Below are 54,724 nucleotides of genomic sequence, written 5' to 3'. Positions count from 1 at the left end.
TCGGTGGGGCGGCGCGCATGAGGACGACGGCGGTGCCGAATGGCAGGGTGCGGAGGGCGCTGGGCGGCATGATCGGGACCTGGCGGATGCTCGTGGAGGTGGTGAGGCTGCCGTCGTGGTTGCGGGATCGTGAGGTGGTCTCGTCGTCGCGGAGTCCGATGACGTCGGAGAGGTCGCGGAGGTCGCGGGCGTCGTCGTTGCCGCCGAGGATGACCTTGACGATGGCTGATCCCCAGACGGTTCCCCAGGTGGCTTCGCCCCACTTGTCGCGGCCTTGGGCCAGGGATTGGACGACGGCGATGGTGACCAGGCCGGAGCCTCCGCCTTCGCTCATGAGGGCGGGCAGGGACGGTAGGGGTGCGAGGTTGCCGATCTCGTCCAGGACGAGGGTGACGGGTGGGTCGAGTCGTTGGCCGGGGGCGTCTGCGGCGAGGTGGCGGGCGACTTCGAGGAGGTCTTCGATGAGGGCTGCGATGAGGTTGGCGACGCCGGTGGCGCCGGTGGCGGTGGAGAGTAGGTACAGGGTGCCGTTGGCGTTGAGGAAGGCGGCGGGGTCAAAGGCTTCGCCGGGGTGGGGGCTGACGGCCTCGAGGACGCGGGGGTCGGCCAGTCCGCTGCAGGCTTGGCGGACGCCGTGCCAGACGGAGTCACGGGAGCGGGGGTCGCTGTCGATGATGGCGTTGAGTGCGCTGCCCCAGCCGCGGGCTGAGCTGGGGTTGGCCTCCAGGATGCGGCCGGCTTCGCGGGCTGCTGCGGGGTCGAGGCTCCACCGGTATAGGTCGTCGGCGCCGCGGTTGTCGAGGGCGGCGGCGTGGAGGAGGCCGCGGAGGACGGACTCGGTGAGGCCGAGCCAGAAGGCGCCTTCGGTGACGTTGGAGCCGCCCAGGCCGGAGCCGGCGGCCAGGCCTTTGGCGCGGACCATGGCGACTTGGGGGTCTTGGCAGCCGCGGATGGGTGACCAGCGCAGGCCGCCGGGGGCCCAGGGTGCGAGTTGTTGGGGGTCGAACACGGCGATGGGGCCGTGTTGTTGGCGGGCGGTGAGGGTGATGTCGAGGTTGTCGGGGCGGGTGGAGGTGGTGATGACGGCGCCGGGGGCGTCGAGGATGAGGTTGACCGCGAGGTGGAGGCCCTTGCCGGAGCGGGGTGGGCCGATGATGAGGGCGCAGTCTTCGACGGTCATCCACAGGGGGGTGCGGTCGATGGCGCCCAGGCGGAGCGCGATGTCGTCGAGCTTGGGGCGGGGCAGGCTGGGGCGCAGGTGTTGGGCGCGCCGTTTGACGGCGTGGCTGCCGCCGACGCGGACGGCTTGCTGGCGGGTGGCGGTGCCTTCGGGGCGGATCCGCGCCTGCGTCTTGGCGGGCGTGGGGGTGCTGGTTCTCCAGAGTCGCCACACGACCGTGATGAGCGCGATCTCGGCGATGAGGATGAGTGCGGCGACCAGCCAGTACAGCCAGGCTGGGCCGGTGGTGAAGGCTCGGTCAGGCTGGCCGCGGAGGGTGAGCCACAGCCATTGCTGGCCGGGGGTGCCTGTGCTGCCGTGGAGGCGGTCCAGCAGGAGGCCTGCGCCGTAGAGGGCGAAGGTGAGTGCGCTGAGGGTGCCGATGCCGGCGAACAGGATCTTGTCGGTGTCTCTCATCGGTGTCGTCCGCCCATGCGCTTGTCGGTGCCGAAGCGGCTGAGTTCGTCGGTGGTGACCTTGTGGGCGACGAGGAAGCCGCGTTCCTTGACTTTCCAGAGGGCTTCGCCGATGGCCAGGCCGGGGAGCTGGTCGCGTTCGGCGTCGTTGAGGCCGAGACGGCGGGCGATCTCGCTGGCGCCGTCGCCGGGCTCTTGGGCGTAGAGGACCTTGGTGGAGCAGTCCCCGATTAGGCGCAGGGAGCGTGCGCGGGCGGCGGAGCCGGCGTCGCCGACCATGTCGAGGTCCCCGAGGCCGTGGAAGATGATCATGTTGGCCAGGCCGAGGTGGCGGGCTCGTTTGAACTGGGATGTCATGCGGGCCAGCAGGCTGGCGACCATCATGATGCGCCAGGACTCCTCGTAGATCACCCATCGTTGTCCTGCGGAGGGGTCGTTGAGGGCGGCTTCCATCCAGGTGGAGGCGCACGCGGACACGAGGGCGAGCTTGAGGTCGTCGCCGACGATGCCGGATCCGTCGATGACGACCATTGGGGATTCGGTGTCGAGGCTGACCGTGGAGGGCCCGTCGAACAGGCCGGCGAGGTCGCCGTTGATGAACCGGGCCAGGGCGTGGCCCAGGGATCGGCCGTCGCTGGCGAGTTGGGTGGTGTCGGATCCGTGGGTGGCTTGGCGGGGTTGGAAGATTGCGTCGACGACGTCTCCGAGGGTGGGGGTCGGTGTGTCGGCGACGACGCTGTCGAGGGCTGCTGCCAGGGCGGTGTGTTCCTCCGGGGCCAGGTCACGGGCGGCTGCTGCGGCGGCGAGGGCCTCGAGGAGTTCGATGCGGCGTTCGCGGACTTCGGTCTGGTGCTGTTGGTCGCTGGCTTGGGGCCGGCGAGGTCCTTCGTCGAGGGGGTTGAGGATGTTGCCGTCGCCGAGTCGGATGACGGTGCCGCCGACGGCTTCAGCGACGGCTCGCCATTCCCCGTTGGGGTCGAGGGGGACGTACACCTTGCGACCGAACACGGTGGAGCGGGAGGCGAGGGTCTTGGCCAGCAGGCTCTTGCCGCGGCCGATGATGCCGATGACGGCGACGTTGGGGTTGCTGATGATGCCCTTTTGGTAGAGCACCCAAGGGTCGAACACGAAGGGCGCTTGGGACCAGGTGTCGGTGCCGATGAAGATGCCTTCCGAGCCGAGGCCGGCCTCGGCCAGGAACGGGTAGGCGCCGGCGATGACGTCGGTGGTGGCGTGGTGGGGTTCGACGGTGAAGTCGATGGGGTTGCCCAGGATCTCGGTGCGGGCCTTGTGCTTGCCGGGCAGGCCACCGCGCGGGATGGCGGGGGTGGTGTGCTTGATCTGGATGACCTTCATCGGTGGACCTTCCTTCCGAGGGGGAGCCGGGTGTTGGTGAATGCCTGGAGGTGTTGGCGGGCCATGGGTTCGGTGTGGATGCCCGAGGCGGCTGCGGCGGCTTCGACGGCGTCGACGGCATCAGCAAGCTCGGGTAGGTCGGGTGCGGTGACGACGATGAACCCGGAGAAGCGGGCGTCGGCGAAGCCGTCGGCCAGGGCGGTTTCGCGTTCGGCGAGTTCTTCGACGGCGCGGCGTTCGAACACCGATTGTTGGCGGCCGCGCTTGGCTGCGTTACGGGCTTTGGCTTCGGCGCGTGCGGCTTCCTTGCTCATCCCCTTGAGCGCGTCAGCGGTGGGCACGGGGGTGATGAACAGGCTGAACGTCTTCTGGACGCCGCTGGTGAACATGACGTGGTGGAGGAAGTCGACGGGGACCTCGGTGCGCGGCCAAGCCGCGATCCACAAGACGGCGGCGCATCCGTCGACGAGGTCGATGTGGGTGCGGTGCTCCTCGAGGCTGATCGGGCCGGCCTCCTCCAGGGCGGCGGCGGTGGGCATGGGCGCGTTGGGGCGGTGTGCTTGAACGATGCGGCTGGCGAGTTCGTTGCCGGTGATCGGGGTGACGTGTTGGAGACCGCCGTCGGTGAGGCTGGTGATGAGGACTCCGACGAGGGCGTCGAGGCGTTCCAGCGAGATGGCCAACGCCGATCCGTGGGTGACGCGTTCGATACCGAGGCCGCTGCGCTTGCGAACGTCGATGGTCACGGTGACGGTGGTGTCGTGGCGGACTCCTTGGGTGGCTTGGCTGGCGAGGAGCGTCTGGTACTGGTGAGCGGCCCACCCGTTCGGGTTGGTGGCGTGGGCGTCGAAGAACTCCACGACGTTGAGGCCGGGATCGGGCACGGTCGTCTCGGTGACTTGGATGCGGGCTCCTTGGGCGCGCTGGGACAGGCTGCCCAGGAGGGTGGCCCAGGAGTCGACGCGGCGTTCCTGGTCGCTGCTGGCCAGCAGGCGGAAGGCGGGTTGGCGGCAGCTCACCGAGGCGGCGAGGGTGCCTTGGTTCGGGTCGTACACGGCGACGGTGCCGCTGGGCAGGTTGCGCCACTGCAGGCGTGCGGCGTCACCCGGTAGGTGCAGGCTGCCGGCGCGCGGAGGTTCGGTGACGTCGCGACGCCATTGCCGTTGACCGTTGCGTGACTTGGTCAGCCAGCTGACGATGAGCGGAACCTGGTCGAGGAAGCGGCGTCCTTCCCACCGTGCCGGCACCAGCAGGGCCAGCACGATGGCGACGCCCAACAGCGGCATGCCGCGCCCGTTGGGGATGGCGGTGGCCAGGACCACGAACGTGAGGGCGAGACCGAGGACGGCCAGCTGGGTGTAGGTGAGGTCCCCCCACACGGTTCGGGGGGTGCGGTTGGGGAATCGTGTCGTGATCATGGCGTCACTTCCGGAAGTAGTAGCGGGTGCGCGCGACGGCGGCGATCTTCGAGCTGGGGTTGGCGCCGCGTGCGGTCTGCCCGCCCGCTGCGCCCGCGGCGGCGAGGCCTTCGCCGAGTCCGGCGAGGATCTGCATGAGGGTGAACGGGGCCAGGATCGACAGCGCCATGATGGCGATGCCCATCCCCAGCTGCTGGGGGCTGCCTGAGACGCCGTTCCCGGCGAGCGCGAGCCCGACGGCGACGATGCCGAGCAGGAGGGGTTTGATGAAGATGCAGCCCAGGGTGAAGCCCATCCACTTACCGATCAGGGGACGCAAGGCCGGGTGGGGTGCGCCACCGAAGGCGATCGGGAGGACGAGCACTTCGAGCCAGACCAGCGAGGCCTGCAGGCTGAGCACGACCCACTGGAAGAAGCCCAGCAGGATCATCAGCGCGCCCATGCCCAGAACGCCCAGTGGGTTGACCACGACGGCGACTGAGACGAGGAAACTCACGCGGCCACCCATGTTCCCGCCCATGCCGACGTCGATGATGCCGGCACTGAGCTGGTCCGAGACCGTCAGCAGCAGATTGATCACGTAGAGGGTGATCGCTGGACCGAGAGTGGCCACGAGGATTCCCTTGAGGGCTTCGCCGATGCGTGGCAGGTCCCCGCCGTGGAGGGCCGCTGAGGCGATTTCCCACACGAAGGCACCCAGCGCGATGAGGAGTCCCAAGGCGACGGTGACGCCCATGAGGCGGAGGAACTGTTCTGGGGCCTGGGACAGGTTCACCGCGGTGCCCTGGTTGACGCCGTTCCACAGCCACGACATGAACTTCTCAGCAGCATCACCAACCGAACGGGCCAGCCCGGAAAGGATCTGGTCGACCAGCCAGTTCCCGCTGCCCTCGCTCGCCGGCGGCGCCGGAGCGGGGGTAGGCGTGGGGGTCGGTGGCGCCGGGGTGGGCGTCTGTTCGATGACGGGCACGGCGGGGCAGTAGGTGCCGGTGGGGCAGCTCATGGCATGACTCCGATGGCTTGGACGCCGTACCCGCCGGTCTCATCGGCGGTGGACAGGGCCACCCACAGGTGGAGGTCCTTGGTGGTGGTCTGTCCCCCGACCATGGTGGCGACACTCAGGCGGGCCTCCACGGTGACCGCGTTGGGGTCGGTGTCGTAGTACTTGTCCGGCAGCGGGAAGCTGATGGGACTGGTCTGGAGAACGGTCACCTGGCTGGTGGCACCCAGATCGGCGTACCGATGCCAGGCCTCCTGGGAGGCGGGCGCGAAGATGTCCTCCAACTCGGCGGTGGGTGACATGGCCACCAGCAGGAACCAGGCGCGTTCCCGGTACAGGGTCGAGGGTTGGCCCACCTGAGCGGCGTAGGCCGGGGTGGGAGTGAGCGTGGCCGGTGTCCAGGCGTCCCACACCCAAGACGCCCATGCGGCGCGCGGCCAGGTGTACTGGCGGGTGTAGAAGCCAGTCAGGAAGGTGCGGGTGAGCTCGACGGGATCCTGACGCTGTTCGTCGGTGATCTCGGGCGCCCACCCGGGGGTCGGGATCGTGGGAGGTGCTTGCTGCAGCCAGGACACGAACCGGGGATCATCCATGCGTTCACTGACGCCGGTCGGCCACGCAGGGACGGCGAAGTCACCGATCGTTCCGGTCTGCGTGCTTCCGTACGGGGCCCGAACTGGCTCGGTGGGCAGCGCTGGGGTCGGCGTGACCTCGGTGGTGCGCACGGTTGAGACCTGGGGTGTCGTTGGGGCGGTGTCCCGAGTGAAGATGCCGGTGACCGTCACGACGATGGACAAGCCCACGATCAAGGCAAGGCCCATCAGGGGGATGATCAGCTTCCGGTTCATCAGGATGCCGCCTGTCCGAGCGCGAACAGGAGGGCCCAGATGGCTCCGGCTGCGCCAAGGACGAGGATCGCCAGGGCGGCGTTGCGGACCCAGCCCATGGCGCTGTCGCGGCGCTGGGGGTTGTCGCCGGAGAAGGCGAACACGCCGCCGGCGATGAGGAGTGCCGCGAATGATGCCAGCAGGCACACGGCCCAGATGCCGGAGATGATGCCGGCGAAGGTGCTGACTCCGAAGAATGACCAGTCGGGTCCACGAACAGGCATGAGGGTGCTCCTTGTCAGTGTTGGGGTGTCCGTTTGACGCCCTCACCTCGGAAGTGCGCTGCGGCGACACACGCCGCCGGCGGTGGGTGGGTCAGGTGAGGGGGCGGGTGAGGGGGCTGTTGTCGGAGGCGGCCGCGACGTCGCTCGCGGTGACGGCTCCGGTGCGGATGCCGAGGTCGGGGTTGAACTCCCAGTGCCAGGGTTCGAATCTCTTGCCGGGCTTTTGTGCCCAGCCGGGGTGGACGATGCCGAACCGGCCGGCGTTGGCGACCATCCACTGGTGTTCAGCGGTGTTGACCCGGTTGATGCCGCCGCTGAAGTCGATGGCCAGGGCGAGTCCGTGGACCGATCGTCCAGGGGCTGCGCAGGCGTGGGTGACGCGGGCACACAGGGCGCGTTGGTAGTCCTGGGAGCGGTAGGCGGTGCTCATGTCGATGTTGCGGCCAAAGCGTGCGCGGTATTCGACGTTGAGTGCAGTCAGGGCCTTCACGTAGTCACAGCGCGCGTAGTAGCCGCTGCCATCGGCCATGCGAGTGCCGGCCTTCCAGGGGATGGGGCACAGGACGTCGAAGGGGATGAGCCCGTTGGTGAACCCGCCCCAGGTCTTGACTCCTGAGTTGCCGGTGGAGTCGACCGCGGGTCGCTGGCAGTCGGCGCCGCCGCCGGTCAGCAGGGCATAGAGGCCGCTGGCAGTATCGAGGTAGCGCTGGTAGTGGTTGGGGTCGGCGTTGCGCTGTGCCTTGTGGATGGCCAAGGTTTGCGGGAGGTTCTCCCAGTTGGGGACTGCGGTGAGGCGCTGGAAGAAGTTGCCGGCCGCCCAGGTGGGGTTCATGCGGTCGGCGTAGCTGCCGTGCTCGGGACCGATCTGGAAGACGCCGATGGTGTCGTTGCGGACTGCATCGCCGTGGGGAAGGTTCCGTAGCGTGCTCTCGCCGATGCCGGCCATCAACCCGGCAATGACGCCCCGCTCGGGGAGGCCGCGCTCGACGCCGACCTGGACGATGGTGCGGGCGATCGCGAGCTGGTCGGCGTTGAAGTCCCCGCCGTCAGCCGCCCGACAGGCCGGGGATGAGGGCATCAGGCCGGCCATCATGAAGATCGGCATGCCGATCAGGAACACCACCAGTGCCAGGGCCACCGTGAGGACCAGGCGGATCAGTGCCTTCAGTAGGGAGAGTTTCGCCAGCATGGTCGGCCTCCGTGTCGATGTGTGGGGGTGTCCACTCGATGCCCGGCCACCTCGGGCCGGTGTACTTGGGGTACTTCCTCGGTGAGGGTGGTTCGACTTCTTCCAGCCGGTTGGCCCTGTAGCGGCCGACCTCGTGTGTGACTCGCCACCGGCTCCAGCAGGCGACGAGTTCCAGTTGTCTGTCGGGAGCTTGGGTTCGGTACCACGCGCGGCGTTCTCGGCGTCTGGCAACCGTCATGTGTTCCTCACACCAGTTGTGGTGCGCCTGCCTGACACTGACGCCGGCACGCTGGCGTTGGCGAGCCCACAGCCGTCGGTAGTGGTCCTGGAGGTCACACGGCAGGTTCGCGAACCAGGCTTGGCGCTCGGCACGACGGGCGGCTCGTTCGTCGTCGGGCAGGGAGTGCCACCAGTCACGTTGGCGGTCGAGTTGGTCTCGAGTGCGCTCCTGCCGGTTGAGGTCGAACGCGTGGCAGCGGAACGCCCACCGGCGTCGCTCGCTGGCGATGAGGCGTCGCAAGTCGTCGGGTGGGTCGGGCAGGTAGGCCTCCCCCAGCCGGACGCGCCGGGTCGTCAGCGACACCAAGCCCCGCTCGGCCATGGCGTCCAGGACCTTGTGCACCGTGCGCCGCGTCTGCCGTGATGCGCTCCCTGCCGCAACCAGGTCTGCGAGTTCGGTGCGTTTGGCTTTCCCTCCCAGCGACAGCAGGGCTGCCCAGACGAGTGGCGCGTCGCCGGGGAGGCCGACCCAGTCGGTGATGGCGGCAGCGGTGCTGGTCCACAGCGTTGGGAGGGGGTGGGTGATACCGAGTGGTCCACCTGCAACCCCTTCCCGCTCCACGATCAGCTCCAGCTCGTGGGACGAGTCCAGTGGCATTCGCGGGTCGAAGGAGGCGTGCAAGCAGCCCAACAGCAGGGCGGCTTCCCGCAGGCCCTCGAGGACTGCCCCCCGGGACCGCATGCCGGTGTCGAGCTGCAGTGAACGCAACGGGACTGCCACGCGCAACGACCCTTGGGTGGCACACCGGGCGATGACGGCCAGGGCCACCTGGACCGCCCGGGGGCGAGCGCGCCGCGGAATCTGGTGCAGCCGGCCCCACATCTGCCCGATGGCCGCGCCCAAGAGGACCGTGAGTTCGCTCAGCGGGAGGCGAGGCTCGTCGATAGGGCCCATCTCAGGTGCAGCCGCGGCGCCGGGCAGCGTGCCGCCGGCTCGGGCCCAGTGCTCGTCGAACTCGTCGGGGTGGGTGCGCAGAGTCTGGAAAGCGTTCGGGTGGGAAGCTCTGACGGTTGTCCAGGCGGCATCCCGGGTCCACGCCCAGCGGGCCATGGTTGCCAGGAGTACCCGCTCGACATCGAGCGGCGCCCACCGCCGGTACGGATAGGGAACGGTGCCCGAGTGAACGTAGGCGGCGTCCTCGCGCGACAGGGCGATCGGGCGTTCGGTGCTCACACGACCACCGCCAGTCCGGGCAGCGGCAACTGTTCCTCGACCCCGTTGAGGACCGTCATCTCGGGGGGTGTCAGGTCTGATCGGAACGCGGACGTGACGCGAGCAAGGACCGTTCCCCACTCGGGGGCGATCTCGGTCACCGACCGGCGATCACCGTCGCGGCGTGCCGCGTACAAGCGGGCGAACACGCTGGTCCGCGCGGCGTCCCAGGAGCCCTGACCAGAGGAGCTTCCCGTCACAGCCCAAACCAGTGCGCGAGCTGACCACCACGGCAGCAGCTGCTCCAGCTGCTCATCCTGGGCCAGCCGGCGGTAAGCCGCGGCGATCCCGCACGCAGACACTTCGTCGACCACGTACCGCAGGGCGTCCGCAGCCCGAGCGGCCCGCTGCTCTGCCAGGACGATCCCGCCAGCGCCACGGAGCGAAGCGTTGATAACAGCCCTCCACAACGAGCGGACCAACTCCTCGACGACCGGCGAGACCATGCGCTCGGCTGCCTCGGCTTCGAGGACTTCCTCGCGTTCTCCCAGTCGAGCCGGGACCTCGCCGTGCGGGGTGTTCCGGCTTGTCGCTGAGGGCTCCGCGCCGCACACAGCGCCTGCGCGGGCGACTTGGACCAGCGTGCGAGCAACCATCACCCGCAGGAGGCGATCCGGACGTTCAGCCTGCAGCACGAACCGGGCTTGGCCAGTGTTCAAGCGCTCCCACACGTGGGAAACGGTCGAGCTGACCAAGTGAGGGTCCGATACAACCACCGGGGTGCGGCCCAAAGCCCACCGAGCCATCTGCTCGATGCGCCCCAACACCTCCACACCCGCCGGCGACGACCACTCCAGAACGCCAGCAGACAACTGACCGAGCACGCTCCGCAGGACCTCGGGGTCACGCACATTCGGGCTCATGAGGACTCCTCCTCCACCCCTTCGAGCAGGCGGGACAAGGGAATCCCAAGCCGTACAGAAAGGACGACTAGATCCCTGACCGTGAAGGGCCTCAGGGCCCGCAGCCGGTGGCCCATGGCGCTTTGACTGAGGCCCAGGATCTTCCCGGCTTCCTCTTGGGTAAGCCGGAAGCGGGCAAGTTCACCACGCATGTTCCTCGCGACCACGTCATCGACTGCCATGGCCCCATGGTTGACCACATTGAGCCATAGGGTCAAGCTATGGCGCAAAGGATCGTACTTAAGTGCTACTGCTAGAGCTTCACAGCCGAAGGGCGAGCACCTAAGCTACAGTTCATGACGAATCTCGCTGAGGCCAGTGGACCTGAACCGACGCTGAATGACCTCGTCTCCGCCGAGCTACGTGGGCTGCTGGCCAGGACTGGGCTCGCCCAGTCCGCGCTCGCCGCGCGGCTTCACATCGCGCAGCCTCAAGTGAGCAAGCGCCTTCGTGGGCAGATTGCATGGTCGGTGCCCGAACTGGAGTTGGTCGCACCGCTCTTCGGCATGGACGCCGTGGACCTACTCACCCGGGCTAAGAACAACGATGCCCCGCACCAGTTGTCTGGTGCGGGGCCCTTGCGCGCTTGGAGGGACTCGAACCCCCAACCTTCTGATCCGTAGTCAGATGCTCTATCCATTAAGCTACAAGCGCTTCGGTCGGCGACCGGGTAGTAACTTTACCGCCTCGACGGCGTACCGCCAAACCGAGCGGGAAGCGGTCGGCAACCCACCGTCCTCGACCCTCGGCGCCGCCCCCGCCGCGACCCACCCCCACCAATCCGGCCTTCTAGTCATGCCGACTACTTGACGGAAGCTGCCAGAGGGTGTAGGGGTCCGGACACCTCGTTTGTACGAAAGGCTGGCGGTTGGTGCACGATGGGACCAGAGGAACTTGGTCAATGAAGCCCCCGGAGTCCCTCCGGCGGCCGCAACGCAAAGGAGCACAATGACCGTCGAGACCATCCCGAACAACGCGCCCGCCAGCGCCCCCGTCGACCTGGTCGCGTGGGTGGAAGAGGTCGCCGCCCTCACCAAGCCCGACGCCATCTACTGGGTCGACGGCTCCGAGGCTGAGCGCGACCGCCTGAACCAGCAGCTCGTGGACGCCGGGGTGTTCATCAAGCTCAACGAGGAGAAGCGCCCGAACTCCTACCTCGCCCGTTCGGCCCCCTCCGACGTCGCCCGCGTCGAGTCGCGCACCTACATCTGCTCCGAGAAGGAGGAGGATGCCGGCCCCACGAACAACTGGGCCGAGCCGAGCAAGATGCGCGAGACCCTCAACCAGCGCTTCGACGGCGCCATGCGCGGACGCACCATGTACGTCATCCCGTTCTCGATGGGTCCCCTCGGCGGCGAGATCTCGCAGTGCGGTGTCGAGATCACGGACTCTGAGTACGTCGTCCTGAGCATGCGCATCATGACCCGCATGGGGACCGAGGCCCTCAACCTCATCGCCCAGGGCGCCCCGTGGGTCAAGGCGCTGCACTCAGTCGGCTACCCGCTGGTGGACGCCGAGGGCAACAAGCGCGACGACGTCGCCTGGCCCTGCAACGACGACAAGTACATCACCCACTTCCCCGAGACCAACGAGATCATCTCCTACGGCTCCGGCTACGGCGGCAACGCGCTGCTCGGCAAGAAGTGCTTCGCCCTGCGCATCGCCTCGACGATGGCCCGCCGCGACGGCTGGATGGCCGAGCACATGCTCATCCTGAAGCTCACTCGTGAGGCCGACAACAAGGAGCTCTACCTGACCGCGGCCTTCCCGAGCGCCTGCGGCAAGACCAACCTGGCCATGCTGCAGCCCACGATCCCGGGCCTGAAGGTCGAGACCATCGGCGACGACATCGCCTGGATGCGTCCCGGCAAGGACGGACGCCTCTACGCGATCAACCCCGAGGCCGGCTTCTTCGGTGTCGCCCCCGGCACGTCGATGAAGACCAACCCCATCGCCCTGAAGTCGCTCAACCGCGACGTCATCTTCACCAACGTCGCGCTCACCGACGACGGCGACGTCTGGTGGGAGGGCCTGACCGACGAGAAGCCCGCCCACCTCATCGACTGGAAGGGCAACGACTGGACGCCGGAGTCCACCGAGCCCGCGGCGCACCCGAACAGCCGCTTCACCGTCCGCGCCGACCAGGCCGAGACCATCGCCCCGAACTGGGAGGACCCGGCCGGCGTCCCCGTCGACATCATCCTCTTCGGCGGGCGTCGCGCGACCAACGTGCCGCTGGTCGCCGAGGCCTACAACTGGGAGCACGGCGTCTTCATCGGCGCCACCGTCTCTTCCGAGCAGACCGCCGCCGCCGAGGGTTCGGTCGGCGCGCTGCGCCGCGACCCCTTCGCGATGCTGCCCTTCTGCGGCTACAACATGGCCGACTACTGGCAGCACTGGCTCGACATGGGCAAGACGCTCGGCGACCAGGCCCCGAAGATCTTTCAGGTCAACTGGTTCCGCAAGGACGAGAACGGCAAGTTCCTGTGGCCGGGCTTCGGCGACAACAGCCGTCCGATCGAGTGGGCGGTCAAGCGCGTGCTCGGCGAGGTGGACGCGCGCGACGACGTCTCCGGCCGCCTGCCTAAGAAGGCCGACCTGAACGTCGAGGGGCTCGACATCGACGCGACGACCCTGGACAAGATCTTCGCCATTGACCACGCCGCGTGGGAGAAGGAGGCCGACCTGACCGAGGAGTACTTCAAGCAGTTCGGCAAGAAGCTCCCGCAGGCGATGAAGGACCAGCTCGACCACCTGCGCGACCGCATCGATCCCTCCACGGACGCCGCTCGCTGACCCGCTGATTCCCAGCAGGGAAGGCCCGGTCCCCTCGGGGGCCGGGCCTTCCTCACGCCACCTCTACCCTCGGATCCCGTTCCCTCAGGTCCGGTCTCTCACGTCCGCTTCTTCTTGGCCTTGTTCAACGTACGAGCCAGGGCGCGGGCGTAGACCCCGCTGGTGGTCATGGGCTCTGCTGCGGCGGAACCCATGGCCGAGCGGTCCAGGGGTCTCGGGGAGGGCCCGGGCGAGGGGGAAGGCGCTGGGGCTCGCTTGACCTGGTCGGGGAACAGCGCCGGCGGTTCACCGAAGGCCCGCTGCGCCTGCGCGACCACCGTGCGCGCGTGGATGGACTCCCCGCCTGCGGCGAGGGCGACCGAGAGGCCGGTGTTGAGGGCGGCACCGATCAGCTGCCCCGCGAGGGTGCTCGACCGCGACACCGAGACCAGGCGTCGCGCCCAGCCCACGCCCTGACCGGCCACCGTGCTCGCCAGCCGGGCGCCCTCGTCACCGAGCAGGACCGCCACCAGCAGCGCCTTGCGACGGTCGGCGTCACCGAGGTCGACGCCGTGGATCTCGGCGAGGGCGAGGAGGTAGACCATCGTGCGCTCCAGCGAGGCCATCGGCTCGGGACGCAGCGCGCCCACCACCTCACCCGCTCGCCCGGGAACGGCGCGGACCCCCGCATCGGTCGCCTGCTGGCGCAGGTACCAGCCGTTCAGGACTTGGATCGCCTCCCCGGGGGTGCGGCCCACGGCGGCGGAGCCACCTCGCACCACGCGCACGACGTCGGCGACCGCGTCGGCCTTCTCGTTCGCGACCCGCGTCAGCGTGGCGTCGAGTTCCTCATAGCTCGGCATGGGATCACGGTATCGCTCGAGGGGTGAGGCTCTTCGTCCACTCGGCGGGTCCCCGGCCAGATGCCTTGCCTTGGCCGGGCGCCTCGGCCCCGATCGAGGGGACGAAAACCATCAGGCGCCGGTGGAGACCGGCTCTACCAGGTCGGCCACCGAGAGCCGGTGCTCCATCAGCACGACCTGGTAGGGATTCCACGTGGACAAGGTGTACCGCAGCACGAGGTCTTCTCCGTCCCTCCGGGCGTCGTAGAAGTAGGGCGCGTAGGCGGCACCCGTCACCTCCCGCTGGCCCCGGAAGATCCAGTCCCCGACCGGGTCCGTGCCGTCGCCCAAGGCCTTGATGAACCGCGCGAAGGGGTCGTCGAACGACATGCCGCGGGCCACCCAGTCCAACAGGCGACGCCGCGACGACCACGGACCCCACGGGTTCTCGGCGGTCCGCAGGACGATGGCGAGCCCGATCGGGTCCTCCGGGCCGGACGTTCCGAGGAGCAGGAACCTCCCCACCTCGGGGACCCAGCGCACCGACACCTCGCCGAACGCGCCCGGGTGCAGCAGGGGCCGGGCGTCCGCCTCGCGCTCCGACCACACCGGCTCCCCGTCGACCAGACCGGCGAAGTAGCGGACCCCCTCGGAGATGGTCCGCCGATCGAGGCGCCCGAGCAGGGGGAACACGCGTCCCAGCCACCCCGCGACTCCCCCTCCCCCAGCCAAGGCCGCGCGCACGGCGTCCGACCGTGGATCGAGGACCGCCAGTCGGAGGTCGCCGGCCCGGTACGGCCCGGAGCCGAACAGGAGCAGCACCTCGCCGTCGCCGCCGTAGCCCGGCACGGACCCCGCGGGCACCGGTTGCACGGACACGTTGATGAAGTACCGGGTCGAGAAGGTCCCGAGGTGGTGGAAGGCGACGCCGCGCAGGCGGGCCCGTGGGTCGATCCTGAGTGCGGGATCCGCTGCGCGGGTCAGCACCGAGCGCCCCATCACCTGACCGCGCACGAAGTGGTTCGAGGTGAAGAACGCGAAGAAGTCGCCGCCGAGGGAGAAGCTGTCCAAGGGGACGTCGTACTCCCGCATCGTCACGCCCCCGCCTCGCACCACCAGCGGTGCCCCGTGGAACACCACCCGCGGCAACCCGGGCACGCCCCCTTCCTCGGGAAGGACCTCCGCGATCGAGTCGCGCGTGCCGAGCCTCGATCGGCGGTCCCAGTGGGTGTCGCCGAACAGCAGGAAGTCGCGACCGCGATGGCGCACGTGCACACCAAGGTCGGTGCCGAGCACCCCGGACGTCGATCGCGACCGGCTCAACGTCGCACGTCGTGCGCCCTCGCGGATCGGTTGGCTGTCGACCTCCCCGGAGACCTGGGCGAGCTTGGTCGAGTCGCGCGGGTCGACCACGAACGGATCGGTGTCGCGCAGCCGCAGGCAGTTCACCCGCAACCATGCGGTCGCGGGGGTCCGCCGGTGCTGGAAGACCGACCCCTCCTCGGCCGTGAGCGCGTGCACCTGGCCCCGCGTGCCGGGCAGCAGCGCGACCCCGTCGATGCGCCCGGCTCCCCACGTGAGGGTCGCGTGCGGTTCCACCTCCCGACCCCGGACGCGGTACGTCGCGACCACGTCCTCCCGCGGCACGGCGAGCAGCCAGCCACCGCCGTGCACCAGGGCGGCCGGGGCGGTTCCCGCACGGTCCAGGCGGACGCCGCGGCGCCAGCCCCCGGCGCTCCCGCCGGCTGGAGGGAGCAACGTGTCGGAGCTCCCTCCGAAGGGTTCCCGAACGATGCGCTCCCAGAGGTGGAGTTCGTCGTCCATCGCCACGAGCAGGGCCACGGCGGCTCCGTGGACGGCCAGCGCCGGCGCTGCCGCGTGCTCCCAGGTGTGGTCGACCTCCCAGCGTCCGCGGCGCAAGCGCCACACGGTGACGCCGGCGGCGTCCGCGGTCGCCACCCACACCTCGCCCCGGACCGCGACGGCGCTGACCGCGTGGCCCGGGATCGAGCCTGACCGACGCACCCACGAGTCTGGGCCGGGCGTGTTCCCGTTCGCCGCGCCGGCTCGCGGCCCAGCGCTGCGGACGCGGTGGGCGATGCCGCCCGGCTCCGGGACGAACCCGTGCAGGACGCCCCCGGAGACCACGATCGCGCCCGGACCCGTGGCGTCCGGGCTGAGGAGTTCGCCGCAGACCCATCCCCGGTCGGGCCGGTCCCGCGCGCGTTCGTAGTGACGGACGCCGCCACCCGCGGCGTCCCGGATGAGGGCGTGCTGGAGGCCGGGCACGAGGAGTCCGGCGAGGCCGGGACCTCCGGGACGGGGGGCGGCGGCGAACGAGGTGGGTCCGAGCACGGGGGGCGGGGCATCCTGCGGCACGTGCCGACCGTACGAGGTGCGGACGACGGACGACAAGCGCCCGGCCCCACACAGGGGCCGGGCGCTGTCCGGCGGAGGTGGCGGGATTTGAACCCGCGATGGGGTTAACCCCCAAACCCGCTTAGCAGGCGGGCGCCATAGACCGGACTAGGCGACACCTCCTCAACCAAGGCGCAAGCCTACCGGTCGGTCCATGCCGTGGGCAAAAGGGGACCACGTCTCGCCGAGTATGCTCACCGAGTAACCCCGGATGGAGGAGCGATGGCCGAGCCGGACGACCACCAGCGTCCCTACAGTGCTGCGCACGCCGCGCTGCCGGCGCCGTCGTCCCCGTCGTCCCCGTCGTCGCCGGGCCGTCCCCGGCATCGACCCCAGCGTGCGGCCGCCCACGTCCCGACCTTCGGCGACTCGCTCGGCTGGTCCGCCGCCGGCACCCTCCTCCCCGGTCTGGGGCTGACCCGGACGCGCGCCCGCAAGGTGGGCATCGCGCTGCTCGTGGTGGCCGGGGTGACCATCGCGCTCGTGCTGGCGGGTGTCCTGTTCGCACGCACGCTGGCGTTGTCGCTGCTGGTCCTGCCCGGCGTCCTCACCGTGCTGTGGGTGGGGGTGGCGGTGTTCGGCGTCCTCTGGGTCGGCAGCATCGTCGCCACGCACCTGATGCTGCGCCCGGCCAACACGGGGTGGGGGCAGCGAGTTCTCGGGGCACTGGTCATCGGAGGCCTCTCGTTGGTCGTCGCGGCCCCCTCGGCCGTCGCCGCGCGCTCGATCTACGACACCAGCGTGCTCATGGACAGCGTCTTCGGCCGCGAGGGAGCCCTCCCGACCACGGGTGGCGACTCATCGTTCGGCAACGCGGCCGACCCCTGGGCGAACAAGCCGCGACTCAACGTGCTCATCCTGGGTGGCGATGCCGGAGCCGACCGGGAGGGCACCCGCACCGACACCGTCATCCTCGCCTCGATCGACACCAAGTCGGGCAACACCGTCCTGATCTCGCTGCCCCGCCAGACGGCCCGCATGCCCTTCCCGGCGTCCTCGCCGCTGCACAAGAGGTTCCCGAACGGCTTCACCAACGGCGATCCCCTGGACCAGAACTACGCGCTGAACGCCATCTATGGCGCGGTCCCCGGGATGATGCCCGCAGGCACCTTCGCCGGCGTCGAGGATCCGGGGGCCGAGGCCGTCAAGCTCGCCGTCGGCGAAGCGCTGGGCCTTCCGGTGGACTACTACGCGATGGTGAACCTGGAGGGCTTCGTCGAGTTCATCAACGCGCTCGGGGGCATTACGGTCAACGTCAACGTTCCGGTCCCCGTGGGCGGGAAGAACCCCACCCAGCCCGGCGGCAACGACGGCTTCCCGCCGGACCGGTGGCTCGTCCCCGGGCCGAACCAGCACCTCAACGGCGAGGACGCCCTGTGGTTCGCCCGCGGCCGCTATCGCACCGACGACTACGCGCGCATGTCCCGCCAGCGCTGCGTGATCCAGGCGGTCGTCCAACAGGTCCAGCCGGCCACGGTGCTGGCGAACTACGAGGCGCTCACCAAGGCCGGAAGCAACATCGTCGCCACGGACATGCCCAACCGGCAGCTCCCCGCGATCGTCACGCTGGGGCTCCGGGTCAAGGACGCCGCGATGACGTCGGTCTCGTTCGAGAACGACAAGGACGGCTTCTCGACCACCCACCCCGACTGGTCGATGGTCCGCGCGCGGGTCCAAGCCGCGATCGCTCCCCCACCGGCTCCGACCGCCGCGCCGGCCCCGGAACCCACGGCCGCGGCGTCCGCACCGGCTGCCACGGCCTCGGCGTCCTCGAAGGCGACCCCCACGACGAAGACGGCCAAGCCGCAGGCGTCCGCCGCGCCCACCGCGTCGGCCGCGCCCGCGGCACCGCCGCCGGCGTCCGTCGTGGACGAGTGCGCCTACAATCCCCAGCCGTTCCCGGAGGCGCAGGGCTGAGGCAGCCCTTTCGTCAGCCCTGACCGGCCCCGGATCAGCCCTCCCAGACCCGGTAGCCGCGGTCGTCGTCCAGCCGCTTGCCGATGGCGTGGGCGATGGCGTCGAGTTCGCGGGTCTGGCCCTGCGGCGACACGAGGTGGACGCGCTCGTCATCGCCCTGGTGGAGCGTGATCCGCCCCGGGGACGCCGTCACGCGCGTGACGTCGCCCCACCGGCCGGACCTGGCCCCACCGGGACCCTCCACGCGGTAGCCGGACGCCTCGAGCACGACCACCACGCGCTGCCGCCGGGACGCGGCGAGTGCCGCGACGACGAGGCCGACGGCACCCACGATGAACAACAGGCCCAGGATGATGAGCAGCGTCTGCCACAGACCCGTCACCGGGATCACGGCGATGATCGCCCCGACGATGGCGAGGCCGGCGGCCGCCGCGAAGGCCCGCACAGGAGGGCGGGAGGTGATGACGAACTGGTCCGTTGCCTGGGCTGCCACGCGGCGAGAGTGGGATTCGAACCCACGGAGGGTTGCCCCTCGGCCGCTTTCAAGGCGGCTGCACTAGTCCACTATGCGATCTCGCCAGATCGGGCCCATCCTATCGTCCGGCTCCCCCACCCTCCCGTGCTGCATCTTGTTGAGGCGAAATAGGTCATCATCGGGGTAATCCGTTCACACAAAATGCAGCACACTAGGGTGGGGCCATGCGCGCCGTGACCACCACCCAGGCCGGGGGACCCGAGGTCCTCGTGATCAGCGACGTCGAGGCCCCCGTGGCCGGGCCGGGTGAGGTACTCATCCGCACCGTGGCCGCCGGGGTGAACCGTGCGGACGTCCTGCAGCGGCAGGGCCACTACCCGCCGCCGAAGGGCATCAGCGACATCATCGGCCTGGAGGTCTCCGGGCACATCGAGGCCATCGGGGACGACGTCGAGGGCTGGAGCCCGGGCGACCCGTGCGTCGCCCTGCTCGCCGGCGGCGGCTATGCCGAGCTCGTGGCGGTGCCGGCGGGGCAGGTGATCCCCCCGCCGGACGGCGTCGACCTCGTCACGGCGGCCGGGCTGGTCGAGGTCGCCGCAACCGTGCTGTCGAACGCCACCCACGCGCGCCTGCACCCGGGCGAGACGTTCCTGGTCCACGGGGGTTCCGGCGGCATCGGGTCGTTCGCGATCCAGTACGCGAAGGGCATCGGCTGCCGTGTGGCCGCGACCGCGGGATCCGCCGACAAGCTCCAGATCTGCCGCGACCTGGGCGCCGACATCGCCCTGGACTACCACGACGACTGGGTCGCCCAGCTCAAGGAGGCGACGGAGGGCAGGGGCGTCGACGTCATCCTGGACATCATGGGCGCCAAGTACCTCGAGTCCAACGTCCGCTCACTTGCGCGCGGCGGCCGACTGGTCGTCATCGGCTTGCAGGGGGGCGTCAAGGCGGAGCTGAACCTGAACGCCCTGCTCACCAAGAGCGCGACGGTCACCGCGACCTCGCTCAGGTTCCGCCCCGTGAACGAGAAGTGCGCCATCGTGGCCCGGGTGGCCAGCGAGGTGTGGCCGCTGATCAGCGAGGGCTCGATCCGGCTCGCGCGCGAGACCCGGTTCCCGGTCGAACAGGTCCGCGATGCGCACGAACTGCTGGTTGGCGGCACGAATGTGGGGAAGATCGTCCTGACCTTCTAGGCTTCAGCGGTGAACTTCACCGCGTACGCCGACATCTGGCGCCTGCCCGCCGTCCGGCAGGCCGTCCTGCTCGGCGCGCTGGGCAAGGCACCCTGGTTCGGCGCCGGCGTGGTGCTGACCCTGCACGTCGTCGGCACGCTCGGCCAGTCGTACGCCAGCGCCGGCCTGGTGTCGGCGGTGTTCACCATCGCGATCGCCCTCGCGTCCCCCCTCCGCGGACGGCTGCTCGACACCATCGGCCTCCGCCGCACCCTGCTCCCGAGCCTGGTGCTGCTGCCCGTCGCCTTCCTGGCGGCGCCGTTCCTCTCGTACTGGCCCCTGCTGGTCGCGATGGGTGGGGTTGGCCTCCTGGCCGTCCCGTGGTTCGTCCTCACGCGGCAACTGATGCTCGCGGCCGTGCCACCCCTCCAGCGCCGCGCCGCACTGGCACTGGACGCCGTGGTCACCGAGATGGCGTTCATGGCCGGACCCACGGTCGGAATCCTGCTCGCCACGTCGTGGAGCACCGGGTGGACGCTCACGATCCTCGCCCTCCTGTCGGTGGCCGCGGCCCTGTTCCTCGCGGTGCGCAACCCCGCGCTCGTCTCTGAGAAGCCGGACGCCCACGCCCCGGACTCCCTTGGGGCCGCCACCGCGGCCCCCACGAAAGCACCCGCCGATGCCATCCCGACACGCGGCGGAATCAGGTCGTGGCTGACGGCGCCCGTGGTCGCAACCTTCGTGGCGACGATGGCGGCATCCATGATCCTGGCCGGCACCGACCTCGCGATGGTGGCGGCAGCGCGCTCGCTGGAGGCACCGGCGGCCCTGGCGGTCCTGATCGTGGTCTGGGGCCTCGGGTCTCTCATCGGAGGACTCCTGTTCGGTGGGCTGCCCCACGGTTCGCTGGGCATCACCCACCTCCTCGTCGGGCTGGGCCTCACCACCATGCTGGCCGCGCTCGGCACGAACCTGTGGCTGCTGGCCGGGCTCCTCGGCATCGCCGGGCTCTTCTGCGCCCCCACCCTGGCGGCCCTCAGCGAACGACTCGGTGACCTCGTCCCCGACACGTCGCGCGGCGAGGCGTTCGGCTGGTCGGGAACCATGGCCACCGCCGGCAACGCCATCGCCCCGCCCATCGTCGGCTACGTCCTCGACACGTGGGGCTGGCAGCTCGGCTTCGTCGTCACCGGCCTCTGCGGACTCCTGCTCGCCGTGATCGGTTGGGTCTCCCTCCAGGTCGGACGCCGCGGCGTCCGAACGGTGCGGGCACGGCGCAACCCGGCGGCCACCGCCTGACGGGGACTCCTGGACGACGAGGAGGAGCCACCCGGCCCTCCCCGTCCCTCACGGCGTTCTCTGCGGCGGCGTGTGGGTGCGGCGTGCCGGTGCAGGAGGGGTCAGCGCAGGAACAACTGCCGCAGCCGCACCGAGGCGGCGGTGATGCCGACGACGCTCATCACGATGAAGTACGCCACGTGCACGAGCGTCGCCCCATCCAACCAGCCCACGGACAGGTGGCGCATGAGCTCCACGCCGTGCCACAGCGGCATGGCCATGATCGCCCATTGCAGCGGCTCGGGGTACACCGTGATCGGGAACAGCGTCGCCGACAACAGGAACATCGGCAGCAGCACCAGCGGCACCAGGTCGAGTTGCTGGAAGCTCTTCATGAAGCTCGTCACCGCCATGCCCAGCGACGCGAACCCGAGCGCGATCAGCAGCGCCACCGGGATCATCGCCAGCGCCCACCACGACGTGACCAGCCCCATCGCGGCGATCACGGCCAGGAACCCGATCGCGTAGAGCAGGCCCCGGAACAGCGCGATGAAGATCTCACCGATCGCGACGTCCATCGGGCCCAACGAGGTCTGCAGCATGCCCTCGTACAGCTTGCTGTAGCGCAGCTTGAAGAACACGTTGTTGACCGAGTCGTAGATCGCGCCGTTCATGGCCGACGTGGCCAGCAGCGCCGGAGCGATGTACATCGCGTAGGTGATCGGTTGCCCGTCCGGCCCGGGCACCGTCCCGACGAGCGACCCCATGCCGATTCCCATGGCGAGCAGGTAGAACACGGGCTCGAAGAAGCCCGTCGCGATCACGCCCCAGTTCTGGTTGCGGATCACCCGGAAGCCCCGCTCGATCACCGCCCGGGCGTTGCCCGCGTACAGGCCTCGCGCGAGCCCCGGACGCCGCCGGAGCCGCTCGTGGATCGGAGCCATCACGCTCATCGGACCAACCTCCGCTCGAACGTGCGGGCGGCGACCCGCAGGCCGACCACGGTGCAGCCGATGAGGAACACGACGTGCACCAGCGTCAGCCACTCCGGATTCGGCATGCCGTACGAGACGATGCGCGCCAGTTGGGTGCCGTGCCACATGGGCGAGATCCAGCCGATCCACTGCAGGTACGCCGGCATGTTCGCCAGCGGGAAGAACGTGCCGGCGAACAGGAACATCGGCATCACGATGAGGCGCTGCACGAAGTTGAACTGCAGGCCCTCCTCCTCGAGCGTGGCCGAGTACGCCATCAGCGGCGCGAACATCGCCATCGCCGCGAGCATCGCGATCGGGACGTTGAGCACCGATCCAGCGCCCGGCCATGCCCCGAAGGCCAGCCCGACCAGCCAGAACAGGAACGCCTGGACGAAGAGCCGCACCGAGATCGCGACGCCCTCGCCGACCGCCATCTGCCACGGCGCGATGGGGGTGGCCTGGGCGGCCAGGAAGTTCTTCACCCACTTGAAGCCGCCGAAGATCGGCCAGGTGCCGAACAGGGCGCCGGTCGAGACCACCGTCGCGACCAGCAGGCCGGGCGCGACGAAGTGCAGGTAGCGGACGCCGTCGACCGGGGCGTCCACGATCGAGCCGAGGCCCAGCCCCATCGCGAGGAGGTACAGGATGGGGTTGCCGAGGGCGGTGACGAACGCCGTCCAGAAGAACGGCTTCTCGGCCGCCTGCCGATAGCCCGCGTACTGGAGCCAGCCCCAGCGGCGCGTCCGCCGGGCCAGGGCGGCGTGGTCGAGGCCGTTGAAGGTGACGTCAGTCAATGAGCGACCTTCCCGTGAGGCGGAGGAACACGTCCTCCAGCGAACTGCGGCGCACCAGCGAGGTGAGCGGGTTCGCACCGCGGCGGTGGATCTCGTCGAGGAGTGCCTCGCCGGCGTCGTCGTAGAGCAGGATGCGGTCGGGCAGGACCTCAATGCGGTCGGTGATCTCGCGCAGGATCGGCTCCATCTGCGCGTTGCGTGTGGACCCGAAGCGCACCTCCACGACCTCGCGGGTCGCGTACTGCCGGATCAGCGCCTGCGGGGAACCCTCGGCCACGATCCTGCCCTTGTCGATGACGACGAGGCGGTCGCACAGTTGCTCGGCCTCGTCCATGAAGTGGGTCGTGAGCACCAAGGTCACTCCCTGCTCCTTGAGGCGGAACAGCCGATCCCACAGGATGTGGCGCGCCTGCGGGTCGAGGCCCGTGGTCGGTTCGTCCAGCAGCAGGATGCGCGGCTCGTTGACCAGGCCGCGCGCGATCGTCAGACGGCGCTTCATGCCGCCGGACAAGTCGCTCACCTTGGCGTTCGCCTTGTCGGTCAACTGCGCGAACTCGAGCAACTCGTCGGCCTTGGGCTTGAGGTAGCTCAACGGCAACCCGAAGTAGCGGCCGTAGACGATGAGGTTGTCGCGGGCGCGCAACTCCTCGTCCAGCGAGTCCTGCTGCGGGACGACGCCCAGCGAGGCCCGCACCTCGGGCCCGTGGGTCTCGGGGTCGAGACCCAGCACGTCCAAGGCGCCGGACGTGCGCAGCGACGTGCCGCCGATCATGCGCATCGTGGTCGACTTGCCGGCCCCGTTTGGGCCGAGCAGCCCGAACGACTCGCCGGGCGCGACCTCGAACGAGATCGCGTCGACGGCGGTGAAGTCGCCGTACGTCTTGGTGAGGTCGGTCGCTTGGATCACGGGCACGGCGTGAACCCTACAAGCCCCCTCCGACATCGAAGAAGCCCCTCGTCACAGCGACCGTGGGTCAGCCGTTCCCGCCGTCGTGTCCCCGGCCATCGATCTGGCGCCCCGCGGATCCGGACCTGCCGCCTCCGCCGGCCGCCCCCACCCAGGCGAGCACCACCGGGATCGCCGTGCCGATCATCGGCCAGATCGGCCAGTAGTAGTACGGCCCCCGGCCCGCGAAGAGCCAGGTCGCGATCCAGATCACGTTGAACAGCACGGCCAGGGCGATCCAGGTCCAGACGCTGGCGTCCCGCACCCTGCGCGTCCGAGCGACCGACGTCGAGGGGCGGCGCGACCCGGCGGTGATGTCAGCGAGCAACGGCACCAACTCCCCGAGCTGCTTGCTGCCCAGCGCGGCGGCGAGGCGGTCGGCGTGCTCCTGGGCGTCGAGCCGTCCCTCGCTGAAGGCGGCGTTGATGGCGTCCGCGGCGATGTCCCGGTCGGCGTCGCTGGCGCGCACGGCGGGCATCTGCAGGGGATCCGCGGTGAACCGGTCCCAGACGTTGGCCGGGAGCTCGGGGGGTGGCTGGCTCATGGACGGGGCCTCTCGACGACGTGACCACCCAACCACACCCTGCCCGGGGTCGTCCTGTCCACCTCAGCGGGCAGGACGCCCGTACCGCAAGGCATTGGGACGACAGGGCGCCTCGAACGCGATCTTGAGCGAGTCGGCGATCAGGTGGTCGTTGCGGAGCGCGAACAGCCGGTCCACGACACGGTCGCGCAGCATGGTCGGCTCAATCGTGTTGAGGTAGATCTTGGTCGCCCCCTCGAAGCCGGCCAGCGTCGAGACCCGCCACTTCAGCATCACGCGCCACGGCATCGCCAGGTCGACGTCGATGGGCCGGTAGTGCCACTCCTCGTTGCAAGGCACCTCGGTGCCCGTCGCGGCGTGCATCGCCTGGATCATGTCGCTCATGCCCCGGACCTCCTCGGGCGTCTGCTCCCACGGGTCCGGCTGCTCGGACTTGCTGTAGATCTCGACGGTCGGGAAGCGGTGCCCGAACCCGGCGAACGCCATCGCGTGCTCGTTCTCGGCGATGACGAGGTTCTTGTGGGAGGCGTAGTTCGTGGCGACCTCGTTGAACAGGTTCGCGTTCGAGCGCAGCTTGGCCAGGGTCGCCTCGTGCTGGACGCCGCGCTCGTCGATCGCCACCAGCTGCTTGTGCAGGTGGTCGAAAGACGCCCCCGCCGGTTTCAGCCAGTTCTGGAAGACCGTCACGTAGCGGGCGTAGCGGTTGAGGTCGTAGAGCCCCTTCACCGACTCGACGGTGTAGCTGATGAACTGGGCGTGCTCGTCGGGGGTCAGCGTGCCAGCACCGGCGAGTTGGTTGTCGTGGGTGGCGCCGTCCACGTAGTGCCGGCGGGCGATGATCAGGTCGTGCCCGCCCCCGAAGAAGCCGGACGCCGCGGCGATGCGTTCCTCCTCGGTCATCCTCACGATCTCGGCCGGGGTCCGGCCGGACGCACGCAGCTTCATGTCGATGACGTTGAGCACGTGCTCGCGGCCCGCCTGCGAGGCCAGGTACGCCTCGCGTCGCGTGGCGACGTGGGTGGGCAGGGTATAGCCGTAGTTGAGGTTCCAGTACTCGTAGCTGAGGATCTCGAACAGGTTCGGCACCCGCCGGAAGTCGGCGACGGTGGTGAACATCTCCTCGGCGGGCGTCCGGTAGTGGGTCTCCCAGGTCGTGTTGCCGCGGTGCACCACCCGGGACTTCTCAGGCGGCGTCTCGGTGTAGCGCTTCTCGCAGAACGAGCAGTGGGCGCCGTGGGCGTCCGGGTCGAGGGGGGCCGGGTTGCCGCCACCCACGCCGAGCGGGCGATTGCCGCGTCCTGGGACCGTCCACACCTCCGTCCCGGTGAACGGGTTCAGCTGCTTGACCGTGCCGTCAGCGAGCGTGGTGAGGTACTCCGGTTCGCGGCTGTAGGGCTGCATGCCACCAGCGTGGCACAAGCTTCCGCCGAGGACTCGTGCAACTACCGGCGAGGACTCGTGGTCACCCCGACCATGAGTCCTCGGCGGAACCGAACCAGCGCCCCAGCTCCTCGACCAGGCCGCCTTCGGCGAGCGTGCCCGTCACGGCGTCCGCCACGGCGACGAGCTCGGCGGGAGAGCCGCCCATGGCGACGCCGCGGCCGGCCCAGGTGAGCATCTCGATGTCGTTGCGCCCGTCCCCCAGCGCGAGCACGTCGGCGGGGTCGATGCCCATCCGCCCGCACACGCGTGCCAGCCCGTGAGCCTTGTCGACACCCTCGGGCGCGATGTCGAGCCAGGCGGTGTAGCCGATCGCGTACGAGACGCCCTCCAGGCCGAGCCGGTGGGCGAGCTCGATGAAGTCGTCCTCGGATGCGTTGGGGTCGCGAACGATCACGCGCGTCACCTCCGAGCCGGCGAGTTCGTCGACGCTGACGACCTCGATCTCGCCGTGCAGCTCGCCCGTGGGGAACTCGTCCGACACCCGGTAGCCGCGGCCCACGACCTCGACGGCCAGCAGCGCAGCGGGGTGCTCGGCGAGGATCCGGTCCACCACGGGGCGCGGGTCGAAGGTCAGCACGTCCACGACCTCGAACGGCGGGTAGCGCACGGTGACCGCCCCGTTCGAGCAGACGTGCTCGACGTGCTCCAGCGGCAGCTGCTCGATCACCGTCAGCGCCGACGCCCACGACCGCCCCGTCGACAGGATCACCGGGACGCCGGCGTCCACCACCCGCTGCACGGCGGCACGGACGCCGGGGTCGATCACGTTGGACTCGTCGACGAGCGTGCCGTCGACATCGAGGGCCACGAGGGCGGGCTGCCAGGTCACGTCTGAACCCTAGGGAGATTTCTCCTGAGGAGTCTTCACCGTCCACGCAACCTTTCGGGGGTCCCGTGCGTCTTGGTAGGTAAGGAGGTACGCCCCCATGCTCCGCTACGACCAGTCCACCCCCACCCAGCTCAAGCGACTGCGCGACCGCGCCTACTGCATCGTCCTGCTCGTGGCCGCCCTCTCGATCTCGGCGGTGTTTCTCCTGCCCGCGCTGCTGCCGTAGCCCGGTCACTCGGGCGGGTCGGTAGCGTGGACGCCGTGAGCACCACTCCCCAAGGACCCGGACGCGAGTTGCACCTGCGCGTCGGCACGGCACAGCGCGAGCGCGCCCTGGAGGTCATCCGCAACGCGGCCGCGGACGAGCGCATCACCTTCGACGAGCTCGAGGGCCGCGTGCCACGCGCCCTGGGGGCCGTCACCCGCGCCGACCTCGTCTCCGTGCTGGAGGACCTCGCCCCCGCCGCCGAGGTGGACGCCATCGTCGGCCTGGACGCCCCGATCGGCGAGGGGCCCGGCTTCACCTGGGACGACCCGCTCGTCCTGGAGGGAAAGGGCTGGCGTCAGCTCACCGTCTCCGGCGACTGGGTCACACCGCCGTTCATCGAGGTGCACTCCTCGATCGGCGGCGTCCTGCTGGACTTCACCCTCGCCACTGCCCCCGCCAAGGTGATCGACCTGGTGCTCGTCGTGAACGACTGGGGCACCACCACCATCGTCGTGCCCGAGGGCTGGGGCGTCGACACCCAGGCCACCCAGGCCGAGGCCAGTTACATCGAGACCCGCGGCGTCCGGACGCGGCCGCAGCACGGCAAGCCCGCATCATCGTCCGCGGTCGCACCTCGGGCCAGGTGAAGGTGAAGCTCTCGGACGAAAGGGACGTCCTCAAGGCCCAGCGCTTCATCGCCAAGGGCCGCCCCGGCATGCCCGAACTGCCGAGGGCTTGAGTTTCCCGCGCCCAAGGCTTGAGTTTCGGCCCCCGGCCCGGCGACGACTGGCAGAATCGCGTCATGGAAGAGACCACGTTCACCGTTCCCAGCAACGACGGCATCGACCTCCACGTCTACCGGTGGGCCCCCGAGGGTGAGCCTCGGGCCGTCATCCAGGTGCAGCACGGGCTGGCCGAACACGGCGCCCGCTACCGCCGCTTCGCCGAGGCGCTGACGGCGGCCGGCTACCTCGTCTACGCCCCGGACGCCCGCGGCTCGGGCCTCACCGCCGCCGGCAAGCACGGCGACTGGGGACCCGACGGCTGGCAGGGCTGGGTGGACGACCTCGGCGTCCTCAACAAGCGCATCCGCGAGGACGCCCCCGGCCTGCCGCTGGTCCTGTTCGGCCACTCGATGGGCTCGTTCGCCACCCAGCACTTCCTGCTCGACCACGCATCCGACGTCGACGCCGTCGTCCTGTCGGGAACCGGCGACGCCGCCGTCCTCGCCCCCATGCTCGGCTCGGACGCCCCCACCGACCTCAGCGCCTTCAACGCCCCGTTCGAGCACCGCACCGGGTTCGAGTGGCTCTCCCGCGACGCCGATGAGGTCGACAAGTACGTCGCCGACCCCCTGTGCGGGTGGGCCGCGCCATCGCCCGCGGGCATCGTGTCGCTGGCCCGCGCGGCCGACCCCGAGGCGCTGTCAGCCATCCCGAAGGACCTGCCGATTCTGCTGATCTCGGGCCGCGACGACCCGGTCGGCGGCGCCGGCGGCGAGGGCGTCAAGGCGGTGGCCCAGCGCTACCGGGACGCCGGCCTGACCGACGTCGAGGTGCACCTGTACCCCGAGGCCCGCCACGAGCTGCTCAACGAGACCAACCGCGACGAGGTCACCGCCGACGTCATCGCGTTCCTGCACCGCGCCCTGTCCTGACCGCCCGCACCGCGAACGTGGGCGCCCCCGGGTCGAAGGGGGCGCCCGCGACGTCGCCGGTGACCTCGACCACGTCGAACCCCACCGACTCGACCTCGGCGCGCACCTCGTCGACGGTCAACCGCGCATGGGCCAGCGACCGGGCCGAGGCGTCCACACCCAGAACCCGGACGCCGCGCCGCGCCAGCCGCACGGCGTACAACCCCGGACCGCAGCCCAGGTCGAGCACGCGCGACCCCGGCCCCAACCCCAACACGGAGCGGAGCCAGTCGACCGACGCGTCGATGAACGCGTGCGGCCGCGACGCCGCCGCGGTCGCCGGGTCGAGGTGGTGGGCGAGCATCTGCGCCGAGATGTGCGGGTCGTCCCAGAACTCGGGTGTCGTGTAGGCGCTGAACGGCTCCGGCCTCACGCCCCGCGGAGGCAGGGTCACGGCTCCACCGCCTGCATCGCCTTGAGGATCGTCACCTGCCGCGTGACCGAGCCGTGCCAGTCGTCCTGCCGGCTCTCGGCCGAGCCGTCCTGCACCGCCCAGCCCAGGTTGATCGCGCAGCGCACCACCACCCAGTCGCGGGCAGCACGCTCGTCGAGGCCGGCGGTGTCGACGACCGCGTAGAACCGGTCACGGATCGCCTCCCCGACGTCCCCGGACGCCTCGAGGTCGGCCCAGCGGTTCCACAGCAGCGGCGCCACCTCGTACTCGGGCGCGGCGTTGTAGCCCTTGGGGTCGATCGCGACCCACTCGTCGCCGCGCGCCATGACGTTGAGGTAGTGCAGGTCGCCGTGCACGACGTGGGTGCCGGGCTCGGCGGCCAGCTCGCGGCCGGCGCGCAACGCCCAGTCGACGAACCGCGGCGGCGCGGGCACCGCACGCCCCAGCCCCTCCAGCTCACCCAGCCAGCGGCGCACGAACGCGTGCCCGTCGGGCAGCTGCGGGGCAGCCCGCCGGTGCAGGCGCCCGTACAGCCCGGCCACGACCCGGGAGGCCTCGTCTGCGTCCCAGTGCTCCTGCAGCTGCCCGTCCAGCCACTCCAGCAGCAGGACGCCCCGGCGGGGGTCCGCGCGCAGCAGCTCGACCGCACCGCGTCCGCCCCACAGCGAGAGCGTGGGGATCTCGCCGACGTTGTCGGCCTCGACATGGCTGAACTTGCACGCCCGGCGGACGCCGTCGGCGTCCAGCACCGGGTGGACCCGCGCCGTGACGCCGGACAGCGGCTCACCGTCGGGCGTCAGGTGCCAGCGCCGGAAGGTGTCCTCGACGAGGCGCGGGAGGCTGTCCTCCCACGCCTGCCGGGACACCGGGCCGGAACTCAAGCGGCGGCGACCGGGGTCAGGAACTCGCGCCCGCCGAGGTAGGGCCGGAGTGCCTCGGGGACGCGCACCGACCCGTCGGCCTGCTGGTGGTTCTCCAGAATCATGATGATCGTGCGGGTCATCGCGCACAGCGTGCCGTTGAGCGTGGCCAGCGGGCGGGTGCCGCCGGCGTCCCGCTGCCGGATGTTGAGGCGGCGCGCCTGGAACTCGGTGCAGTTCGAGGTCGAGGTGATCTCGCGGTAGCGCTCCTGGGTGGGCAGCCAGCCGTAGCAGTCGAACTTGCGGGCGGCCGACGACCCGAGGTCGCCCGAGGCGACGTCGAGGACCTGGTACGGGATCTCCAGCGACTCGATGAACGCCTTCTCGTAACCCAGCAGCTTGGCGTGCTCGGCCTCGGCGTCCTCGGGCGAGCAGTAGACGAACAGCTCGGCCTTGTCGAACCAGTGCACGCGAAAGATGCCGCGGGTGTCCTTGCCGTAGGCGCCGGCCTCGCGGCGGAAGCAGCTCGACCACCCCACGTAGTGCTTCGGCAGCGACCCGGCGGGCAGGATCTCGTCGGAGTGGTAGGCCGCCAGCGCGACCTCGGAGGTGCCGACCAGGTACAGGTCGTCGCGCTCGAGGTGGTAGACGTCCTCGGCCGCCTGGCCCAGGAACCCCGTCCCGGCCATCGCCTCCGGCTTCACCAAACTCGGGACGATCATCGGCGTGAACCCCCACGAGGACGCCATCGCCATCGCGTGCTGCAGCAGCGCGAACTCGAGCTGGGCCCCTTGGCCGGTCAGCACGTAGAACCGCGAGCCGGAGATCTTGGCGCCGCGCTCCATGTCGATGGCGCCCAGCATCTCGCCCAGTTCGAGGTGGTCGCGGGGGGCGAAGCCTTCGGCGGCGAAGTCGCGCGGGGTTCCCCACGTCTCGATGATCTCGCCCTCGTCCTCGCCACCCGAGGGAACCCCGTCGATCACGATGTTGCCCAGCTGCATCATCAGCTCGTCGAAGGTGGCGTTGGCGGCCTCGGTCTCGGCCTGAGCCTCCTTGACGGACGCCGCGAGTTCCTTGGTGCGTGCCAGCAGGGCCTGCTTCTCCTCGGGCGAGGCCTTGGGGATCTGCGCCGACAACGCCTTCTGCTCGGCCCGGGCCGACTCGGACGTCGCCATGAGGGACCGGCGACGCTCGTCGGCGGCGACCAGGTGGTCGACGAGCTCGACCGACTCCCCGCGGGCAGCTTGGCTGCGGCGGACGCGGTCGGGGTCGGTGCGCAGAATCTTCGGGTCGATCACGGGCCGATCCTATCGTCCAGCTGAGCTCAAGTTGCCGGGCGAGGCGTCCGGCCCGGGGCCGGGTGGAACACTGGACCCGTGAGGACGCGGTGGGGACTGGCACACGTCGCGGCGGCGGTGCTGGCCGCGGCGTTCGCCCTGTGGACGTGGCTCACGCTGGCCACCCCTGCGTTCCACCGCGCGGACGCCGCCTCCACCATGCCCGGCATCGACTCGGGCTCCCCCCTCGGCCAGGTGCTCGCGACCATCGCGGTCGTCACCATGCCGGTCGTGGCCTACACGGGCCTGGCCGTGCTCACGCTCTGGGCCATGCGCCGACACCTCCACAACCTGGCTTGGGCGATCGGCTTGAGCATCCCGTTGGCCTGGGGCGGCAGCCAACTGGCGAAGGTGCTGGTGCTGCGTCCCGGTCCGGACACGGCCGCACCCCTCATCACGGTCGAGGGGTGGTCCTACCCGAGCGGGCACATGACCGCGTTGACGGTCCTGGCCGTCATGGTCGTCGCCTCGATGGTGGTGACCCGGCGTCGACGCGCCCCGGTGGTCGCCGGGGCGTCGCTGCTGGTCGTGGTGTGGTGGGTCGTGCTCGCGGACCGGTGGTTGTTGCGCGCCCACTGGTTCTCCGACCTCATCGCGGGCGGCTTCTTCGGCGGGTTCGTGGCCGCGCTGGCCCTGGCCCTGGCCGGAGTGAGCGTGGTCCGGTTCGGCGCGGCCCCCCGCGTCCGCGAGGGTTCCCTGCGGGCCGCCATCATCTACAACCCGTCCAAGGTGCCCGACTTCCAGGTCTTCCGCCGGCAGGTCGAGGGCGAGTGCACCGAGCGTGGCTGGGAAGCGCCGCTCTGGCTCGAGACCGACATGGACGACGCCGGCGCGCGCGTCGCCCGCGTGGCCCGCAAGCGCAAGGTCGACCTCGTGCTGGTGGCCGGCGGCGACGGCACGGTTCGCACGGTGAGTGCCGTGTTGGCCGGTACGGGCATCCCGATCGGGATCGTGCCCGTCGGCACCGGCAACCTGCTCGCCCGCAACCTCGGCGTGCCGCTCGACATGGCGGACGCCCTGGAGGTCGCCTTCGAGGGCCGCGCACAGCCAGTCGACCTCGTCCGGCTGCGCGCCGACGACCGGGAGGACGACCACTCGCTCGTCATGGCGGGCATGGGCATCGATGCGCGGATCATGAGCGAGACCAACCCGGACCTGAAGAAGGTCGTCGGGCCGGCCGCCTACGCCGCCGCGGCCCTCGCGAGCCTCAACTCGCCCCCGTTCCGTGCGCTCGTCAGCCTGGACGGCGGCTCCCCCGTCGAGCGGACGCCGGCGCTCGCGCTGGCGGCCAACGTGGGTTTGGTGCAGGGCCAGATCTGGCTCGCCCCGGACGCCGTCCCCGACGACGGGCTGATCGACATCGTGCTCGCCTCACCGGAGCGTCCCGCGGACTGGGGCGCGATCGCCGGACGCGTCCTGACCCGCCTCACGGACCATCCCGGTATTGAGCGCGCCCAGGTGCGCACGATGCTCATCGAGACCGACGAGCCCGTGGCCTACCAGATCGACGGTGACACGATCGGCACGTGCCGACGGCTCGAGTTCACGGTGCTGCCGCGGGCCGTGCAGGTGATGGCCCCCTAGGCCGAGGCCCTGGCCCGAGGCCCTAGGCCGAGGCGTCCCCGGTCGGGCGGGGGTTCCGCTCCCACCACTGGTCGTCGCTGAGCGCGTAGATCAGGTTGTCGTCCCACTGCCCACGCCACCAGTACGAGCGCGGGGCCAAGCACTCGACCGTGAACCCCAGGCGCTCCAGCAGCCGCGCCGACGGCTTGTTCAACGGCGACAACTGGGCCACCACCCGATGGACGCCGAGGCGTCCGACCAGGTCGGCGAGCACCGCGTGGGCCGCCTCGTACGCATAGCCACGACCCTGGTTCTCACGGGCCAGCGTGAAGCCGATCTCGGCCACGCCCCCGTGTTCGTGCAGCGACACGTAGAGGTCGCCGAGGAGCACCCCGTCGCGCATGATCGCGATCTGGTTGCTGCTGCCGGGCTCGATGTCGGTCCGTCCCTCGAGAGACGCCGCCAACGCGACGGCGCGCTCGCGGGGGTAGGGCAGCTCCCAGTCCTGCAGCGCCGAGACCTCGGGGTCGTTGCGGTAGGCCGTGATCGCGTCGACGTCCGTCGCGTCGACGAACCGGAGCAGGAGCCGCACGGTCGTCAGCGACCAGGTCATCGCTTCCGTCCCAGGAGCGCGTCCATCCAGTCCTCGGCGGCCTGGTACTCGGCGTCGGTGAAGCCGCGCGCGATCTTGGGCTGCACCCCGTCTGCGCGCGGGTAGGACCCGAGATAGGTCACATCCCGGCAGATCCGGTGCAGGCCCTTGAGCGTGCCGCGCAGGCGGGGCTCGCCGATGTGGCCCTCCGCGTCGATGGAGAAGCAGTACTCGCCGAACGCCTTCTTCGTGGGGCGACTCTCGATGCGGGTCAGGTTCACCCCGCGCATCGCGAACTGCTGGAGGATCTCCAGGAGCGCGCCGGAGTGGTCGGCGTGCATCCAGGCGACGAGGGTGGTCTTGTCGGCACCGGTCGGCTCGGTGATCGTGCCTCGGCGCCGGACGAGCACGAAGCGGGTCACGGCGTCCGGGTTGTCGGCGATGTCGGTGGCCGCGCAGTCGAGGCCGTACAGGTCGGCGGCCACTCGCGCGCAGATCGCGCCGTCGTACCGCGAGCCCGGGTCGGCGACCTCGGCGGCGGCGGCGGCGGTCGAGCCGCCCTCGGTGACCACAGCTTGAGGCAGCGTCTTGCGCACCCAATCGCGGGTCTGGGCGTGGGCGTGCGGGTGGGTGATGATGCGCGACACGTCCTCCAACCGGTGGCCGGGCCGGACCGCCAGCACGAACGACACCGGCAGCAGGACCTCGCGGACGATCACCAGCGGCACGTGCCCGAGCGCCAAGTTGTCGAGCGTGGCGGTGACGCCGCCCTCCACGGAGTTCTCGATCGGGACGAACGCGGCGTCCACCTCGCCCGCACGCACGGCGTCCAGCACACCCGGGACGGTCGCGTATGGCTGCGCCTCCGCGTCCGAGAAGGTGAGCAACGCCTGGTGGGTGAAGGTTCCGGCTGGTCCGAAGTATCCGATCACCGGTCGAGTCTACGGTCGCGGACCGCTCAAGGGCCGGTCTGCCTGCCTCCCGGACGCCGCCAGCGCCGGACGACGGGCCGCCCGGACACCTCGGCCGCGGCCTTCTCGATGCGCGGCACGCTGAACAACAGGTCGGACGCCCCCCGCTTCACGAACGCCCACGTCGGCCGGGTGCGGTCGGTGGACCACCACCAGTACACGAGCGCGCCGAGGACGAACCACTGCACGGCCGAGCTGACGACGTCCCGGATGCCGTACGAGACCACGTCCACCATGAAGTCCGAGAAGCCGACCGTGCGGCCGGTGACGTACGAAACCGAGAGGGCCGTGCCGCGCAGGGCCATGAGCCAGTCGAGGCGCGTCCGGTGGAGCAGCGCCAACGGCGCCCACACGATGAGGTCGTACCAGGCCAACGTGTAGGGGGACGTCACGAGCCACGCGGTGCACAGCACGACGGCGGTGCGGACGGCGATGGTGAGCGGATCCCGCTCGGCCGGGAGCTTCGTGCCGGGCACGGCCTTCCACGGCAGGACACGCGACAGCATCCAGGCGATGACGACCATGCCGCCCCAGCCGAGGAGGCCGGTGATGGAGCGGGCCACGGGCGCCGGCAGCACCCAGGCCAGGGCCGAGTCGACCCATGGCGCCCAGGACCCACCCGAGACGTACCCGGTGTTCCGCGCGGCGGCGAACAGCGCGCTCGGAGCGAAGACCCCGTAGAGGATGCCGATCGGGATCAGCGCGCCGACGCCCAGCTGCACCACCCTGCGCCAGTCGTGGCGGTAGCCCCACACCATGGCCAGCCCGTAGAACACCAGCGAGACCTTCACCGACCCGGCCAGGCCGATGAAGATGCCCGTCACGAACGGGCTCCGGCGCATGAACCTCAGAGCGACGATGGCGAACACCAGCGTGAGCGCCTCGTTGTGGCCGCCGGCGACGACGGCCCAGATGAGCAACGGGTTGAGGATGGTGAACAACACCGAGCGCGTCTGCAGGGCCGCGTCGCCGTGGGCGAGCTTGATCATGACCGCGCAGACGACGATGAACGCCGTCACGTGGATGAGTTGCAGCCAGAACACGACGTCGTGCATGGAGTCGCCACCCAGCACGTTGGCGAGCCACTGCGTGAAGGACGCGATTGGTCCGTACACGGACGGGGTGTCCTGCCAGGGTCGTTCGGTCCAGACGAGGACGGGGTCGTACGTCTGCCGGAAGATCTCCGCCGGCGTGATGCTGTAGGGGTCGACGCCTTGGCGCTGGAGGCGTCCGTAGGCGGCGTACATGAGGACGTCTGCGCTGGTCAGCGGGGGGACCGCCGCCGTGGCGGCGCTGAGGCCGACGCCGAGGAGGAACAGGCGGTGGATGCCCGGACGCCAGCCCGCCGTCACCGCCCGCCAGGCGATGAGCAGGCCCACGGTGCCGATGGTGATCCCGACCCACAGCACCGGGACGACGACCCACTCCGACAGGGGCAACCCGATCTGCTCGCCCACCTCGACCGGGATGAACCACGGCGGCAGCAGGCTGCCGCCCGCGGGGCCGACGTTGAGCGTGACGCTGGACGGCCCGAGGAACGCGACGACGATGGTGGTGGCGCAGCTCACGACGATGAGCCACAGGCCCAGCGGTCCATTCTTGGTCCACGGACGATCGAGGAAGCGGTTCCACGCTTCGACGATCGCTTTCATCGGGGGCCTCCAGGGGGTTCGAGTTGGCCCAAGGCTACTGTGAAGCACTCCCCCATCCCGAACGGAGTGCCCTGGGTTGCCCGTCGAAACCGCACAGAGGCCCCGCGGGACGGGGTGCCGTGATGCCGCGGGGCAGTTCCTGGGGACGTCCGTGCCTGCCCTCCCGGGCGTCAGCGGTGGGACGCGGTGAGGTGGTCGACCGGGCGGTAGTGCGGGCCGGACGCCGCCTCGGTCGTGAGACCGGCCCGCACCCAGTACTCGAAGCCTCCGATCATCTCGCGCACCTGCAGGCCGCGAGCCGCAAGCGCCAGGGCTCCACGGGTGGCGTCGTTGCAGGAAGGTCCCCAGCAGTACACGACCACGGGCACGCCCGGATCGAGGTTGACGGTTCCGAGCTGGTCGAGAGCGATGTTTTGCGAACCCGGGATGCGCCCGTGCGCAAAGGCCTCCGCGTCGCGCACGTCGATGAGTACGAAGTCAGCGCCGTTGGCCTGCATGGCACTCACATCGCGGGGCGACGTCTCGTGGGCGAGTTTGGTCTGGAAGTAGCGGACGGCGTCATTGTCGATCATGCCCCACAGACTGCCCGGGAATCGCCCGCGATTGAACGGCAAACCCCCGGATCTTCCCGACGAAGACCGTGACTTCATCGGTATATTCGCATTCATGACGTTGTTCCACCGGAACACCACTTTGGACGCGATGGACGACGCGCTCGTCCGGCGACTGCAGGAGGACGCCCGCATCACTCTCGCCGAGCTCGGTCGCGCGATCGGGCTGTCCGCCTCGGCCACGGCTGAACGACTTCGTCGCCTCCAAGACGCCGGGGTCGTGCGCGGGTACCACGCCGAGGTCGACCTGGGCCTGCTGGGCTTCCCGATCGTGGCCTACATTCGGCTGCGGTGCTCCCCGATGCATCACAGGTCACTCCACGACGCGCTGGAGAACACGGCCGAGGTGGTGGAGGCGCACCACCTGACCGGTGACGACTGCATGTTGATCAAGGTGGTCGCTCGCTCCATGCCCGATCTCGAACGCGTCGCCGAGCGGTTCGCCACCATGGGGTCGATCGCCACGAACGTGGTCTATTCGAGCCCGGTGCCGCGCCGCACGGTGGGGATCGCGGCTACTTGAGCAGCTTGGACAGCCGCCGGTCGGCCAGGAGTTTGCCTCCGGTCTGGCAGCCGGGGCAGTAGTTCAGGAACGAGTCGGCGAAGCTCACCTCGGCGACGGTGGTGCCGCAGGTGGGACAGGGCTCGCCCTTCCTGCCGTGGACCCGCATCGTCGTCCGCTTGCCGTCCTTGAGGTTGGCGGGCTTCTCCCCCACGGAGCGCGCGATGGCTGCCCCGAGGTCGCTGCGGACGGCCTCGAACAGCGTGGTCACCTCGTCCTCGGTGAGGCTGCCGGCGAGCTTGAACGGGCTCAGGCGAGCCGCTTGGAGGATCTCGTCGGAGTACGCGTTGCCGATGCCGGCCAGGACCGACTGGTCCTTCAACAAGCCCTTGAGCTGGGTCCGACCGTGCTCGGCGAGGATCGCGGCGAAGTCGTCGCGGGTGAAGTCCTCTGCGAGCGGGTCCGGACCCAGGCGTGCAATGCCGGGCACCTCGGCGGGGTCGGGCACGACGTACACCGCCAGGTGCTTCTGCGTGCCGGCCTCGGTGAGGCTGAAGCCGATGGTGCGGGTTGCGCCGGACTCATCGGGCTCGGACTCGAACGCCACCCGGAGCGCGAGCGGACCCTTGCCGGGACGCACCGTGGTCTCCGGCACCGGGTCGTGCCACGTCAGCCAGCCGGCGCGGGCGAGGTGGAACACGAGCCAGGTGCCGTCCACGTCGATCGCGATGAACTTGCCCCGGCGCTCGACGCCGGCGACCTCCATGCCGTGCAGAGCGCTGAGGGGGATCGCGAAGGTCTTGAGGGCCGAGATCGCCGCCAAGTCGGCGCGGACGACCGTCCGACCCACCAAGTTCTCGGCCAGGAAGACGCGGAGCGCCTCCACCTCGGGCATCTCGGGCATGGAGCCATGCTAGGCCGGACGGGACGAGAACTCCCGGACCTGCAGGTGACCTCCCCGAGGCGGCGACACGTCCTCGTCATAGAATCGGGGCCATGCCCGAGCTCGAGCACCACCGACGACTGCGCGCCAGCGACGCGGATCGCGACGCGGTGCTCGGCGTGCTGCACGAGGCCTACGCTGCCGGGCGCCTCGACCTCGACGACCTGACCCAGCGCCAGGAGTCCGCCCTGTCGGCGCGCTTCATCGACCAACTCCCCGACCTCGTCGCCGACGTGCCCGAGGGTCGCGAGCTGGACTCCCGGTGGAACCCCGGCCGTCGCCGTGGACGCGTCGCCACCGGAGTGCACGCCCCCTGGACGGCGACCATCCTCACCGGACGCCGGATCGACCTCGCGCCGGGCCAGGGTTTCCGGAACTTCGCCCTGCTGGGCGGGGACGACATCTACCTGCGGGACGCCCTGGGCCCCGGGGTTGTCCTCACGCTCGATGTGCCGGCCGTGCTGGGCGGCCACAGCCTGCACGTGCCCCGAGGCGTCCGTGTGATCGAGGAGACCGAGGCGGTCGCGGGGGGCAACAGCATTCGCCGTTCGGCGCAGGGGGACGGCTCCAACGGCACCCTCGTGCTGCGCGGCAAGCTGCTGCTCGGCGGCCACACGGTCAAGCTTGACAAGCGCGACCGCTGAGCCGCGCCCGCAAGCCCCCGCCATTATCCCCGCGAACCAGCGGCGTCCGCTCCGGGTCGAGCCTCCGCGGCGGCAGGAACTCCGGGGACCCGCGCTCGTCGAGCCGCACCTCCCAGCGATCAGGCGGCACGCCCCTCCAGAAGCGCGGTGGTTCGACGGTGCCGTGGTGGTGGGGGCAAAGAAAAGCACGAGGTTCGCCAACGATGTCGAACCGCCCGCCCACCAAGGCACAATGTGGTGCTATCGCGCGACGCTCGTCGTGGCAGATGGAATCCAGCGCGTTTGCGATCGACGCGATCGCGGCCGCCGAGCTGCTGGTCGTCTCCATGCCCTCAAGCTACGACGCCCCACTGACATTATTCGAACACAGAGACCCATTTGTGGAAACCTTCTTCAGTTGTCCCCAGACCAATCCGGCGCCGGCAACTCCAGCGCCTCCTCCAACAGCCGCAGGTAGTCCGGGCGGTCGACCTCAACGGCACCCAGCGTGGCCAAGTGGTCGGTGACCCACTGGACGTCCAGCAAGCGGCCCTCGACTCCGTCGTCGAGCAACTCGACCAGACGCACCAGTGCCACCTTGGACGCATCGCGTCCGATCTCCGGGTCGTGGAACATCGACTCTCCGGCGAACAACCCACCGAGCGACACGCCGTAGAGGCCGCCGGCGAGGTCACCGGCGGGCGTCCATGCCTCGACGGAATGGACGACCCCCTCGCGGTGCAACTCCGTGTACACCTCGGCGATCTGCGCGGAGATCCAGCCCGATTCGCGGCGTGGGTCGGCGCACCGTCGCAGCACCTCCTCGAAGGCCCGGTCGAACGTCACCAGATACTTCTTCGCCGACTTGCGCAAGGACCGGGTGACGCGCAGGTCGTCCAGCGGGAGGATGCCCCGATGGACCGGTGACCACCAGCCCATCGCCTCGGACGGGCCGAAGTCGAGCAGGGGCATCGGGAAGACACCCGCGGCGTACCCCGCCAGCACCAGTTCGGGATCGAACTCCCCCGACAGGGCCACGAGATCCTGCGCGGGCCAGGACGACTCCGGCCCGAACACCCCCGACAGCGCCATGCGTGCAGTCTGGCACGTCCCGCCGACCATTCCCCCGGTGCGCCGCCGTCAGGGGGCGACCGGGGAGGCCCCGCTGCGGCGATGCGGACGCGCGGCCTACCCTTTTCCCATGGCACCCGAGTCGCGCGACGTCAGCAAGAACCCGGTCGCCCGCGCCCCCGAGGTGGGCGGCAACCTGTTGCGCACCTTGCTGGAAGCGGCGATCAACGGCACCTCCACCCTTCCCGGCGCGAAGTCGGCCGCGGCGAAGCACCTCGTCAAGAGCGACTCCGTCGAGGACGCGATCGAATCCCTCGCGCTGACCCACGTCGGCCTGGCCGGCGCCCAGGGCTTCATCACCAGCCTCGGCGGGCTCCCGACCCTCGCGGTGACGCTTCCCGCCAACATCGCCGGCCTCGCGGTGGTCCAGATCCGCCTCATCGCGGCGATCGCCCACCTGAGGGGCTACGACATCGACTCCCGTCAGGTCCGCTCGGCGATGACGCTGTGCCTCCTGGGCCGGGACGGCACCCAGAAGCTCATCGACGAAGGCGTCCTGCCCAGCAACGCGCAGGCCATCGCCACCGCCCCGGTGTTCGACGACTCCATGGACCGCCTGATCAGCGAGAAGGTCCTCGGCGAACTGCTCGCCCGCATCGGTGGACGTCACGCCTCCCTGCTGTTCGCCCGCCGCGTCCCGCTGCTGGGCGGCGGAGTCGGCGCCGCCATGGACGGCCTGTCGACCATGGAGGTCGGCGCCTACGCCCGCGAGGTGTTCGTGAGCCGTCGTCGCCTCACCCGGGGCGAGGGTCCGCACCAGACCTAGTCGACCGGACGCCGCAGGTCGCGACGGGTGCTCGGGTCGACACCGAAGTAGGCCGACGGACCGCCCCCGCGCAGCATCGGCCGGGCCGCGACCGTGTCGAAGACGCCGTCCACCAACAGGCTGTCGTCGATGTGCACCACCACGACCTCCCCGATCGTGAGCACCGCCCCGCTGGGCCGCCCGTCCGCCCCCGTGAGTTCGAGCTGCTGGCTCACCCGGCACTCGAACGTCACCTTGGCGTCCGCGACGCGCGGCGCCGCGATCAGGTCGGACGCCGCGGCCGTCAGCCCGGCGCGCTCGAACTCGTCCACATCGGTGGGGGTGGACGTGGCGTTCATGGCCTCGAGGAGGTCGGCGGAGACCAGGTTCCAGGTGAACTCGCCGGTTTCGGCGCAGTTGCGGGCCGTGTGCTTGGGTTCGGTGCTGGAGAAGCCGACCAGCGGCGGCGTGTAGTTGAACGCGTTGAAGAACGAGTACGGGGCGAGATTGCGGCGTCCGGCGGCCGACAGTGTGCCGATCCAGCCGATGGGACGGGGTGCGACGATGGCGTTGAACGGGTTGTGCGGCAGGCCATGACCCTCGGCCGGACGGTAGGTGTACGTGCCCATCAGGCGTTGCCCACCGCCCCGCGGATCAGCGCACCCAGCCACGCGGCCTCGCCGGCCGGGACCTCCTGAGCCTCGTTGGCGTCGCGCTCGGGCGGCTCGGTGGTGACCCAGTACTCCCCGCCCTCGCGGGAGAGGTAGCGGTAGTCGACAAGTTCGCGGCGCAGGAACGCCACGTCGTCGTGCGCCTCGCGCAGGATGCCGTTCACCTCGACCTCGTCGTAACGACGACCCGGCTCGAACCGGCGCAGCAACTCCAACAGCACGGACGCCCTGGCCTTGCGCTTGGTCGGGATCTGCCGGAGCCGGGGGCCGTCGAAGAAGATGCGCAGCGTGCGCTGGTGCTCGGGGTCGTCGTCGAGCGTCGGGTGCCCCGCGCGGACGCCCTCCCCCGCCACCGCGTCCAGCAACCCCTCGTTGAGCGCATAGATGCGCCGCGTGGCGTCCGGCGTGGCGGTGACGACGCCGACCTCAGTGAGGCGCTGCATGTGGTGGCTCACGGTCGGCGCGCTGAGCCCCAGGGCGTCCGCCAGCTCGCGGCCGGTGTGGGGCCGGTCCGCGAGCAGGCCAAGGATGCGCAGACGCGTCGCGTCCGCGATGGCCTTCAGCAGGTGAACCTGCCGATCAAGGTCGTTCGACACACGTCAACGTTAGACGCGCATCGAACCTCGCGCAAGGTCAATGCGGGAACGTGAACTCACCCACCACGAAGTAGAGCGCGAACAGGGCGGGCAGGACGGTCGCCAGCACGAGCCACGACCGCTCCTTCCTCCTGAACCATGCCACCACCGCCACGACCCCGCCTGCGACCATCGCCAGGAACGCGGGGCCGGTGATCAGGAACAGGGGCACGAAGAGCGCATCCGGTCCGTCGGGGCCGCCGCTCCGCAGCAGGGCCAGCGCGATCGACGCCACCGCGAGCAGCGCGAAGGCCGCGAGGACCAGCCCCACCGACCACCACCCCATCCTCGTGGTGGGCAGGAAGGCGATCCGCTCATGCCGGAAGTGCAGGTTGTCGCCGGCGGCCAGGGCGAGCGCGGCCAGACCGACGGCGAAGGCGGCCGTGAAGACCCAGGCGCGGGTCTCCATCGGCCGAACGAAGTAGGCGCCGATGAGCATCGCCACCGCGAGAACACCGACCGCCAGGGCAGCTGCACTGAGCTTGGACCTCACCATTGTCGACATCGTTCCCACCCCCTCGGGGGACGGCGGTGCCCGGCCCGCCCGGGCATCTGACAGCCATTCTACGCCGTGTAGTAGCGTTCCCGCAGGGAGCACGGGACCTCCCCCGGCTCAGGACTCGGGAACCATCCCGCGGGCGACGCGCCCTGCGATCAGGCACGTCACCTCGTAGGGGATCGTTCCCATGGCGTCGGCCAGTTCCTGCACGGTGATCTCCTCGTCGCCACTGCGTCCGACCAGCACGACCTCCTCGCCGACGGCCTCGTCGGCGTCCGGACCGAGGTCGACCATCGACTGGTCCATGCAGACCCGACCCACCACGGGGTACGGGCGCCCGCCGACGAGCACCCGTCCGCAGTTGGACAGCAACCGCGAGTAACCGTCGCCGTACCCGACCGGGATCGTCGCGATGGTGGTGTCGCGGGGAGCCGTCCACGTCCGTCCGTAGCCGACGGTCTCCCCCGCGGCGACGGTCTTCACGAACGAGACGCGCGTCGTCCACTCCAGACCGGGCTGCAGCGGCACGGTGGGGGCGGTCAGGGGGTCGGGCCTGGAGCCGTAGGCCATGATCCCGGGCCGGACCATGTCGAACCACGCGTCGGGGTGCATCATCACCGCGCCCGAGTTCGCCAGGTGGACGATCTCGATCGGTCCACGCGCCGCGGCCACGGCGTCCGCCACGGCGCGGAAGCGCGCGACCTGCGCCTCGGTGAACTCGCGGCCCGCCTCGGTGTCCGACACGGGCAGGTGGCTGTACAACCCGCGCAGGCGCAGGCCCGCGGCGTCCGCCCGGTGCGCCAGCGCGGGCGCGTCGGCGGGCTCGCAGCCGATGCGGCGCATGCCGGTGTCCACCTTGAGGTGCACGGACGCCGTACGCCCCAACTCGGACGCGATGCGCGCGACCTGGTCGATGGTCGCGGCGGACACCACGGCGAGGTCCACGTGGTGCTCGACGCAGGCCGCGACCTCGGCGTCCGAGAGGGCGTGGCTCAGCTTGAGGATCGGCAGGCGGACGCCGGCGTCCCGGAGGGCGACCGCCTCGTCGGCGGTGGCCACGCCCAACCAGTCGGCGGACCCCGTCCGCTCGACCATGCGGGACACCTCGATCGCCCCGTGCCCGTACGCGTCGGCCTTCACCGCGAGCAGGACGAGCCGCTCCCCCACCCGGGCGCGGATGGCGTCGAGGTTGGCGCGGATGTTGTCCAGCCGGGTGGTGGCGGTGGTGACGGTGAGCGTCGGGGAGAGCATGGTGTCCATTGTCGCGCCGGCCGTCGCCCCCGTCAGAACAGCAGCGACAAGCCGGGATCGGTCAGCATCGACGCCACGTCACCCAGGAACCGCGAGGCCTGCTCGCCGTCCAGCACCCGGTGGTCGATCGTGAGCGTGAGCTTGGCCACGGAGCGGATCTCGAGCCGCTCGTTCGCGCCCTCCCCGACCACCCACGGCTTCCGGTTGAACGTGCCCAGCAGCAGGATCGCCGACTCGTTCGGGTTGAGGATCGGGGTCCCGGCCTCAACGCCGAACACGCCCACGTTGGTGATCGTGAAGGTCCCGTGCGAGGCGTCCGCGGGCGTGATGTGCCCGTCGCGCACCTTGCTGACGAGCTCGTTCAGGGCTTGGGCCAGTTCGAGCAGGTTCATCGCGTTGGCCCGCTTGATGTTCGGCACCACCAGGCCGCGCTGGGTGGCGGCCGCGATGCCGAGGTTCACGTCGGTGTTGACGATGATCTCCTGGCGCTCGAGGTCCAGCGACGAGTTCACCTCGGGGTGGCGCTCCATCGCGAGGCAGACAGCCTTGGCGAGCACCACGATCGGGCTGATCCGCAGCCCCGCGAACTCGCGCCGGCCCTTGAGCTGCTCGATGAGCTCCACGGTCTTGGTGACGTCGACGTCCATCCAGACGGACGACTGGGGCACCTGCAGCGAGGCCTGCATCGCGTGCAGCATCTGCCGGCGGACGCCCCGGATCGGGATCCGCGTCGGCCCGCGGCGTCCGGACGCCTCGCCCGCCGCCGCCTGCGCGACGTCGAGGGGGGTGATCGAGCCGTTCGGCCCGGTGCCGGCCACCGTGGCCAGGTCGAGGCCCAGGTCGCGCGCCAACCGGCGGACGGCCGGCTTGGCGAGCGGACGCCCGGACGGATCGGTGGGCGCGAGGGCGGCCGGACGCTGCACCTTCCCGGCCTCGGGGCGCGGCAACGGCGGCTCGAGGGCCTCGTGCTCGATCACCTCGACCCGCTCGCGGCCCCCCGTGTGGTGGCCGGGGGTCTCCTCCAGCCCGAAGGCCGCGTGCACCTGCTCGGTCTCCGGGCCCGGGGCGGCGACGCCTCCCTTGCGTGCGCGGCGCGACACGGACGAGGAGGTGCCGTACCCGACGAGGACGGAGCCGGAGCCTTCGCCGGCCTGGGCGGGAGCCTTGCCGCCCTCGCCAGGAGCCGCCCCGGCCTCGGCAGGAGCTTGGCCGGTCTGGGCGGGAGCCCCGCCCGCCTCGGCGGGCGCCGGGGTCGCGGACCCGTCGTCGATCCGGGCGATCACGGTCCCGATGGGCACGACGTCGCCCTCGGCGACGAGGAACTCGGCGACGGTGCCGGCCACCGGCGCGGGCAACTCGACGAGCGACTTCGCCGTCTCGATCTCGACCACGACCTGGTTCACGATCACCTCATCACCGGGCTTGACGAGCCAGGTGACGATCTCGGCCTCCTGCAACCCCTCACCGGGGTCGGGCAGCTTCATCTCGAACATGGAACTCCTAGTGTGCGAACGATCGGTCGACGGCGTCGAGGATGCGGTCGAGGTCGGGCAGGAACTTCTTCTCGGCGCGGCTCGGCGGGTAGGGCAGGTCGTAGCCGGTCACGCGCAGGACCGGTGCCTCCAGGGAGTAGAAGCAGGACTCCTGGATCCGGGCGGCGATTTCGGCACCGAACCCGCCCGTGCGCGCGGCCTCGTGCACGACGATCGCCCGTCCGGTCTTCTCCACCGAGGCGCGGATGGTCGCGTCATCCAGCGGGGCCAGCGAGCGCAGGTCGATGACCTCCAGCGAGCGACCCTCGGCGGACGCCGCGACCGCGGCCTCCACGGCCGTCTTCACCAGGGGCCCATAGGTGAGGATGGTGGCGTCCGTCCCCTCGAGGACGACGCGCGCTTGGTCCAACGGGAGTGGCGGCTCGGCCAGGTCGACCTCGCCCTTCTCGTGGTAGCGCCGCTTGGGCTCGAGGAAGATGACGGGATCCTCCATGGCGATGGCCTGCTGGATCATCCAGTAGGCGTCCAACGGCGTGGACGGCGAGACGACGATCAGCCCCGGCGTGTGGATGAAGTAGGCCTCGGGCGACTCGGAGTGGTGCTCGACCGCCCCGATGGCGCCGCCGAACGGGATGCGGATGACCATCGGCACCGACAGCCTCCCCATGGACCGGAACCGCATCCGGGACACCTGCGAGGTGATCTGGTCGAAGGCCGGCCACACGAACCCGTCGAACTGGATCTCGACGACGGGCTTGTAACCCCGCAACGCCAGCCCCAGAGCGGTGCCGACGATGCCGGACTCGGCGAGCGGGGTGTCGACCACGCGGTTCTTGCCGAAGTCACGTTGCAGGTGCTCGGTGATCCGGAACACGCCGCCGAGCTTGCCGACGTCCTCGCCGGCGATGAGCACCTTGGGATCGGCCTCCAGGGCCCGACGCAGTCCCGCGTTCAGGGCCTTGGCCATGGTCATCTCCGCCATCAGGGCTCCTCGAAGCCGGCCTCGTAGGCCAGGTACTCGTCTCGTTGTGCCGCCAGACCCGGCGGGAGGGATGCGTAGATGTTCCCGAAGAGGTCCTCCAGGCGGGGCTCGGGCAGGTCGAGCACCCCCTCACGCACCCGGACGCCGAGCGCCTCGGCCTCGGCGTCCAACTCGTCGAGCCAGGCCTGGTCGATCTCACCGCGCGCGAGCAGGTACTTCTTCACGCGCTCGATCGGGTCCTTGGCGCGCCACTCGGCCTCCTCCTCGCGGCGGCGGTACTTGGTGGGGTCGTCCGAGGTGGTGTGCGCCCCCATGCGGTACGTGAACGCCTCGATGAGGGTCGGCCCCTCGCCACGGCGGGCGCGGTCCAGCGCCCACTCGGTGACCGCCTGGACGGCGAGCACGTCGTTGCCGTCGACCCGGACGCCCGGGATCCCGAAGCCGAACGCACGTTGGTAGAGGGGAATCCTCGACTGCACCTCGATCGGCTCCGAGATCGCCCACTGGTTGTTCTGGACCAGGAAGACGACCGGCGCCTGGTAGCTGGAGGCGAACACGAACGCCTCGTTCACGTCGCCCTGGCTGGTGGCACCGTCGCCGAAGTAGACCAGCACCGCCCCGTTGGCGTCCCCGTCATTGTTGCCCACCAAGCCGTCGTACAGCATGCCCAGGGCGTAGCCCACCGCGTGGAGCGACTGCGTGCCGATGACGAACGAGTAGATGTGGAACCGCGTGGGCACCGGATCCCAGTCGACCATGGCGCTCCCGCGGAAGGTCTTGAGCAGGTCCAGCGGTTCCACGCCGTGCATCAGGGCCACCGAGTGCTCGCGGTAGGAGGGGAAGACGTGGTCCAAGGGCGCGACCGCGGCGCCCGAGCCCACCTGGGCAGCCTCCTGGCCCAGGCTCGGCGGCCAGAGGCCCAACTGGCCCTTGCGCTGGAGCGCGGTCGCTTCGGTGTCGAGGCGACGCCCCAGCACCATGCGCCGCAGGTTGGCGGCGACGACGGCGTCGTCGTGGGTGAAGTGGAAGTTCTCGTCCTCGACGCGCTCACCGGCGGGGGTGAGCAACTGGATGAACTCCTGAGTGCGCTCGATCCGCGTGCCGCCGGGTGTCACCACCGTCTCGGACGCGTTCGGGTTCTGCATGGTCACACCCTCCATAATACAGTTACGTAACCGTAGGTAAAGCTGTGGTCCGATCCCACAGTCTCCACCGTGGGCCCTGCCGTGTCGAGGGTCGAGGCGCACTCCGCCCAACGGAAGCGCGCCGGGCCGTCGATCCTGCAGACTGGTGGCCATGATCCGTGCGGTGGTGTTCGACCTGGGTGGGGTGTTGGCGTCCGGAGAGGGCGTGATCAGCGAGCCGGCCACGCTGCTGGGAGTCGACCCGGAGCGCTTCGAGGAGTTGTACTGGGCCGGGCGCGACGCGTACGACGCGGGGGCGTCCGACTCCGAGTACTGGAAGCCCATCCTCGAGGGCGTCGGCAGGCCGGCAGCCCTGGAGACAGTGCAACAACTGGCGAAGATGGACGCCAGGGGCTGGCTCCGCTTCCGCCCTCAGGCTCGGCGGCTGGTCGCGGACGTGCGTGCCTCCGGCCGGACGACGGCCATCCTCAGCAACGCCCCCTACAACATCGACCACGCGCTGCTGGGCAGCGACGTCGCCGACGATGTGGACTTCTGGTTCATCTCAGCCGCCATGGGCATCCTCAAGCCCGACCTGGGCACCTACCTGCGGGTGGGTGAGGTGCTCGAACTGGAGGCGCACGAGATCGCGTTCATCGACGACAAGGCCGCGAACGTGGCCGGCGCCGAGCGTGCCGGCTGGGTCGCGCACCTGTGGGAGTCGGACGCGGCGTCCCGCCGCTGGTTGCAGCAGATCGGCGCCCTGGAGGAGTGACGCAAGAGCGTCACGGGGGCAGGAGAGGTGGCGTGACGGGAGGTGCGCACGCACCTGCCAAACTCAGGTGAACCCCTGACGCAGCGCCGCACATTTCAGGGAGAGCGCCGGACCCGCCGAGTCGAATCGCGGTGACAAGCTGGATCAACGCCGAACACCCGTCCGGCACCGTCGACAGCAAAGGGGAACACCATGGTCACCCTCGGTCTGATCCTGCTCATCATCGGCCTCCTCGTGAACACGCCGCTGCCGCTCGTCACGATCGGCATCATCCTCATCGTGGTCGGGCTGATCCTCAACCTGGTCCCGATGGGCGGCAGGCGCATTCGCGTCTGGTAACCACCGCAACCCCTGCCGAGCGGGCGGACTCCTCCGGGAGCCGCCCGCTCCTGCGTGCTCCCCCGGGACGCCTCAGCTGCAGGTCGCGACCAGGACCGCCTTGATCGAGTGCAGCCGGTTCTCGGCCTGCTCGAAGACGATGGACGCCTCGGACTCGAACACCTCGTCCGACACCTCGAGCTCCCTCAGGCCCGTGATGTCGTGGACCAGCCGGGCCGTTGAGGTCTCCAGGTCGTGGAACGCCGGCAGGCAGTGCATGAACTTCGCGCCCGGGCCGGCCAGGTCCATCACGTGCCTCGTCACCCGGTACGGAGCCAGAACGCGGCACCGCTCGGCCCACACGCCCTTTGGCTCCCCCATCGACACCCAGACGTCGGTGTGGACGAAATCCACTCCCCGGGCGTCCTCGATGTCGTCGCTGATGGTGATGCGTGCGCCTGTCTCGCGCGCGATGTCCCGGGCGCCCGCGACCAGGTCGGGGTCGGGGGCGAACGCGGCCGGGGAGATCATCCGGACGTCCATGCCCATCATCGCGCCCATCGTCATGAGCGAGTTGCCCATGTTGAAGCGGGCGTCCCCGAAGTAGGCGAACGACAGGTCGGACGCAGCGCGTCCGGACGCCTCGACCATCGTGAACGCGTCGCAGAGCGCCTGGGTCGGGTGCCACTCGTCGGTGAGCCCGTTCCACACCGGAACCGGGGAGTATTCGGCCAACGTCTCGACGGTGTCCTGCTTGGCGCCTCGGAACTCAATGCCGTCGTACAGGCGGGACAGGACGCGGGCGGTGTCGGCGGCCGACTCCTTGGATCCGATGTGGGAACCCGACGGATCGAGGTGGGTCGTGGCGGCGCCCTGGTGCCGGGCGGCGACCTCGAAGGCGGCGCGCGTCCGGGTGGAGCCCTTCTCGAAGATGAGGGCGTAGTTCTGGCCCGTCAGGCGTCGCTCCTCGCGGCCTTCCCTCCGGGCGGCCTTCAGCTCCCCGGTCAGGGACACCAGGTGTGCCCACTCATCCGGGGTGAAGTCCACCTCCTTGAGGAAGTCCCGTCCGGTCAATTCGCCCACGCCACGGTGCCTTTCTGTGACCCGGATCAGGCCCTTGACAGGGATGACCCCGGGGTCGTCATTCTGCCCCACGTGGGAGGATGGGCCCGTGATCATTCGATTCTTGGTCAGCGCCCTGGCTTTGACCTTCGCCACCTGGCTGCTGCCCGGCATCCGACTGGACTACTCGGGCGAGCCCACCGACGCGGCCATCACGATGCTCATCGTCGCGGCGATCTTCGGTCTGGTGAACGCCCTGATCAAGCCCCTGTTCGTATTCTTCACCTCGCCGCTGCTGCTCATCACGCTCGGCCTGTTCCTGCTCATCATCAACGCCGCCCTGCTCATGCTGACGTCTTGGGTGTGCGCCCAGCTCGGCGTCCCGTGGGGCGTCGACGGGTTCTGGAGCGCCGTGCTGGGCGCCCTCATCGTGTCCATCGTCAGCTTCATCCTGAACTCGTTCGTCGGTCGCCGGGACCAGGTCCACACCTGATGAGGGGCGCCGCCCCGGACGACCAGCCCGGGTCCGGCGTGCTCGGACGGGTGAGGATCTTGCCGCGCCGATAGGATGCCCCCATGCACATCCTCGTGGTGGACGACGACCAGGCCGTCCGCGACTCGCTGAAGCGGTCGCTCCAGTACAGCGGGTACGAGGTTGCGTCCGCCAACGACGGCATCGAGGCCCTCGCCCACCTGTCGGCACACAAGGTGGACGCGGTGGTCATGGACGTCATGATGCCCCGGCTCGACGGACTCGAGACCACGCGCATGCTCCGCAGCCAGGGCAATGACGTCCCGATCCTCGTCCTGACCGCGCGCGACGCCGTCGGCGACCGCGTCGACGGGCTGGACGCCGGCGCCGACGACTACATGGCCAAGCCGTTCGCCCTCGACGAGTTGATGGCCCGCCTCCGCGCCCTCACCCGCCGCAGCCGCCCCGAGAACGAGGATCCGGGGGCTCCCTCCGAGGGCCAGGTGCTCACGTTCGCGGACCTGCGCGTCGACCTGAACACCCGCGAGGTCACCCGCGGCGGGCGCCGCATCTCCCTGACCCGCACCGAGTTCGCCCTGCTGCAGACGTTCATGGAGCACCCCCGCAAGGTGCTCGAGCGGTCGTGGCTCCTGAACGAGGTCTGGGGCTTCGAGTTCCCGACGACGGCGAACTCGTTGGAGGTGTACATCGGCTACCTGCGCCGCAAGACCGAGGGTGAGGGCCGCTCCCGCCTGATCCACACCGTCCGCGGCATCGGGTACGTGCTGCGCGAGACGGCCCCGTGAGCGGGCTGCGCAACCTCTTCTCCGCCGCCCACCGGCCCCTGCAGGACCGGCTCGCCCTGCTGATCGCGTCCGCGGTGGCCGCTGCCGTCGCGGCCACCGGCATCGCGGCCTACTCCGTGACCCTGCTGACCGTCTACGACCAGCTCGACAAGGAACTCGTCGAGGTCGCCTCCATCACGTCCGGCACCGTGTCGGAGGACCTGGACAACATGGGCGGCATCGACACCACCACATGGCGTGCCGCGAACGTCGCGATCATGCTGATCCGCGCCGACACCCACCAGATCACCCAACCCGGCCGCCAAACGACCCTCGTGCTCGGCCCCGAGGAGCTGACGATCGCGCGGACCTCGCAGGGATGGTCGTCCCGGACGGGCGTCGACTCGAACGGGGTCCCGACCCGCATCGTGGCGGTCCCGCTGGTGAACCAGGAGGAGCACTGGGCGCTCGTGCTGGGGCGTCCGCTCTCGACGACCAGCGCGATCCTGCAGTCCACCGGCCTGTCGCTGCTGCTGTTCGGCGGCTTGGGTGCTGCGGCGGCCGCCGCGGCCGGGTACGTCATCGCCAAGTCCGGCATGGCCCCCGTCCGCCAACTGTCGGACGCCGTGCTCAACATCACCGCGACCAACAAGCTGACCCCGATCGACGTGGCCGGCGACGACGAGGTCGCCGACCTGGGCCGGTCGTTCAACCGCATGCTGAGCGCCCTGGAGAGCTCACGCGAGCGCCAGAAGCGCCTCATCGCCGACGCCGGCCACGAGCTCCGCACCCCCCTGACGTCGATGCGCACCAACGTGGAACTCCTGGTGGCGGACGAGCGGCAGCACATGCTCCCCGAGGGGGCCCGCGCCGAGATCCTCCGCGACGTGGCCGCCCAGCTCGGAGAGTTCACCCAGCTGGTCGGAGACCTGGTGCAGTTGAGCCGCGAGGACGAGGACCAGCCGGCCCGCGTTCCCGTCGACCTGCGCGAGATCATCGCGAGCGCGCTGACGCGGGTGAAGCGCCGCGGTCCGGGCATCACCTGGGACGTCCACCTCGAGTCGCTGTACCTCGTCGGCGAGCCGGACGCCCTGGAACGCGCCTTCACCAACCTGCTCGACAACGCCGTGAAGTTCTCCCCACCCGACGGCACGGTCACGGTCGAGCTGATCGGCGACCGCTTCCGCGTGGCCGACCAGGGCCAGGGCATCGCCGAGGAGGACCTGCCGCACGTGTTCGAGCGCTTCTACCGTTCCGATCACGCCCGCACGACCCCGGGCTCGGGCCTGGGGCTGTCGATCGTCGCCCAGACGATCCAGGCGCACGGCGGTTGGGTGAAGGCTGGGCGTGCCCCGGAGGGTGGGGCGGAGTTCATCACGCGCCTCCCCGGCTCCCCCGTCCCCCTGGACGAGGATCCGGACGACGAGGAGTTGGGCGACCTCTACATCAACTGAACGCATCCCTGTGGACAACGGGGTGGAAAACCGGTGCGCTCCCTTCACACCTTGCTTTGACAAGGCCTGATGCGGCGCCGCGCCTCCGAGGGAAACCGAGGCCCGGGGACGCCTCCCCGCTTGTTGTGCACAGGTTGTCCCCACACCAAGCGTGGGGGTGGATCAGGCCGTCCAGAGCGGCCACCGGGCCAGGACGCGGCACGCGCCCGCCTCCCACCAGGTCAGGACGAGTTCGGTGACGGACGTCCGCACCGGCAGCAGGCCGGCCACCGCGGACGTCGTGGACGCCACGGAGACCTCGGCGCTCACGCGGTCGAGCGTGAGGTGGGGGACGGGATCGAACCGACCCCAGTAGGGCACGACATCCGGGACGGCTCGGCTCGCCGCCCCCGTGAGGTCCCTCAGTGCGTCGTCCGGCTCGGGGACGAGGTGGATCGTTCCGTCACCGAAGGCGTCGACCCGACGCAGGACGAAGGAGAAGGGGCGCGTCGCGGCCGCGAGGGCCTCGGCCCGGTCGGCGGCGTCGACGGGGAAGGGCGCCAACACGGTCACGTGCGCGTGGGGAAAGGCGGGGTCGTCCGCCACGAAGGACGCGTCGTAGTGGGCCGTCCGCCCGCGCACCCAATCCTCCAGCGCCGGCACCGCGACGAGCAGGACGCCGTGGCCGCACCGGGGCGGATCTGCCCGAAAAAAGCCGGACGCCGCGGCTCGCATGAGCCGCGGCGTCCGGTTGGAGTGGGTGTCAGCCAACCTGGATGTTGGTGGCCTGGAGGCCCTTGGGGCCCTGCTCGGTCTCGAACTGCACCTTGTCGCCCTCGTTGAGCGAGCGGAAGCCGCGCGAGTTGATGGCGGTGTAGTGGGCGAAGACGTCAGCCGAGCCGTCGTCGGGAGAGATGAAGCCGTAGCCCTTGTCAGCGTTGAACCACTTGACGGTTCCGGTGGCCATGTTTCCTGCTTTCGTGATGTGATGCTTGCCCCCGGGTCCGGGAGCCATTGCGGTGACGCTCGAACTTCTGCACAACGGGGACCGTAAGCAAGAACTACCAACCTCAACCGCGACCAACCTTACACGGTGGGACCCCCACGTCGTCCAGAGCGGACATCCCGATGCCGATCCGTGTCGAAGAGTGATGGCGATTCGCGGTCAGATGTTCGCCCGATCTGTGGACCATTCGCGTCGAGGGGCATACAGTCGATCTTGACCACCCGTCCGACCTGATTCACCCGTGAATCCGGCCCACTGTAGGGAATCTTGATGCAGCCCGCGCCCGGCGACTTCCCGCCGTCCACCACCCGGCGCCCCACTCAGCGCCGCCAGCGTCTGCTCGCCGCCCTGACGGCCGCAGCCTGCGTGAGCGTGCCCCTGGCCGGAGTCACCACCCAGAGCCTCGCCGCCGTCCCCCCATCGGCGCCCGCACCCGCCTTGGGTGGCGAGGAGTTGAGCAGCACGGCCGGCCGTTGGTGGTCGACCGAGAGCGCCTCCCGTGCCGACCGCGCTCGACGGGCCGTCGGGGTCACCTTCGGCCCCGCCGCCGACGAGGTCCCGGCACCGGTGCTCCGCCGCAGCGAGGTGCTGGAGGTCCCCCCGACGAATGTGAACCTCCCGTTCGTCGCGGGTGTTCCCATTGGCACCGCATCCTTGCTGGAGTCGCGCTTCGTCTCCCCGGTCCCGGGGCCCATCACCTCGCCCTTCGGCCCCCGGTTCCACCCGATCCTCCACTACGTCCGCAACCACAACGGCGTCGACATGACCGCGGCGTGTGGAACCGCGGTCGTCGCCATGGCGGACGGCGTCGTCACCCGCGCCGCTGCAGCCGGCGGCTACGGCCTGCTCGTGGAGGTGGACCACGGCACGGTGGACGCGAATGCCATGAGCAGCCGGTACGCCCACCTGTCCGTCCTCGGGGTGACCGAAGGCCAGCATGTACGCAAGGGGCAGCAGATCGGCCTGTCCGGCACAACAGGCCTGTCGACCGGCTGCCACCTGCACTTCGAGGTGCTCCTGAACGGCGCGTTCGCCGACCCGATCGGCGTGATGAGCGGGTCGCCCTACGTCCGCCTGGACACCCCCATGGTGCCGTGGACGCCGGGCCGCCGCTTGCCCGCCGTCAGGCCGCCGTCCGAGTCCGGCCCCCTGCCCGAACTGTCCGAGGTCCCTCTGGTGCCGGCCACGCCGGGTCGGGCGTCCACGCCGACGCCGACCCCGTCCTCGACGCCGACGGAGAGCGCCACCCCGACCCCGACCCCCACCGACAGCGCCAGCGCGACGCCCAGGCCGACGGACAGCGCCACCCCAACCCCGACGCCCACGGACAGCGCCACCCCAACCCCCACGCCCACGGACAGCGCCACCCCAACCCCCACGCCCACGGACAGCGCCACCCCAACCCCCACGCCCACGGACAGCGCCACCCCAACCCCCACGCCCACGGACAGCGCCACCCCAACCCCGACCCCCACGGACAGCGCCACCTCGACACCCACTCCCGAGCCGACGCCGAACGCAGCGCCCACGGCCGAGCCGGCTCCGTCGCCGGCGCCGACCCCCACGTCCGAGCCCACTGCCACCGCGGAACCGTCAGCCACGGCCACCCCGTCAGCCACGGCCACCCCGTCAGCCAGCGCCGAGCCGTCAGCCAGCGCCGAGCCGTCAGCCACCGCCGAGCAGGTCTCACCCTCGCCCACCGCGACGGCTTGAGGGATCCCGCGCCACGGGACGCATTAGGCTTCGCTCAGTGTCAGGGTGGTGGTACCGCGGTTGCGGTGGTTGGATCCTGACCATCAGTCGGCTGGTTCTTAGGCTTCGTGCCGGGAGTCCTTTTTGTGGGGATGTGGCGTCCATGCGTTTTGCCGTCGGCT

56 protein-coding genes and 3 tRNA genes (1 of these 59 cut by a window edge) are annotated in these 54,724 nt (G+C 70.2%); 18 read left to right on the top strand and 41 right to left on the bottom strand.

All coding sequences use genetic code 11. From position 1 onward, the window contains the following. The 10 genes from AC5YDV_RS06445 to AC5YDV_RS06400 form a co-directional block, all read right to left on the bottom strand. Positions 1-1,636 carry the 5' portion of a type IV secretory system conjugative DNA transfer family protein gene (locus AC5YDV_RS06445; RefSeq protein WP_496192420.1) on the bottom strand. It extends 149 nt beyond the left edge of the window, so the window shows 1,636 of its 1,785 coding nt (coding positions 1-1,636); it begins with the start codon at positions 1,634-1,636; its stop codon lies off the left edge, out of view. After that, positions 1,633-2,991 (bottom strand): putative type IV secretion/conjugal transfer ATPase, encoded by a 1,359-nt coding sequence (locus AC5YDV_RS06440; protein ID WP_496192419.1) that lies wholly within the window; start codon positions 2,989-2,991, stop codon positions 1,633-1,635. Before AC5YDV_RS06440 ends, AC5YDV_RS06445 begins: the two co-directional genes overlap by 4 nt. Then, complete coding sequence (locus tag AC5YDV_RS06435) at positions 2,988-4,409, bottom strand: SCO6880 family protein (RefSeq protein WP_496192418.1); 1,422 nt, start codon at positions 4,407-4,409, stop codon at positions 2,988-2,990. Before AC5YDV_RS06435 ends, AC5YDV_RS06440 begins: the two co-directional genes overlap by 4 nt. Positions 4,410-4,413: 4 nt before the next feature. Further along, a complete protein-coding gene (locus AC5YDV_RS06430) occupies positions 4,414-5,412 on the bottom strand; it encodes a hypothetical protein (protein ID WP_496192417.1) in 999 nt (332 codons plus the stop codon). Then, positions 5,409-6,257, bottom strand: a complete 849-nt coding sequence (locus AC5YDV_RS06425) for a hypothetical protein (RefSeq protein ID WP_496192416.1) — start codon at positions 6,255-6,257, stop codon at positions 5,409-5,411. The genes AC5YDV_RS06430 and AC5YDV_RS06425 overlap by 4 nt, the downstream gene beginning before the upstream one ends. Then, on the bottom strand, positions 6,257-6,520 hold the full coding sequence (locus tag AC5YDV_RS06420) for a hypothetical protein (protein WP_496192415.1): 264 nt from the start codon (positions 6,518-6,520) through the stop codon (positions 6,257-6,259). Before AC5YDV_RS06420 ends, AC5YDV_RS06425 begins: the two co-directional genes overlap by 1 nt. A gap of 91 nt (positions 6,521-6,611) precedes the next feature. Then, positions 6,612-7,658, bottom strand: a complete 1,047-nt coding sequence (locus AC5YDV_RS06415) for a M15 family metallopeptidase (RefSeq protein ID WP_496192414.1) — start codon at positions 7,656-7,658, stop codon at positions 6,612-6,614. Beyond that, on the bottom strand, positions 7,567-9,162 hold the full coding sequence (locus AC5YDV_RS06410) for a hypothetical protein (RefSeq protein WP_496192413.1): 1,596 nt from the start codon (positions 9,160-9,162) through the stop codon (positions 7,567-7,569). Before AC5YDV_RS06410 ends, AC5YDV_RS06415 begins: the two co-directional genes overlap by 92 nt. Further along, the gene (locus tag AC5YDV_RS06405) at positions 9,159-10,064 is read right to left on the bottom strand and encodes a hypothetical protein (protein WP_496192412.1); all 906 of its coding nucleotides are present in this window, start codon (positions 10,062-10,064) and stop codon (positions 9,159-9,161) included. Before AC5YDV_RS06405 ends, AC5YDV_RS06410 begins: the two co-directional genes overlap by 4 nt. After that, complete coding sequence (locus AC5YDV_RS06400; RefSeq protein WP_496192411.1) at positions 10,061-10,285, bottom strand: hypothetical protein; 225 nt, start codon at positions 10,283-10,285, stop codon at positions 10,061-10,063. Before AC5YDV_RS06400 ends, AC5YDV_RS06405 begins: the two co-directional genes overlap by 4 nt. 114 nt (positions 10,286-10,399) lie before the next feature. Between AC5YDV_RS06400 and AC5YDV_RS06395 the strand changes: the two genes are divergently transcribed. Then, entirely contained in the window at positions 10,400-10,726 is a 327-nt protein-coding gene (locus AC5YDV_RS06395; RefSeq protein ID WP_496192445.1) for a helix-turn-helix domain-containing protein, read from the top strand. Here AC5YDV_RS06395 and AC5YDV_RS06390 read toward each other — a convergent pair. After that, positions 10,685-10,757, bottom strand: a tRNA-Arg gene (locus AC5YDV_RS06390). The two genes, AC5YDV_RS06395 and AC5YDV_RS06390, sit on opposite strands and share 42 nt — an antisense overlap. Positions 10,758-11,051: 294 nt before the next feature. On the opposite strand from AC5YDV_RS06390, the gene AC5YDV_RS06385 reads away from it, so the two are divergent. Next, entirely contained in the window at positions 11,052-12,899 is a 1,848-nt protein-coding gene (locus AC5YDV_RS06385) for a phosphoenolpyruvate carboxykinase (GTP) (RefSeq protein WP_496183742.1), read from the top strand. 98 nt (positions 12,900-12,997) lie between these two features. Here AC5YDV_RS06385 and AC5YDV_RS06380 read toward each other — a convergent pair whose 3' ends face one another. The 3 genes from AC5YDV_RS06380 to AC5YDV_RS06370 all read right to left on the bottom strand — a co-directional run bounded on the left by AC5YDV_RS06380 (position 12,998) and on the right by AC5YDV_RS06370 (position 16,261). Beyond that, on the bottom strand, positions 12,998-13,741 hold the full coding sequence (locus AC5YDV_RS06380) for a hypothetical protein (RefSeq protein WP_496183741.1): 744 nt from the start codon (positions 13,739-13,741) through the stop codon (positions 12,998-13,000). A gap of 111 nt (positions 13,742-13,852) precedes the next feature. Then, positions 13,853-16,099 (bottom strand): DUF4185 domain-containing protein, encoded by a 2,247-nt coding sequence (locus tag AC5YDV_RS06375; protein WP_496183740.1) that lies wholly within the window; start codon positions 16,097-16,099, stop codon positions 13,853-13,855. Positions 16,100-16,171: 72 nt separating this feature from the next. Further along, positions 16,172-16,261, bottom strand: a tRNA-Ser gene (locus AC5YDV_RS06370). Positions 16,262-16,360: 99 nt separating this feature from the next. On the opposite strand from AC5YDV_RS06370, the gene AC5YDV_RS06365 reads away from it, so the two are divergent. Then, positions 16,361-18,055 (top strand): LCP family protein, encoded by a 1,695-nt coding sequence (locus tag AC5YDV_RS06365; RefSeq protein WP_496183739.1) that lies wholly within the window; start codon positions 16,361-16,363, stop codon positions 18,053-18,055. A gap of 34 nt (positions 18,056-18,089) precedes the next feature. Here the strand turns inward: AC5YDV_RS06365 and AC5YDV_RS06360 are convergent, their stop codons facing one another. Together AC5YDV_RS06360 and AC5YDV_RS06355 are read right to left on the bottom strand one after the other, a co-directional pair. Then, positions 18,090-18,548 carry a hypothetical protein gene (locus AC5YDV_RS06360; RefSeq protein ID WP_496183738.1) on the bottom strand — a complete coding sequence of 153 codons (459 nt, stop codon included), beginning with the start codon at positions 18,546-18,548 and terminating at the stop codon, positions 18,090-18,092. Between the two features lies 1 nt (position 18,549). Next, positions 18,550-18,634 (bottom strand) — tRNA-Ser (locus tag AC5YDV_RS06355). 120 nt (positions 18,635-18,754) lie between these two features. Here AC5YDV_RS06355 and AC5YDV_RS06350 point away from each other — a divergent pair. Beyond that, complete coding sequence (locus AC5YDV_RS06350) at positions 18,755-19,726, top strand: NAD(P)H-quinone oxidoreductase (RefSeq protein ID WP_496183737.1); 972 nt, start codon at positions 18,755-18,757, stop codon at positions 19,724-19,726. 9 nt (positions 19,727-19,735) lie between these two features. Next, positions 19,736-21,004: an MFS transporter gene (locus tag AC5YDV_RS06345; RefSeq protein ID WP_496183736.1), complete on the top strand. Its 1,269-nt coding sequence runs from the start codon at positions 19,736-19,738 to the stop codon at positions 21,002-21,004. A gap of 101 nt (positions 21,005-21,105) precedes the next feature. On the opposite strand, the gene AC5YDV_RS06340 is transcribed toward AC5YDV_RS06345, so the two are convergent. The 6 genes from AC5YDV_RS06340 to AC5YDV_RS06315 form a co-directional block, all read right to left on the bottom strand. Continuing rightward, positions 21,106-21,936, bottom strand: a complete 831-nt coding sequence (locus AC5YDV_RS06340; RefSeq protein ID WP_496183735.1) for an ABC transporter permease — start codon at positions 21,934-21,936, stop codon at positions 21,106-21,108. Beyond that, the gene (locus AC5YDV_RS06335; protein ID WP_496183734.1) at positions 21,933-22,754 is read right to left on the bottom strand and encodes an ABC transporter permease; all 822 of its coding nucleotides are present in this window, start codon (positions 22,752-22,754) and stop codon (positions 21,933-21,935) included. The genes AC5YDV_RS06340 and AC5YDV_RS06335 overlap by 4 nt, the downstream gene beginning before the upstream one ends. Next, a complete protein-coding gene (locus AC5YDV_RS06330; protein WP_496183733.1) occupies positions 22,747-23,667 on the bottom strand; it encodes an ABC transporter ATP-binding protein in 921 nt (306 codons plus the stop codon). The genes AC5YDV_RS06335 and AC5YDV_RS06330 overlap by 8 nt, the downstream gene beginning before the upstream one ends. A gap of 61 nt (positions 23,668-23,728) precedes the next feature. Further along, on the bottom strand, positions 23,729-24,244 hold the full coding sequence (locus tag AC5YDV_RS06325) for a DUF1707 domain-containing protein (RefSeq protein ID WP_496183732.1): 516 nt from the start codon (positions 24,242-24,244) through the stop codon (positions 23,729-23,731). Between the two features lie 63 nt (positions 24,245-24,307). Then, positions 24,308-25,645 (bottom strand): DUF4921 family protein, encoded by a 1,338-nt coding sequence (locus AC5YDV_RS06320; protein WP_496183731.1) that lies wholly within the window; start codon positions 25,643-25,645, stop codon positions 24,308-24,310. A gap of 61 nt (positions 25,646-25,706) precedes the next feature. Beyond that, entirely contained in the window at positions 25,707-26,516 is an 810-nt protein-coding gene (locus AC5YDV_RS06315) for an HAD family hydrolase (RefSeq protein ID WP_131167592.1), read from the bottom strand. A 97-nt stretch (positions 26,517-26,613) separates the two neighbouring features. Between AC5YDV_RS06315 and AC5YDV_RS06310 the strand changes: the two genes are divergently transcribed. The 3 genes from AC5YDV_RS06310 (at position 26,614) to AC5YDV_RS06300 (ending at position 28,381) form a co-directional block, all read left to right on the top strand. After that, positions 26,614-26,742, top strand: a complete 129-nt coding sequence (locus tag AC5YDV_RS06310) for a hypothetical protein (RefSeq protein WP_496183730.1) — start codon at positions 26,614-26,616, stop codon at positions 26,740-26,742. Positions 26,743-26,777: 35 nt separating this feature from the next. Next, positions 26,778-27,371, top strand: coding sequence for a DUF1707 SHOCT-like domain-containing protein (locus tag AC5YDV_RS06305; protein WP_496183729.1), 594 nt, complete (start codon positions 26,778-26,780; stop codon positions 27,369-27,371). Positions 27,372-27,526: 155 nt separating this feature from the next. Further along, entirely contained in the window at positions 27,527-28,381 is an 855-nt protein-coding gene (locus tag AC5YDV_RS06300) for an alpha/beta hydrolase (RefSeq protein WP_496183728.1), read from the top strand. On the opposite strand, the gene AC5YDV_RS06295 is transcribed toward AC5YDV_RS06300, so the two are convergent. Genes AC5YDV_RS06295 through serS form a run of 3 tightly spaced genes read right to left on the bottom strand, consistent with a single transcriptional unit; the run spans position 28,350 to position 30,972 of the window. Next, positions 28,350-28,814: a class I SAM-dependent methyltransferase gene (locus AC5YDV_RS06295; protein ID WP_496183727.1), complete on the bottom strand. Its 465-nt coding sequence runs from the start codon at positions 28,812-28,814 to the stop codon at positions 28,350-28,352. The two genes, AC5YDV_RS06300 and AC5YDV_RS06295, sit on opposite strands and share 32 nt — an antisense overlap. Further along, positions 28,811-29,680, bottom strand: a complete 870-nt coding sequence (locus tag AC5YDV_RS06290) for an aminoglycoside phosphotransferase family protein (protein WP_496183726.1) — start codon at positions 29,678-29,680, stop codon at positions 28,811-28,813. Before AC5YDV_RS06290 ends, AC5YDV_RS06295 begins: the two co-directional genes overlap by 4 nt. Before the next feature lie 11 nt (positions 29,681-29,691). Continuing rightward, the gene (gene serS / locus AC5YDV_RS06285; protein WP_496183725.1) at positions 29,692-30,972 is read right to left on the bottom strand and encodes a serine--tRNA ligase; all 1,281 of its coding nucleotides are present in this window, start codon (positions 30,970-30,972) and stop codon (positions 29,692-29,694) included. Between the two features lie 78 nt (positions 30,973-31,050). On the opposite strand from serS, the gene AC5YDV_RS06280 reads away from it, so the two are divergent. Beyond that, on the top strand, positions 31,051-32,595 hold the full coding sequence (locus tag AC5YDV_RS06280; protein WP_496183724.1) for a bifunctional phosphatase PAP2/diacylglycerol kinase family protein: 1,545 nt from the start codon (positions 31,051-31,053) through the stop codon (positions 32,593-32,595). A 22-nt stretch (positions 32,596-32,617) separates the two neighbouring features. On the opposite strand, the gene AC5YDV_RS06275 is transcribed toward AC5YDV_RS06280, so the two are convergent. The 4 genes from AC5YDV_RS06275 to AC5YDV_RS06260 all read right to left on the bottom strand — a co-directional run bounded on the left by AC5YDV_RS06275 (position 32,618) and on the right by AC5YDV_RS06260 (position 36,361). Further along, complete coding sequence (locus AC5YDV_RS06275; RefSeq protein ID WP_496183723.1) at positions 32,618-33,187, bottom strand: GNAT family N-acetyltransferase; 570 nt, start codon at positions 33,185-33,187, stop codon at positions 32,618-32,620. Continuing rightward, a complete protein-coding gene (gene pheA, locus AC5YDV_RS06270) occupies positions 33,184-34,098 on the bottom strand; it encodes a prephenate dehydratase (RefSeq protein ID WP_496183722.1) in 915 nt (304 codons plus the stop codon). Before pheA ends, AC5YDV_RS06275 begins: the two co-directional genes overlap by 4 nt. A gap of 26 nt (positions 34,099-34,124) precedes the next feature. Beyond that, positions 34,125-35,789, bottom strand: coding sequence for a polyprenol phosphomannose-dependent alpha 1,6 mannosyltransferase MptB (gene mptB / locus AC5YDV_RS06265; protein WP_496183721.1), 1,665 nt, complete (start codon positions 35,787-35,789; stop codon positions 34,125-34,127). Positions 35,790-35,959: 170 nt separating this feature from the next. Further along, entirely contained in the window at positions 35,960-36,361 is a 402-nt protein-coding gene (locus tag AC5YDV_RS06260) for a rhodanese-like domain-containing protein (protein ID WP_496183720.1), read from the bottom strand. A gap of 94 nt (positions 36,362-36,455) precedes the next feature. Here AC5YDV_RS06260 and AC5YDV_RS06255 point away from each other — a divergent pair, with 94 nt between their 5' ends. Next, a complete protein-coding gene (locus AC5YDV_RS06255; protein WP_496183719.1) occupies positions 36,456-36,923 on the top strand; it encodes an Lrp/AsnC family transcriptional regulator in 468 nt (155 codons plus the stop codon). Here AC5YDV_RS06255 and AC5YDV_RS06250 read toward each other — a convergent pair. After that, on the bottom strand, positions 36,916-37,806 hold the full coding sequence (locus AC5YDV_RS06250) for an Fpg/Nei family DNA glycosylase (RefSeq protein ID WP_496183718.1): 891 nt from the start codon (positions 37,804-37,806) through the stop codon (positions 36,916-36,918). The genes AC5YDV_RS06255 and AC5YDV_RS06250 overlap by 8 nt on opposite strands. Before the next feature lie 92 nt (positions 37,807-37,898). Here AC5YDV_RS06250 and AC5YDV_RS06245 point away from each other — a divergent pair, with 92 nt between their 5' ends. Next, on the top strand, positions 37,899-38,489 hold the full coding sequence (locus AC5YDV_RS06245; RefSeq protein WP_496183717.1) for a DUF1707 SHOCT-like domain-containing protein: 591 nt from the start codon (positions 37,899-37,901) through the stop codon (positions 38,487-38,489). A gap of 393 nt (positions 38,490-38,882) precedes the next feature. Here AC5YDV_RS06245 and aat read toward each other — a convergent pair whose 3' ends face one another. After that, a complete protein-coding gene (gene aat, locus AC5YDV_RS06240; RefSeq protein WP_496183716.1) occupies positions 38,883-39,560 on the bottom strand; it encodes a leucyl/phenylalanyl-tRNA--protein transferase in 678 nt (225 codons plus the stop codon). 109 nt (positions 39,561-39,669) lie between these two features. Here aat and AC5YDV_RS06235 point away from each other — a divergent pair, with 109 nt between their 5' ends. Then, positions 39,670-40,365, top strand: coding sequence for a hypothetical protein (locus AC5YDV_RS06235; protein WP_496183715.1), 696 nt, complete (start codon positions 39,670-39,672; stop codon positions 40,363-40,365). On the opposite strand, the gene AC5YDV_RS06230 is transcribed toward AC5YDV_RS06235, so the two are convergent. The 7 genes from AC5YDV_RS06230 to pdhA form a co-directional block, all read right to left on the bottom strand. Continuing rightward, positions 40,362-40,973: a flavin reductase family protein gene (locus AC5YDV_RS06230; RefSeq protein ID WP_496183714.1), complete on the bottom strand. Its 612-nt coding sequence runs from the start codon at positions 40,971-40,973 to the stop codon at positions 40,362-40,364. The genes AC5YDV_RS06235 and AC5YDV_RS06230 overlap by 4 nt on opposite strands. Next, on the bottom strand, positions 40,973-41,611 hold the full coding sequence (locus AC5YDV_RS06225; RefSeq protein WP_496183713.1) for a DUF2087 domain-containing protein: 639 nt from the start codon (positions 41,609-41,611) through the stop codon (positions 40,973-40,975). The genes AC5YDV_RS06230 and AC5YDV_RS06225 overlap by 1 nt, the downstream gene beginning before the upstream one ends. Before the next feature lie 37 nt (positions 41,612-41,648). Further along, positions 41,649-42,146 carry a hypothetical protein gene (locus AC5YDV_RS06220; RefSeq protein WP_496183712.1) on the bottom strand — a complete coding sequence of 166 codons (498 nt, stop codon included), beginning with the start codon at positions 42,144-42,146 and terminating at the stop codon, positions 41,649-41,651. A gap of 117 nt (positions 42,147-42,263) precedes the next feature. After that, positions 42,264-43,400 carry an alanine racemase gene (gene alr, locus AC5YDV_RS06215; RefSeq protein ID WP_496183711.1) on the bottom strand — a complete coding sequence of 379 codons (1,137 nt, stop codon included), beginning with the start codon at positions 43,398-43,400 and terminating at the stop codon, positions 42,264-42,266. A gap of 32 nt (positions 43,401-43,432) precedes the next feature. Beyond that, the gene (locus AC5YDV_RS06210) at positions 43,433-44,893 is read right to left on the bottom strand and encodes a dihydrolipoamide acetyltransferase family protein (protein ID WP_496183710.1); all 1,461 of its coding nucleotides are present in this window, start codon (positions 44,891-44,893) and stop codon (positions 43,433-43,435) included. Positions 44,894-44,900: 7 nt separating this feature from the next. Next, positions 44,901-45,875, bottom strand: coding sequence for an alpha-ketoacid dehydrogenase subunit beta (locus AC5YDV_RS06205; protein WP_496183709.1), 975 nt, complete (start codon positions 45,873-45,875; stop codon positions 44,901-44,903). Continuing rightward, complete coding sequence (gene pdhA, locus AC5YDV_RS06200) at positions 45,875-47,020, bottom strand: pyruvate dehydrogenase (acetyl-transferring) E1 component subunit alpha (RefSeq protein ID WP_496183708.1); 1,146 nt, start codon at positions 47,018-47,020, stop codon at positions 45,875-45,877. The genes AC5YDV_RS06205 and pdhA overlap by 1 nt, the downstream gene beginning before the upstream one ends. Positions 47,021-47,171: 151 nt before the next feature. Between pdhA and AC5YDV_RS06195 the strand changes: the two genes are divergently transcribed. Continuing rightward, a complete protein-coding gene (locus tag AC5YDV_RS06195; RefSeq protein ID WP_496183707.1) occupies positions 47,172-47,774 on the top strand; it encodes an HAD-IA family hydrolase in 603 nt (200 codons plus the stop codon). Positions 47,775-47,966: 192 nt separating this feature from the next. After that, positions 47,967-48,113: a hypothetical protein gene (locus tag AC5YDV_RS06190; RefSeq protein ID WP_496183706.1), complete on the top strand. Its 147-nt coding sequence runs from the start codon at positions 47,967-47,969 to the stop codon at positions 48,111-48,113. A 72-nt stretch (positions 48,114-48,185) separates the two neighbouring features. Here the strand turns inward: AC5YDV_RS06190 and argF are convergent, their stop codons facing one another. Further along, positions 48,186-49,175 carry an ornithine carbamoyltransferase gene (gene argF, locus AC5YDV_RS06185; RefSeq protein WP_496183705.1) on the bottom strand — a complete coding sequence of 330 codons (990 nt, stop codon included), beginning with the start codon at positions 49,173-49,175 and terminating at the stop codon, positions 48,186-48,188. A gap of 88 nt (positions 49,176-49,263) precedes the next feature. Here argF and AC5YDV_RS06180 point away from each other — a divergent pair, with 88 nt between their 5' ends. The 3 genes from AC5YDV_RS06180 to AC5YDV_RS06170 all read left to right on the top strand — a co-directional run bounded on the left by AC5YDV_RS06180 (position 49,264) and on the right by AC5YDV_RS06170 (position 51,865). Continuing rightward, positions 49,264-49,647: a phage holin family protein gene (locus AC5YDV_RS06180; protein ID WP_496183704.1), complete on the top strand. Its 384-nt coding sequence runs from the start codon at positions 49,264-49,266 to the stop codon at positions 49,645-49,647. An 83-nt stretch (positions 49,648-49,730) separates the two neighbouring features. Then, a complete protein-coding gene (locus AC5YDV_RS06175) occupies positions 49,731-50,432 on the top strand; it encodes a response regulator transcription factor (protein ID WP_496183703.1) in 702 nt (233 codons plus the stop codon). Then, positions 50,429-51,865, top strand: coding sequence for a sensor histidine kinase (locus tag AC5YDV_RS06170; protein WP_496183702.1), 1,437 nt, complete (start codon positions 50,429-50,431; stop codon positions 51,863-51,865). The genes AC5YDV_RS06175 and AC5YDV_RS06170 overlap by 4 nt, the downstream gene beginning before the upstream one ends. A 162-nt stretch (positions 51,866-52,027) precedes the next feature. Here the strand turns inward: AC5YDV_RS06170 and AC5YDV_RS06165 are convergent, their stop codons facing one another. Both AC5YDV_RS06165 and AC5YDV_RS06160 read right to left on the bottom strand, forming a co-directional pair. Continuing rightward, positions 52,028-52,615: a 2'-5' RNA ligase family protein gene (locus AC5YDV_RS06165; RefSeq protein WP_496183701.1), complete on the bottom strand. Its 588-nt coding sequence runs from the start codon at positions 52,613-52,615 to the stop codon at positions 52,028-52,030. After that, positions 52,608-52,811 carry a cold-shock protein gene (locus tag AC5YDV_RS06160; RefSeq protein ID WP_496183700.1) on the bottom strand — a complete coding sequence of 68 codons (204 nt, stop codon included), beginning with the start codon at positions 52,809-52,811 and terminating at the stop codon, positions 52,608-52,610. The genes AC5YDV_RS06165 and AC5YDV_RS06160 overlap by 8 nt, the downstream gene beginning before the upstream one ends. 309 nt (positions 52,812-53,120) lie before the next feature. Between AC5YDV_RS06160 and AC5YDV_RS06155 the strand changes: the two genes are divergently transcribed. After that, complete coding sequence (locus AC5YDV_RS06155) at positions 53,121-54,563, top strand: M23 family metallopeptidase (RefSeq protein WP_496192410.1); 1,443 nt, start codon at positions 53,121-53,123, stop codon at positions 54,561-54,563. Positions 54,564-54,724: the final 161 nt, after the last annotated feature.

Source organism: Propioniciclava sp. LT432, assembly GCF_059515965.1.
This window is presented reverse-complemented; position numbering and strand designations above follow the sequence as displayed.

Excerpts from the sequence above, each read along its gene's own strand:
- AC5YDV_RS06210 (WP_496183710.1), bottom strand. The coding sequence starts at position 44,893 with ATGTTCGAGATGAAGCTGCCCGACCCCGGTGAGGGGTTGCAGGAGGCC.
- AC5YDV_RS06190 (WP_496183706.1), top strand. The coding sequence starts at position 47,967 with ATGGTCACCCTCGGTCTGATCCTGCTCATCATCGGCCTCCTCGTGAAC.
- AC5YDV_RS06155 (WP_496192410.1), top strand. The coding sequence starts at position 53,121 with ATGCAGCCCGCGCCCGGCGACTTCCCGCCGTCCACCACCCGGCGCCCC.
- AC5YDV_RS06175 (WP_496183703.1), top strand. The coding sequence starts at position 49,731 with ATGCACATCCTCGTGGTGGACGACGACCAGGCCGTCCGCGACTCGCTG.
- mptB (WP_496183721.1), bottom strand. The coding sequence starts at position 35,789 with ATGAAAGCGATCGTCGAAGCGTGGAACCGCTTCCTCGATCGTCCGTGG.
- AC5YDV_RS06380 (WP_496183741.1), bottom strand. The coding sequence starts at position 13,741 with ATGCCGAGCTATGAGGAACTCGACGCCACGCTGACGCGGGTCGCGAAC.
- AC5YDV_RS06300 (WP_496183728.1), top strand. The coding sequence starts at position 27,527 with ATGGAAGAGACCACGTTCACCGTTCCCAGCAACGACGGCATCGACCTC.
- AC5YDV_RS06235 (WP_496183715.1), top strand. The coding sequence starts at position 39,670 with ATGGCACCCGAGTCGCGCGACGTCAGCAAGAACCCGGTCGCCCGCGCC.
- AC5YDV_RS06440 (WP_496192419.1), bottom strand. The coding sequence starts at position 2,991 with ATGAAGGTCATCCAGATCAAGCACACCACCCCCGCCATCCCGCGCGGT.
- AC5YDV_RS06430 (WP_496192417.1), bottom strand. The coding sequence starts at position 5,412 with ATGAGCTGCCCCACCGGCACCTACTGCCCCGCCGTGCCCGTCATCGAA.
- AC5YDV_RS06420 (WP_496192415.1), bottom strand. The coding sequence starts at position 6,520 with ATGCCTGTTCGTGGACCCGACTGGTCATTCTTCGGAGTCAGCACCTTC.
- AC5YDV_RS06325 (WP_496183732.1), bottom strand. The coding sequence starts at position 24,244 with ATGAGCCAGCCACCCCCCGAGCTCCCGGCCAACGTCTGGGACCGGTTC.
- AC5YDV_RS06320 (WP_496183731.1), bottom strand. The coding sequence starts at position 25,645 with ATGCAGCCCTACAGCCGCGAACCGGAGTACCTCACCACGCTCGCTGAC.
- AC5YDV_RS06160 (WP_496183700.1), bottom strand. The coding sequence starts at position 52,811 with ATGGCCACCGGAACCGTCAAGTGGTTCAACGCTGACAAGGGCTACGGC.
- pdhA (WP_496183708.1), bottom strand. The coding sequence starts at position 47,020 with ATGCAGAACCCGAACGCGTCCGAGACGGTGGTGACACCCGGCGGCACG.
- AC5YDV_RS06255 (WP_496183719.1), top strand. The coding sequence starts at position 36,456 with ATGACGTTGTTCCACCGGAACACCACTTTGGACGCGATGGACGACGCG.
- AC5YDV_RS06365 (WP_496183739.1), top strand. The coding sequence starts at position 16,361 with ATGGCCGAGCCGGACGACCACCAGCGTCCCTACAGTGCTGCGCACGCC.
- AC5YDV_RS06400 (WP_496192411.1), bottom strand. The coding sequence starts at position 10,285 with ATGGCAGTCGATGACGTGGTCGCGAGGAACATGCGTGGTGAACTTGCC.
- AC5YDV_RS06435 (WP_496192418.1), bottom strand. The coding sequence starts at position 4,409 with ATGATCACGACACGATTCCCCAACCGCACCCCCCGAACCGTGTGGGGG.
- AC5YDV_RS06350 (WP_496183737.1), top strand. The coding sequence starts at position 18,755 with ATGCGCGCCGTGACCACCACCCAGGCCGGGGGACCCGAGGTCCTCGTG.
- AC5YDV_RS06395 (WP_496192445.1), top strand. The coding sequence starts at position 10,400 with ATGACGAATCTCGCTGAGGCCAGTGGACCTGAACCGACGCTGAATGAC.
- aat (WP_496183716.1), bottom strand. The coding sequence starts at position 39,560 with ATGGCGCTGTCGGGGGTGTTCGGGCCGGAGTCGTCCTGGCCCGCGCAG.
- AC5YDV_RS06230 (WP_496183714.1), bottom strand. The coding sequence starts at position 40,973 with ATGGGCACGTACACCTACCGTCCGGCCGAGGGTCATGGCCTGCCGCAC.
- AC5YDV_RS06340 (WP_496183735.1), bottom strand. The coding sequence starts at position 21,936 with ATGAGCGTGATGGCTCCGATCCACGAGCGGCTCCGGCGGCGTCCGGGG.
- AC5YDV_RS06195 (WP_496183707.1), top strand. The coding sequence starts at position 47,172 with ATGATCCGTGCGGTGGTGTTCGACCTGGGTGGGGTGTTGGCGTCCGGA.
- AC5YDV_RS06310 (WP_496183730.1), top strand. The coding sequence starts at position 26,614 with ATGCTCCGCTACGACCAGTCCACCCCCACCCAGCTCAAGCGACTGCGC.
- AC5YDV_RS06245 (WP_496183717.1), top strand. The coding sequence starts at position 37,899 with ATGCCCGAGCTCGAGCACCACCGACGACTGCGCGCCAGCGACGCGGAT.
- AC5YDV_RS06260 (WP_496183720.1), bottom strand. The coding sequence starts at position 36,361 with ATGATCGACAATGACGCCGTCCGCTACTTCCAGACCAAACTCGCCCAC.
- alr (WP_496183711.1), bottom strand. The coding sequence starts at position 43,400 with ATGCTCTCCCCGACGCTCACCGTCACCACCGCCACCACCCGGCTGGAC.
- AC5YDV_RS06405 (WP_496192412.1), bottom strand. The coding sequence starts at position 10,064 with ATGAGCCCGAATGTGCGTGACCCCGAGGTCCTGCGGAGCGTGCTCGGT.
- AC5YDV_RS06275 (WP_496183723.1), bottom strand. The coding sequence starts at position 33,187 with ATGACCTGGTCGCTGACGACCGTGCGGCTCCTGCTCCGGTTCGTCGAC.
- AC5YDV_RS06220 (WP_496183712.1), bottom strand. The coding sequence starts at position 42,146 with ATGGTGAGGTCCAAGCTCAGTGCAGCTGCCCTGGCGGTCGGTGTTCTC.
- AC5YDV_RS06205 (WP_496183709.1), bottom strand. The coding sequence starts at position 45,875 with ATGGCGGAGATGACCATGGCCAAGGCCCTGAACGCGGGACTGCGTCGG.
- AC5YDV_RS06425 (WP_496192416.1), bottom strand. The coding sequence starts at position 6,257 with ATGAACCGGAAGCTGATCATCCCCCTGATGGGCCTTGCCTTGATCGTG.
- AC5YDV_RS06385 (WP_496183742.1), top strand. The coding sequence starts at position 11,052 with ATGACCGTCGAGACCATCCCGAACAACGCGCCCGCCAGCGCCCCCGTC.
- AC5YDV_RS06250 (WP_496183718.1), bottom strand. The coding sequence starts at position 37,806 with ATGCCCGAGATGCCCGAGGTGGAGGCGCTCCGCGTCTTCCTGGCCGAG.